Annotated in this window: 57 protein-coding genes, 1 other RNA gene and 2 pseudogenes (2 of these 60 only partly in view); 21 read left to right on the forward strand and 39 right to left on the reverse strand. The window is 62.4% G+C overall.

Annotated elements, in window-relative coordinates; genetic code table 11:
* The 10 genes from tilS to AC07UB_RS21200 form a co-directional block, all read right to left on the reverse strand.
* A protein-coding gene (gene tilS / locus AC07UB_RS21155) for a tRNA lysidine(34) synthetase TilS (RefSeq protein ID WP_492791831.1) crosses the window boundary here: on the reverse strand, positions 1-587 show its 5' portion. The gene continues 463 nt to the left of window position 1, outside the view; the window shows 587 of its 1,050 coding nt (coding positions 1-587); it begins with the start codon at positions 585-587; its stop codon lies off the left edge, out of view.
* A 75-nt stretch (positions 588-662) separates the two neighbouring features.
* Positions 663-1,661, reverse strand: coding sequence for a tol-pal system protein YbgF (gene ybgF / locus AC07UB_RS21160; protein WP_494653718.1), 999 nt, complete (start codon positions 1,659-1,661; stop codon positions 663-665).
* 212 nt (positions 1,662-1,873) lie between these two features.
* Complete coding sequence (gene pal / locus AC07UB_RS21165; RefSeq protein WP_492791829.1) at positions 1,874-2,365, reverse strand: peptidoglycan-associated lipoprotein Pal; 492 nt, start codon at positions 2,363-2,365, stop codon at positions 1,874-1,876.
* Between the two features lie 257 nt (positions 2,366-2,622).
* A complete protein-coding gene (locus AC07UB_RS21170) occupies positions 2,623-3,372 on the reverse strand; it encodes an N-acyl amino acid synthase FeeM domain-containing protein (RefSeq protein ID WP_492791828.1) in 750 nt (249 codons plus the stop codon).
* A gap of 167 nt (positions 3,373-3,539) precedes the next feature.
* A complete protein-coding gene (locus tag AC07UB_RS21175; protein ID WP_492791827.1) occupies positions 3,540-5,864 on the reverse strand; it encodes a putative bifunctional diguanylate cyclase/phosphodiesterase in 2,325 nt (774 codons plus the stop codon).
* Between the two features lie 182 nt (positions 5,865-6,046).
* A complete protein-coding gene (gene tolB / locus AC07UB_RS21180; RefSeq protein ID WP_492791826.1) occupies positions 6,047-7,402 on the reverse strand; it encodes a Tol-Pal system beta propeller repeat protein TolB in 1,356 nt (451 codons plus the stop codon).
* Between the two features lie 87 nt (positions 7,403-7,489).
* Complete coding sequence (gene tolA / locus AC07UB_RS21185) at positions 7,490-8,428, reverse strand: cell envelope integrity protein TolA (protein ID WP_492791825.1); 939 nt, start codon at positions 8,426-8,428, stop codon at positions 7,490-7,492.
* Between the two features lies 1 nt (position 8,429).
* On the reverse strand, positions 8,430-8,879 hold the full coding sequence (tolR, locus tag AC07UB_RS21190) for a protein TolR (RefSeq protein ID WP_494653715.1): 450 nt from the start codon (positions 8,877-8,879) through the stop codon (positions 8,430-8,432).
* Between the two features lie 46 nt (positions 8,880-8,925).
* Entirely contained in the window at positions 8,926-9,639 is a 714-nt protein-coding gene (gene tolQ, locus AC07UB_RS21195) for a protein TolQ (protein WP_492791823.1), read from the reverse strand.
* 327 nt (positions 9,640-9,966) lie between these two features.
* Complete coding sequence (locus AC07UB_RS21200; RefSeq protein WP_494653712.1) at positions 9,967-10,950, reverse strand: Na+-dependent transporter; 984 nt, start codon at positions 10,948-10,950, stop codon at positions 9,967-9,969.
* Between the two features lie 304 nt (positions 10,951-11,254).
* On the opposite strand from AC07UB_RS21200, the gene AC07UB_RS21205 reads away from it, so the two are divergent.
* A complete protein-coding gene (locus AC07UB_RS21205; RefSeq protein ID WP_494653711.1) occupies positions 11,255-11,959 on the forward strand; it encodes a DUF6498-containing protein in 705 nt (234 codons plus the stop codon).
* A gap of 223 nt (positions 11,960-12,182) precedes the next feature.
* Positions 12,183-12,983 (forward strand): phytanoyl-CoA dioxygenase family protein, encoded by an 801-nt coding sequence (locus AC07UB_RS21210; protein ID WP_494654193.1) that lies wholly within the window; start codon positions 12,183-12,185, stop codon positions 12,981-12,983.
* A 113-nt stretch (positions 12,984-13,096) separates the two neighbouring features.
* On the opposite strand, the gene AC07UB_RS21215 is transcribed toward AC07UB_RS21210, so the two are convergent.
* From AC07UB_RS21215 to AC07UB_RS21225, 3 genes are all read right to left on the reverse strand, one after another.
* Complete coding sequence (locus tag AC07UB_RS21215) at positions 13,097-13,603, reverse strand: DUF2852 domain-containing protein (protein ID WP_494653709.1); 507 nt, start codon at positions 13,601-13,603, stop codon at positions 13,097-13,099.
* Positions 13,604-13,705: 102 nt separating this feature from the next.
* On the reverse strand, positions 13,706-14,374 hold the full coding sequence (locus AC07UB_RS21220) for a TetR/AcrR family transcriptional regulator (RefSeq protein ID WP_492791818.1): 669 nt from the start codon (positions 14,372-14,374) through the stop codon (positions 13,706-13,708).
* A 66-nt stretch (positions 14,375-14,440) separates the two neighbouring features.
* Entirely contained in the window at positions 14,441-15,100 is a 660-nt protein-coding gene (locus tag AC07UB_RS21225; RefSeq protein WP_492791817.1) for a TetR/AcrR family transcriptional regulator, read from the reverse strand.
* Positions 15,101-15,187: 87 nt separating this feature from the next.
* Between AC07UB_RS21225 and AC07UB_RS21230 the strand changes: the two genes are divergently transcribed.
* Positions 15,188-15,832 carry a glutathione S-transferase N-terminal domain-containing protein gene (locus AC07UB_RS21230; RefSeq protein ID WP_492791816.1) on the forward strand — a complete coding sequence of 215 codons (645 nt, stop codon included), beginning with the start codon at positions 15,188-15,190 and terminating at the stop codon, positions 15,830-15,832.
* 93 nt (positions 15,833-15,925) lie between these two features.
* Here the strand turns inward: AC07UB_RS21230 and ybgC are convergent, their stop codons facing one another.
* The 8 genes from ybgC to AC07UB_RS21270 all read right to left on the reverse strand — a co-directional run bounded on the left by ybgC (position 15,926) and on the right by AC07UB_RS21270 (position 22,495).
* Positions 15,926-16,378, reverse strand: coding sequence for a tol-pal system-associated acyl-CoA thioesterase (gene ybgC, locus AC07UB_RS21235; protein ID WP_494653706.1), 453 nt, complete (start codon positions 16,376-16,378; stop codon positions 15,926-15,928).
* 48 nt (positions 16,379-16,426) lie between these two features.
* Positions 16,427-17,344 (reverse strand): metallophosphoesterase, encoded by a 918-nt coding sequence (locus tag AC07UB_RS21240; protein ID WP_492791814.1) that lies wholly within the window; start codon positions 17,342-17,344, stop codon positions 16,427-16,429.
* Positions 17,345-17,395: 51 nt separating this feature from the next.
* Complete coding sequence (gene ruvB / locus AC07UB_RS21245; RefSeq protein WP_492791813.1) at positions 17,396-18,448, reverse strand: Holliday junction branch migration DNA helicase RuvB; 1,053 nt, start codon at positions 18,446-18,448, stop codon at positions 17,396-17,398.
* Positions 18,445-18,981, reverse strand: coding sequence for a hypothetical protein (locus tag AC07UB_RS21250; RefSeq protein ID WP_494653704.1), 537 nt, complete (start codon positions 18,979-18,981; stop codon positions 18,445-18,447). Before AC07UB_RS21250 ends, ruvB begins: the two co-directional genes overlap by 4 nt.
* A complete protein-coding gene (gene ruvA / locus AC07UB_RS21255; protein WP_492791811.1) occupies positions 18,978-19,595 on the reverse strand; it encodes a Holliday junction branch migration protein RuvA in 618 nt (205 codons plus the stop codon). The genes AC07UB_RS21250 and ruvA overlap by 4 nt, the downstream gene beginning before the upstream one ends.
* Complete coding sequence (ruvC, locus tag AC07UB_RS21260; RefSeq protein ID WP_492791810.1) at positions 19,592-20,119, reverse strand: crossover junction endodeoxyribonuclease RuvC; 528 nt, start codon at positions 20,117-20,119, stop codon at positions 19,592-19,594. The genes ruvA and ruvC overlap by 4 nt, the downstream gene beginning before the upstream one ends.
* Positions 20,120-20,156: 37 nt before the next feature.
* Positions 20,157-21,530 (reverse strand): magnesium transporter, encoded by a 1,374-nt coding sequence (gene mgtE, locus AC07UB_RS21265; RefSeq protein ID WP_492791809.1) that lies wholly within the window; start codon positions 21,528-21,530, stop codon positions 20,157-20,159.
* A gap of 218 nt (positions 21,531-21,748) precedes the next feature.
* On the reverse strand, positions 21,749-22,495 hold the full coding sequence (locus AC07UB_RS21270; protein WP_492791808.1) for a YebC/PmpR family DNA-binding transcriptional regulator: 747 nt from the start codon (positions 22,493-22,495) through the stop codon (positions 21,749-21,751).
* Between the two features lie 245 nt (positions 22,496-22,740).
* On the opposite strand from AC07UB_RS21270, the gene AC07UB_RS21275 reads away from it, so the two are divergent.
* Positions 22,741-24,495 carry a methyl-accepting chemotaxis protein gene (locus tag AC07UB_RS21275; RefSeq protein WP_492791807.1) on the forward strand — a complete coding sequence of 585 codons (1,755 nt, stop codon included), beginning with the start codon at positions 22,741-22,743 and terminating at the stop codon, positions 24,493-24,495.
* A gap of 1 nt (position 24,496) precedes the next feature.
* On the opposite strand, the gene AC07UB_RS21280 is transcribed toward AC07UB_RS21275, so the two are convergent.
* The 5 genes from AC07UB_RS21280 to AC07UB_RS21300 all read right to left on the reverse strand — a co-directional run bounded on the left by AC07UB_RS21280 (position 24,497) and on the right by AC07UB_RS21300 (position 26,910).
* The gene (locus AC07UB_RS21280; RefSeq protein ID WP_492791806.1) at positions 24,497-25,315 is read right to left on the reverse strand and encodes a TIGR00282 family metallophosphoesterase; all 819 of its coding nucleotides are present in this window, start codon (positions 25,313-25,315) and stop codon (positions 24,497-24,499) included.
* Complete coding sequence (locus AC07UB_RS21285; RefSeq protein ID WP_492791805.1) at positions 25,316-25,903, reverse strand: 5-formyltetrahydrofolate cyclo-ligase; 588 nt, start codon at positions 25,901-25,903, stop codon at positions 25,316-25,318.
* 68 nt (positions 25,904-25,971) lie between these two features.
* A non-coding RNA gene (gene ssrS / locus AC07UB_RS21290) (6S RNA) lies at positions 25,972-26,132 on the reverse strand.
* Positions 26,133-26,186: 54 nt separating this feature from the next.
* Positions 26,187-26,570, reverse strand: a complete 384-nt coding sequence (locus AC07UB_RS21295; protein WP_492791804.1) for a cell division protein ZapA — start codon at positions 26,568-26,570, stop codon at positions 26,187-26,189.
* A gap of 10 nt (positions 26,571-26,580) precedes the next feature.
* The gene (locus AC07UB_RS21300; protein WP_492791803.1) at positions 26,581-26,910 is read right to left on the reverse strand and encodes a DUF4164 domain-containing protein; all 330 of its coding nucleotides are present in this window, start codon (positions 26,908-26,910) and stop codon (positions 26,581-26,583) included.
* Positions 26,911-27,178: 268 nt separating this feature from the next.
* On the opposite strand from AC07UB_RS21300, the gene tkt reads away from it, so the two are divergent.
* The 7 genes from tkt (at position 27,179) to AC07UB_RS21335 (ending at position 35,500) form a co-directional block, all read left to right on the forward strand.
* Entirely contained in the window at positions 27,179-29,173 is a 1,995-nt protein-coding gene (gene tkt, locus AC07UB_RS21305) for a transketolase (RefSeq protein WP_492791802.1), read from the forward strand.
* Positions 29,174-29,275: 102 nt separating this feature from the next.
* Complete coding sequence (gap, locus tag AC07UB_RS21310) at positions 29,276-30,283, forward strand: type I glyceraldehyde-3-phosphate dehydrogenase (protein WP_494653699.1); 1,008 nt, start codon at positions 29,276-29,278, stop codon at positions 30,281-30,283.
* Between the two features lie 43 nt (positions 30,284-30,326).
* Positions 30,327-31,520, forward strand: a complete 1,194-nt coding sequence (locus tag AC07UB_RS21315; protein ID WP_494653697.1) for a phosphoglycerate kinase — start codon at positions 30,327-30,329, stop codon at positions 31,518-31,520.
* A gap of 58 nt (positions 31,521-31,578) precedes the next feature.
* Entirely contained in the window at positions 31,579-32,646 is a 1,068-nt protein-coding gene (gene fba, locus AC07UB_RS21320) for a class II fructose-bisphosphate aldolase (protein WP_492791799.1), read from the forward strand.
* A gap of 74 nt (positions 32,647-32,720) precedes the next feature.
* The gene (locus tag AC07UB_RS21325; RefSeq protein WP_494653695.1) at positions 32,721-33,398 is read left to right on the forward strand and encodes a thiamine phosphate synthase; all 678 of its coding nucleotides are present in this window, start codon (positions 32,721-32,723) and stop codon (positions 33,396-33,398) included.
* Between the two features lie 6 nt (positions 33,399-33,404).
* Entirely contained in the window at positions 33,405-34,517 is a 1,113-nt protein-coding gene (locus AC07UB_RS21330; protein WP_494653693.1) for a tetratricopeptide repeat protein, read from the forward strand.
* Positions 34,518-34,711: 194 nt separating this feature from the next.
* Positions 34,712-35,500 carry an inositol monophosphatase family protein gene (locus tag AC07UB_RS21335; protein WP_492791796.1) on the forward strand — a complete coding sequence of 263 codons (789 nt, stop codon included), beginning with the start codon at positions 34,712-34,714 and terminating at the stop codon, positions 35,498-35,500.
* A gap of 49 nt (positions 35,501-35,549) precedes the next feature.
* Here AC07UB_RS21335 and AC07UB_RS21340 read toward each other — a convergent pair.
* Positions 35,550-35,657, reverse strand: a pseudogene (locus tag AC07UB_RS21340) (SAM-dependent methyltransferase); the annotation flags it as partial.
* Between the two features lie 395 nt (positions 35,658-36,052).
* Here AC07UB_RS21340 and AC07UB_RS21345 point away from each other — a divergent pair.
* Genes AC07UB_RS21345 through AC07UB_RS21355 form a run of 3 tightly spaced genes read left to right on the forward strand, consistent with a single transcriptional unit; the run spans position 36,053 to position 38,560 of the window.
* The gene (locus tag AC07UB_RS21345; RefSeq protein ID WP_492791795.1) at positions 36,053-37,051 is read left to right on the forward strand and encodes a flagellar motor protein MotA; all 999 of its coding nucleotides are present in this window, start codon (positions 36,053-36,055) and stop codon (positions 37,049-37,051) included.
* A 17-nt stretch (positions 37,052-37,068) separates the two neighbouring features.
* The gene (locus tag AC07UB_RS21350) at positions 37,069-38,097 is read left to right on the forward strand and encodes a peptidoglycan -binding protein (protein WP_494653690.1); all 1,029 of its coding nucleotides are present in this window, start codon (positions 37,069-37,071) and stop codon (positions 38,095-38,097) included.
* A gap of 13 nt (positions 38,098-38,110) precedes the next feature.
* Positions 38,111-38,560, forward strand: a complete 450-nt coding sequence (locus AC07UB_RS21355) for a GNAT family N-acetyltransferase (protein WP_492791793.1) — start codon at positions 38,111-38,113, stop codon at positions 38,558-38,560.
* A gap of 9 nt (positions 38,561-38,569) precedes the next feature.
* Here the strand turns inward: AC07UB_RS21355 and AC07UB_RS21360 are convergent, their stop codons facing one another.
* On the reverse strand, positions 38,570-40,456 hold the full coding sequence (locus AC07UB_RS21360; protein ID WP_492791792.1) for an ABC transporter transmembrane domain-containing protein: 1,887 nt from the start codon (positions 40,454-40,456) through the stop codon (positions 38,570-38,572).
* 163 nt (positions 40,457-40,619) lie between these two features.
* Here AC07UB_RS21360 and rpmE point away from each other — a divergent pair, with 163 nt between their 5' ends.
* Positions 40,620-40,847 (forward strand): 50S ribosomal protein L31, encoded by a 228-nt coding sequence (gene rpmE, locus AC07UB_RS21365; RefSeq protein WP_019199795.1) that lies wholly within the window; start codon positions 40,620-40,622, stop codon positions 40,845-40,847.
* A gap of 75 nt (positions 40,848-40,922) precedes the next feature.
* Here rpmE and rcdA read toward each other — a convergent pair whose 3' ends face one another.
* On the reverse strand, positions 40,923-41,429 hold the full coding sequence (rcdA, locus tag AC07UB_RS21370) for a protease adaptor protein RcdA (RefSeq protein WP_492791791.1): 507 nt from the start codon (positions 41,427-41,429) through the stop codon (positions 40,923-40,925).
* A 331-nt stretch (positions 41,430-41,760) separates the two neighbouring features.
* Complete coding sequence (locus tag AC07UB_RS21375) at positions 41,761-41,952, reverse strand: DUF1192 domain-containing protein (protein WP_492791790.1); 192 nt, start codon at positions 41,950-41,952, stop codon at positions 41,761-41,763.
* Between the two features lie 76 nt (positions 41,953-42,028).
* Between AC07UB_RS21375 and AC07UB_RS21380 the strand changes: the two genes are divergently transcribed.
* Both AC07UB_RS21380 and AC07UB_RS21385 read left to right on the forward strand, forming a co-directional pair.
* Positions 42,029-43,027: an NAD(P)H-quinone oxidoreductase gene (locus tag AC07UB_RS21380; protein ID WP_494653688.1), complete on the forward strand. Its 999-nt coding sequence runs from the start codon at positions 42,029-42,031 to the stop codon at positions 43,025-43,027.
* A 185-nt stretch (positions 43,028-43,212) separates the two neighbouring features.
* Positions 43,213-46,140, forward strand: a complete 2,928-nt coding sequence (locus tag AC07UB_RS21385; protein WP_494654191.1) for an EAL domain-containing protein — start codon at positions 43,213-43,215, stop codon at positions 46,138-46,140.
* Positions 46,141-46,283: 143 nt separating this feature from the next.
* Here AC07UB_RS21385 and AC07UB_RS21390 read toward each other — a convergent pair whose 3' ends face one another.
* Complete coding sequence (locus tag AC07UB_RS21390; protein WP_492791788.1) at positions 46,284-46,934, reverse strand: YqgE/AlgH family protein; 651 nt, start codon at positions 46,932-46,934, stop codon at positions 46,284-46,286.
* 151 nt (positions 46,935-47,085) lie between these two features.
* On the opposite strand from AC07UB_RS21390, the gene AC07UB_RS21395 reads away from it, so the two are divergent.
* Both AC07UB_RS21395 and AC07UB_RS21400 read left to right on the forward strand, forming a co-directional pair.
* Positions 47,086-47,964, forward strand: a complete 879-nt coding sequence (locus tag AC07UB_RS21395; protein WP_494653686.1) for a protein-disulfide reductase DsbD domain-containing protein — start codon at positions 47,086-47,088, stop codon at positions 47,962-47,964.
* A gap of 137 nt (positions 47,965-48,101) precedes the next feature.
* Entirely contained in the window at positions 48,102-48,587 is a 486-nt protein-coding gene (locus tag AC07UB_RS21400; RefSeq protein WP_494653685.1) for a peroxiredoxin, read from the forward strand.
* Between the two features lie 88 nt (positions 48,588-48,675).
* Here the strand turns inward: AC07UB_RS21400 and rnhA are convergent, their stop codons facing one another.
* Genes rnhA through ispH form a run of 3 tightly spaced genes read right to left on the reverse strand, consistent with a single transcriptional unit; the run spans position 48,676 to position 51,083 of the window.
* A complete protein-coding gene (gene rnhA, locus AC07UB_RS21405; RefSeq protein ID WP_494653683.1) occupies positions 48,676-49,125 on the reverse strand; it encodes a ribonuclease HI in 450 nt (149 codons plus the stop codon).
* Positions 49,122-50,102 (reverse strand): homoserine kinase, encoded by a 981-nt coding sequence (locus tag AC07UB_RS21410; RefSeq protein WP_492791784.1) that lies wholly within the window; start codon positions 50,100-50,102, stop codon positions 49,122-49,124. The genes rnhA and AC07UB_RS21410 overlap by 4 nt, the downstream gene beginning before the upstream one ends.
* A gap of 9 nt (positions 50,103-50,111) precedes the next feature.
* Positions 50,112-51,083 (reverse strand): 4-hydroxy-3-methylbut-2-enyl diphosphate reductase, encoded by a 972-nt coding sequence (ispH, locus tag AC07UB_RS21415; RefSeq protein ID WP_492791783.1) that lies wholly within the window; start codon positions 51,081-51,083, stop codon positions 50,112-50,114.
* 210 nt (positions 51,084-51,293) lie between these two features.
* Here ispH and AC07UB_RS21420 point away from each other — a divergent pair, with 210 nt between their 5' ends.
* Together AC07UB_RS21420 and AC07UB_RS21425 are read left to right on the forward strand one after the other, a co-directional pair.
* On the forward strand, positions 51,294-51,995 hold the full coding sequence (locus AC07UB_RS21420) for a DUF1013 domain-containing protein (RefSeq protein WP_492791782.1): 702 nt from the start codon (positions 51,294-51,296) through the stop codon (positions 51,993-51,995).
* A gap of 65 nt (positions 51,996-52,060) precedes the next feature.
* Positions 52,061-52,330 carry a hypothetical protein gene (locus tag AC07UB_RS21425; RefSeq protein WP_494653681.1) on the forward strand — a complete coding sequence of 90 codons (270 nt, stop codon included), beginning with the start codon at positions 52,061-52,063 and terminating at the stop codon, positions 52,328-52,330.
* A gap of 322 nt (positions 52,331-52,652) precedes the next feature.
* Here AC07UB_RS21425 and AC07UB_RS21430 read toward each other — a convergent pair whose 3' ends face one another.
* From AC07UB_RS21430 to AC07UB_RS21450, 5 genes and pseudogenes are all read right to left on the reverse strand, one after another.
* Positions 52,653-53,897, reverse strand: a complete 1,245-nt coding sequence (locus AC07UB_RS21430) for a hypothetical protein (RefSeq protein ID WP_492792813.1) — start codon at positions 53,895-53,897, stop codon at positions 52,653-52,655.
* 87 nt (positions 53,898-53,984) lie between these two features.
* A pseudogene (locus AC07UB_RS21435) lies at positions 53,985-54,140 on the reverse strand (DUF4236 domain-containing protein); the annotation flags it as partial.
* Positions 54,141-54,222: 82 nt separating this feature from the next.
* On the reverse strand, positions 54,223-54,894 hold the full coding sequence (locus tag AC07UB_RS21440; RefSeq protein WP_494654189.1) for a DsbA family protein: 672 nt from the start codon (positions 54,892-54,894) through the stop codon (positions 54,223-54,225).
* Between the two features lie 67 nt (positions 54,895-54,961).
* Entirely contained in the window at positions 54,962-55,174 is a 213-nt protein-coding gene (locus tag AC07UB_RS21445; protein ID WP_492278954.1) for an alkylphosphonate utilization protein, read from the reverse strand.
* 81 nt (positions 55,175-55,255) lie between these two features.
* On the reverse strand, positions 55,256-55,387 hold the 3' end of the coding sequence (locus AC07UB_RS21450) for a hypothetical protein (protein WP_494653679.1). 234 nt of this gene lie beyond the right edge of the window; the window shows 132 of its 366 coding nt (coding positions 235-366); the start codon falls outside the window, past its right edge — the gene reads right to left on this strand; the stop codon is at positions 55,256-55,258.

Consider the following 55,387-nt stretch of genomic DNA (forward strand, 5'->3'; position numbering starts at 1 on the left):
TTGGTGGGGTCGTCGGCGAACGCGATGCCGGCTTTTTCGAGCGTGGCGACAAGCCGAGATTTCGGCACATCGAGAAACGGCCGCACCAGAACCACGCCGTCGCGATCCGATTGGCGGGCCATCGCTGCCAGCCCTGCAAGACCGCTGCCGCGCGACAACCGCATGATCACGGTCTCCGCCTGATCGTCCTGCGTATGCGCCGTGAAAATATGGGATGCTCCGTGACGCTGCGCGGCGCGGGCCAGCAGCCGGTAGCGCGCGGTCCGAGCGGCAGACGGCAATCCGGTTTTCGGCTTGTCCCCAGTCCAGCGCACGGTGCGATGTTCAACGCCGAGCGATGCGGCGAGCTGCTTGACGGCGCGTGCCTCACGCGCAGCTTCCTTGCGCAGGCCATGATCGACCGTGACCGCAACAAGATGCGGCGCTTTCTTCAGCGCGTCACGCCAGCGGGCGGCGAGCCACATCAGGGCCAGCGAGTCCGGGCCGCCGGACACCGCAAGCACGATTGCCGACGCGGCTTTCCAGTCGGCGAACAGACGTTTCGCCTCGGCGACAGTGATGACGGATTTTGCTTCGGGCTGGGGCATGATGTCGTCCGGAAGTCCAGCGTCAGCATAGCCGGATCGGCCGCGAAAATCTTGCCCGGCTTCCGCCGATCAATATCAGCAGCCGACGCGCTTCTGCTCGCGGGACACGCCCTGCTTCACCCCGTTCGACGCACGCGGGTATTTGCGCGTGACTTCGCCGAATGCCGCGCAGGCGGCCTCCTTCTCCTTCAGCGCCGCGAGCGACTGACCCAGCCGCAGCAACGCATCCGGCGCCTTCGCGGAGGTGTCGTACTTCGTGGTGACGCCCAGGAAGGTTTCAGCCGCATCGCGGTACTTCTGCCGCTGGTAAAGGCTTTCGCCGAGCCAGTACTGCGAATCCGGCAGCAGCGCATCGCTCGGATACTTTTGCGCGAAGTTTCGCATCGTCTCTTCGGCGAGCGCGTAATCCTTGCGCTGGATGTAGCCGATGCCGAGATCGAACTCGTCGCGCGGGGTCGCCGACGGCGGCAACGTGGTCAGCGAAGCCGTCGTGTTCGGGGCCTGCTGCACCGGACGCTGCATCGGCGCACGATTGGGATCGCGTGAATTGCCGACATTCGACAGATCCAGCGGCTCGCCGGCGTCACGGCCGCCCGGTGCGCCGATCGGACCTTCCGCCAGCGGCGCCTGGCCTCCGCCGAGCGCGCGCGGCACGCCCGGTGCATTCGGATTCTGGCTCGGGTCAAACGCATCGCCGCGGCGACCGCTGCTGGCAACGGGTGCCGCGATAACCGGCGGCGCCTGTCCGACACCGGGCTGCGGCGCGGGCGGCTGCCGATAGCCGGGATCGGGCTGAACTGGTGGCGCAACCGCGATGTTCGGCGCAGCCGCACGAGGTGCGGCGGCCTGATTTGGCGCAGGCTGCGCGCCTTGCATCGCCCGCAACTGTTCTTCGAGCTGGCGGTTGCGATACTGCAATTCCTCGTTCTGGCCGGTCAGCGTCCGCAGCTGGTTTTCCAGCCGCTCGATCCGCATTTCAGGATCGATGTCCTGCTGTGCGACGGCACTGACAGACAGCCATGCGGGAGCGGTTGCGAGAACCGCACAGACGAGAATTTGAAATCTGGATGACATTTTGACCCGGCCGAGAATAAGACCAATGCTTTTCAAAGCACCCTACACTGACGGTTTCACTACGCCAAAAATGTGACTGCAAACAGTCTCTGATGTTGTCCGGGCATGATCTTTTCTGAAAACCGGTCCCCGCTTTTCGGGATCATGTCCCGCGCGCACCGAAAACAAAAACGGCGCCCGGAGGCGCCGTTTTAAATGCCTTGAGAACTACCTTACGAACTGGCGTTCAGCACGGTCACCGCACGGCGGTTCTGCGACCAGCACGAGATGTCGTTACACACCGCGACCGGGCGTTCCTTGCCGTAGGAGATGGTGCGCATCCGGCCGGGATCGATGCCGCGTGACGCGAGGAAGCTGCGAACCGACTGCGCACGCTTGGCGCCGAGCGCGATGTTGTATTCGCGGGTGCCGCGTTCGTCGGCATGGCCTTCGATGGTGAAGGCATAGCGATTGTACTGCTGCAGCCACTGCGCCTGCTTGTCGAGGGTCGCGATCGCCTGCGGCGACAGTTCGGTCTGATCGCTTTCGAAGAACACGCGATCACCAACGTTCACCACGAAATCCTGCTGGCTGCCCGGGGTCGCCGCGCTCGCCATGGCATCGCCGCCGACGCCGGTCTTGTTGGCGCACGCGCCCATCGACAGCGCAACAGCGAGAACAGCGGCCAGCTTCAATCCCTGGAGGATACGCATCTGATGTTTCATTCCGGAGCCTCCACGCTCTGGTTACTAAAAGACTTCATCCGGTCTACAGGGGCTTGGTTAAGCGAACGTTCCGTCAACCTTGATGAGGGGTTGCCGGAGACGGTCAAATGCCCGACATCGGGCAAAACCGATGCCGATGGTTAATGCGGTATGAATATGGCGCGACGGTGAATGCGCCAAGCAAAAAGGGCCCCAGCGCGAGGCTGGAGCCCTTTATGAACGAGGGATTTTCCGCTGACCGCGGGGCCGGCCCTGCCTCAGGACCGGGGAGCGATGGTGGCCTGCGCGAAGGGAAACTGCGGCAGGGTAAGAACCGATGCCGATTCAGCCGACGCCTGGTCGCGCTCGAACAATTTCCGCCGCTCGAAGAAACTCGAACGGAAATAAGGATAGCGTTCGAAAATCCGTTCCCGCACGGCGAGATAATCCGCCGCCATCAACCCGACGGGCTTGATCAGTCCGGGGAAAATGCGCGGCTCGCAAAGCGGCTTCTGCAAAAAGACGCGGCGATAAAAGGCCTGATGCTCCGCGCGCACGGTGGCAAGACCGATGTCCGCATTGAAATAGGCACACGCCACGTAGCCCAGCCGCACCGTTAAATACGGCAATTCCGGATACCGCTTCTCGCGCGAAGGGTCCGCCACGAAGCGCGTCGGATCGACGATGATTTTACCGCTGGCCAGTTCCGGACCGAGGATGTCCGGGAAGACGTTGACGGAGGGCGACGTCGGATGATCCGGCGTTGCGACGCTGATGCGGATGGAACTCGCCAGTTCGCCGTCGAGATAAATGCCGAAGATCCAGGAGTTCGGGGACTCGTCGAACTCGTCCGTGACGCGCCGGTCGCTGCGCGCGCCGATCGCCCCTTCGCGCAGATAGGCGCGGTAGCGCAGCCGGTAGATCCGCTCGCGATCGGCAGGGGTTTCGGCAAGCCGGTAATCGACTGCATCGAGCGGGTAACTTCCCTTCTCGGATGCACGGGCGGATGTCTGAATGGCTGAGATCATTTTTTGCTCCGACCGGCGGCGCTGAAGCCATGCGCCATTGGCAAGAGGTTAATGCTTTCTTAACAGGAGAGCAAAGCGTTGCATGAGTTAACCTTAACCACCCCGAGAACGCATTGTCGTGATCGCGTATGCCCGGCACCTGGACGATTGAGAGATGGGACGCCCGGTCAGCGCGACGTCTGGCGGATCGGAACGACGGAACTGGTCGGCGATCCATGGGACGCCTTGAGAAGTTCGCGCACGCGCGGGGCGGGAACGGGACGGCTGAACAGATAACCCTGCGCTTCGGTGACGGTCCCCTCGGCGCTGATCAATTCAAGCTGTTCGTTGGTCTCGATACCTTCGACCACAACGGACATGCCGAGATCCGCGCTCAGACGTGCGACGCCGCGCAGCAGCGTCAGCGGCCGCTGGCTTCCGATGTCCTCGAGGAACGAGCGATCAATCTTCACCTTCTGCAGCGGGAAATTGTGCAGGTAACTGAGGCTTGAATAGCCGGTGCCGAAATCGTCGAGCGAGATGCGGACCCCGGCTTCGCGCAATTGCATCAGAACATCGAGCGTCCACTGGGTGTTACGCAACAGCGACGACTCGGTGATTTCGATTTCCAGCCGGTGCGCGGGAAGCCCGGACACCTCAAGCGCGTAACGAACCTCGGTCATGACGTCGCGCTGATGGAATTGCTGCGACGAGAAATTGACCGCAACGCTGACGGCTTCAGGCCACTTCATGCACTCCATGCAAGCCTTGCGCAAAATCCAGCGGCCGAGATCGACCACAAGACCCATGTCTTCCACGACCGGAATGATATCGGCCGGAGAAACGGCCCCGCGGATCGGGTGATTCCAGCGCAGCAGCGCTTCGCAGGTCGAGATGCGTCCTGACTTCAGGTTGACGAGCGGCTGATAGTGCAGCTCGAACTCTTCATGGGCGAGCGCGTGACGCAAATCGAGTTCAAGGACGCGCCGCGTTTCGACCGTGCGCGCCATCTCGTCACGGAAGAAGCAGAATGTGCCGCGGCCGTCAGCCTTGGCGCGATACAGCGCCATGTCGGCGTTCTTCAGCAGCACGTCGACACTGACGTCGGGCGACGTCATCGCAATTCCGATGCTCGCGCCGATCTCGACCAGATGATGATCGATCTCGTAACGCTCGCTGAGACGCTCGACGATCCGGCGGGCAAGCGAAGCGGCGTCCTCGGTGGATTGAATCCCGCGCTGGAACACCACGAACTCGTCGCCGCCGAAACGTGCGACGAAATCCTCCGGCCGCAGCAATCGCCGCAGCCGCGCAGTAACCGCGCAAAGTAGTTTGTCGCCGCTCGGATGGCCGAGCGTATCGTTGACCTGTTTGAACTGATCGAGGTCGATAAACAGCAGCGCCGACAGCGAAGACGCGCCAAGGGAGGCCGCGAGCAATTTCTCGATCTCGTCGCGGAAACTGACGCGGTTCGGCAGTCCTGTCAGTTCATCGACCCGCGCCATATGGCTGATCTTGGCCTCGGCATTGCGGCGCTCCGTGATATCTTCAACCAGCACCACTGTGCCGCCGCCCGCCATCGGCTGGAATGTCCAGCACAACGCCCGGTCACCGCGCGCACCCGCATCAAGAGCAACAATCTCGCCGGCGCGAGAGGCGTCGATTTCGGCCACAATGGCGTCGGCGCTTGCCTGCGAAAGCGTCCTGGCGGCGACGGCTTCCGAAACCACGTCCCGAACGGCCACGGTCCGTCGGACCAGATCGCGCGACAGACGGAGCATTTCGGTAAAGCGGTAATTGATCACAGCGAGACGGCCTTCGGCCGTGAACATGCAGAGGCCGTGCGGCATGTTGTTCAGCGCGGTGTCGAACTGCGCGGCGATGGCGGCTTCCCGCTCGCTCGCGCCCAGCGCCTCGACATAGATGTGCTTGAGGCTTTGCGTGATGCGCTTCAGCCCGATGAAGAACAGTCCATTCAGGAACGCGAGCCCGATGTAGTACGGATCGCCGCGCAGGACTTCCGCCACCGACATCGGCCCGCACGCCAGAAGAATTTGAAGATTGAAGATCCACGGACGTCCGTAGGTGCGGCCGGAACCAGCCGCGATATAGCCGGTGGTGACGGTGATGCAGAGCATGTGCGCGACCGGATCGTCGCTTCCCAGCAGGACGATCGAGCACCAGACGCCAAGCACCGCGGCGTAAATCACAGCGCCGTGCCGGTAGCGCGTTTCCCAACGCATCGCGTCGTCGTGCGACAGGCTGGAGCCGAAACGCTTGTACATGTACATGTCGTAGGCGCGGAATGTACCGACGGCGACGATCAGGAACGCACAGGGCCAGACATACACATTGCCGGTCTTCACGGCGGTCAGGATGGCAGCGACGGCCATGCAGATGGCGCCGACCAGCATCGGCAGGGGATTCTGAAACAGCGAATCCACCAACGCCGCATAGACTGTCGGCGAGACGGTTGTCTCTTCAGACTGCTTTTTCCGGTAAGCCAGTTGCATCGGCGCGCGCACATCCTTTGGATGCACAGCATTACCCGCCGCTGATGAAGTCTTTCTGAGGGAACATCGTTACCGATGCGTTATCCCGATCGCGGCAGAGCGGCAATTTGCCCGCAAATTCAGCAGACTAGGCAAGCCTTGCCGCGCGCCCGGGCAAAGCCGCGCGGGCGGTAACCTTTCGTTTACGAAAGCAGCGGCGACCACGCCGGATCGGATGCGAAACCGGGCGTCGGCACCTTCTGTTCGTTGCGGCCGGAAATATCCACCGTGTAAAGCGACGGTCCGCCGCCGCCGCCCGCCTCGCGGAAGAACATCACGACGCGACCGTTCGGCGCGAACGTCGGCCCTTCATTGTGGAAGCCGGAGGTGAGGATGCGCTCGCCCGAGCCGTCCGGTTTCATGATGCCGATGGCGAACTGGCCACCGCCTTGCTTGGTGAACGCAATGTAGTCGCCGCGCGGCGACCAGACCGGCGTGGAGTAGCTCCCCTCGCCGAAGGAAATGCGCTGCGCCGCGCCGCCGCCGGCACCCATCACATAAATCTGCGGCTTGCCGCCGCGATCGGACTCGAAACAAATCCTTCCGCCGTCGGGCGCGTAGGACGGCGACGTATCGATGGCCGGGGTGTCGGTCAGGCGCGTGGTCGATTTCGAGCGCAGGTCCATCACGAACAGGTTCGAGTTGCCGCCCTGCTGCAGGCTCATGATGATGCGCTGGCCGTCAGGCGAGAACCGCGGCGAGAACGACATGCCGGGGAAGTTGCCGACGATCTCGCGCTGGCCGGTTTCGACGTTGAAGAGATAGACGCGCGGGTCGCCCTGGCCGAATTCCATGTAGGTGATTTCCTGCGTGGACGGCGAGAATCGCGGCGTCAGCACGAGGTCGGCCCCGCGCGTGAGATAGCGCACATTGGCGCCATCCTGATCCATCATGGCGAGCCGCTTGACGCGGCGCTCCTTGGAGCCGGTCTCATCGACGAACACCACGCGGCTGTCGAAGTAACCTTTTTCACCGGTGAGGCGCTCATAGATCTGATCGGAAATGATGTGCGCAATGCGCCGCCAGGATTCCGGCGACGTGAAATACTGCTGGCCGGTGAGCTGCTGGCTGGCGGGCACGTCCCAGAGACGAAACTCGGCCTTGAGGCGGCCGTCGCCCTGCCGCGTGGCGCGGCCGGTAACAAGAGCTTGGGCATTGATCTGACGCCAGCTCGCAAACTGCGGCGGCACGTCGATGTTGGAAATGCGTTCGATAAAGGCAGCCTGATCGATCGGCGCGAACAGTCCGCTGCGCTTGAGATTGTTGGTGATGACCTGCGCGATGCCGGCCGCGACTTCGTTGTCGCCCTGCGTGCCGGGCACAAAGTTTGGAATAGCAATCGGGATCGGCTGGAAGTTGCCTTCGGTAACTGTGACGCGCGCCTGCGCCAGCGCCTTGCTCATCGGTGTCACCAGCAGCAACCCTGTGGATGCCGCGCCCGAGAGCATCCGGCGGCGCGAAAGCGTCAAACCCTGTTTGTTTAAGTCGTGCTTGCTCATTCCAAACTCAATCTGGCGTTTGTCGCCGTTAGCGATATGGGCGTGATCTGATCCGAAAACCGGTTTCCATTTTTCGGGATCATGCCGTCACGAAAACTTTTCAGTAAAAGCGGGCTCGAAGAATTTCCATTCGTCGAAATAGGCCGCAGGCAGATTGTACGGCTGGCACTCGATGATCGCGCGCTGCGCGCTCTCCTGATAGACGCGGAAATACGGGCTCGATCCGCCGGGCAGCGGCACCGGCATGGTTTCCAGCGTACCGTCGCGCTTCAGCTTGATCGTGAAGACGGCTTCGACCTTCTGCGCCTCGATACCGCCATAGGGCTTCTTCCAGCACCGCTCCACCTGCTGGCGGAACATCGCACCCCAGGTCGCTGAGTTGTCGGCAGCCCTGCCCTTCGCCGTGCCGAGCGCGGCCTGCGAATTCAGCGCGGCGCCCGTAATGGATTCGCGCGACGGATCACGCTTGTCGAGCAGCGCCGCGATCTTCGACTGATCGAAGGTGCGTTCGGTCTTCTGCTTTTGCGGCTGAGGCGGCGCAGCCTTGACCTGCTGCGGCTTCGGAGGCTTCTTGGCCTCCTCCTTCTTCAGCGCTTCCGCGATCGGATCGACCTTTGCGAGATCCGGCTTCTTCTCTGCGGGTTTCTGTTCTTCCTTCGGCTTGTTCTCAACCACCGGCTTCGGCGGGTCGGGTTTTTTCTCGACCGGCTTTTCCTCGGGCTTCGGTGTTGGCGGCGGAGCCGCCTCCGTGACCACCGGCGGCTTCTTGTCCTCGATCTTGCCGACAGGGTCGTCAACCGGCGGCTTGGCCTCGGCGACCTTCTCCACCATCGGCTTCGGATTTTCCTTCTTGCCGGTCTTCATCCCCTGCGTCGCCTTGGCGAACTGCTCGGCGGAAATGATATCGACGGGAACGGAATCCTCCGGCATCGACTCGAAGGCCTTGGTCGAGAACGACACCAAGCCCCAGCCGATCACCAGGGCATGTAACGCGACAGACGCTGCGACTGTCTTGTCGATCTTCACGTCAGGTTCCCTGCTCGACCTCGGTCACCAGAGCCACGCGCTTGAAGCCTGCAGCGGACAGGCGTCCCATCACGCGCATCACCGTACCGTAATCCACCTTTGTGTCGCCGCGAACAAAGATCCGCTCCTCGAGGCCGCCACGGGCCTCGGTCACGGCTTTCAGTTTCGGCACCAATTCGTCCATCGGAATCTCGGTGTTGTTCAGAAACACCTTGCCGGTGAGCTGAACCGACAGCGTCAGCGGCTCCTTGTCCTGATCGAGGCTCTTGGCTGCCGTCTGCGGCAGGTCGAGCGGAACGCCAACAGTGAGCATCGGTGCCGACACCATGAAGATGATGAGCAGCACGAGCATCACGTCGACCATCGGGGTGACGTTGATTTCGGCCATGACGTTGGCGCGGCGATGCTGCCGCCGCCCGCCGCCCGATCCACCGCCCGCGTTCATGCCCATATCGGGTATCCCAAGCCGAAACGATCGGCGTTCACAAATTCAACCTTCACGCGCGCTCATCGATCTGGCGCGACAGGATCGCCGAGAACTCGTCGGCGAAACCTTCAAGCCGCTGGGCCTGCCGGTTCACTTCCGAGACGAACTTATTGTAGAAAATTGTCGCCGGAATTGCGGCGATCAGGCCGATGGCGGTGGCAAATAGCGCCTCCGCGATGCCCGGGGCCACCACCGCCAGCGAGGTATTCTTGGACGCGGCAATGGACTGGAAGCTCGACATGATGCCCCAGACGGTGCCGAACAGGCCCACAAAGGGGCTCGCGGAGCCGACCGTCGCCAGCACCAGCAGCCTGCGATCCAGCCGCTCGACCTCGCGGGCGATCGACACGCTCATCACCTTGTCGATCCGCATCTGAAGGCCGGCGAAGGAGCGCGACTGGCTCTCGAAGGAACGTTTCCACTCGCGCATCGCAGCCACGAACAGCGCCGCCATCGATTGCGTCGGCTTGGCGGCAAGCGCGCGGTACAATTCATCGATGGACTGGCCCGACCAGAATGCCTGTTCGAAGCGATCCATCGCCTTCTTGGTGCGCGCGTAGAGAAACATCTTGTCGATGGCGATGGCCCAGACCCACACGGAGCAGGCCAGCAGACCAAGCATCACCGTTTTGACGACGAAGTGAGCCTGCCAGAACAGCGAGATCAGCGACACGTCAGCGGAGGCCAGCGGCAATGCCGACTGCGCTACGTCTGCTGGATTCATGATCGGTATCCTCTCAAGGCGATTGTCCCAAATTCACGCGCAGAACGCTGCGTGGCGCAGTCACCGGTCGAGCAACTGCCGCCGCAGCGAAAACGCTAACGCTGCCGATCGCCCCGTTCCGGTCTCGTGTCGCGTGGGATGGCCTGTCCCAAGGCCGGGTCCTGAATCCCCTGCTAACGTGTCAAAACGAGGGCTGCCGGCGTCACTTTAGCCCAGATAACCAAACGCTAATCATGGTTAAGGCAAGGTTACCGGGGCGGGTCCGGAGGCGAAAAATGGCTTTGTAAACCGCCTCCTGTGACACCTGAGCGACCGGTTCCCCACCGGTCATGGCGGGGCTGTGGACGCTGCCCGCAGCCGCCGGACCAGCGGCTTCAGCAGCTGCGGCGAGAGGTAAATCGGAAACTGGGCCAACGCGAAATAGAGCCAGGTGAGGCCCGGCAGCACACCGTCGGTACCGGCCAGCATCAGTCCCATGTTGCGCTGGGACGCCATCAGCCCGAGCGCCAATGCGCGTTCCCGGCCCGCCGTGCGGAACACCAGCGTGGTCACGCCCAGCAGCACCGCGAACACCACGAAGGCGAACACGGTGAGCAGCAGCACATGAAGCGGCTGCGCCCAGAAGCTCGCAGCCACCGTTCCCATCACCGCGCTGACAAACACCAGCAGCACCAGAATATTGAAGCCGTCGATGGCGTGCCTGTGGCGCACGATCGCGTCCGCGCCTGACAGCCGCCGGATCACGGTCGCGGCAAGGATCGCGCCGGCAAGAATCGCGAACAGCTTCAATCCCAGCGCCAGCGGCGACAGCGTCAGTGCGTTGCCAAAAAACAGGTAAGTGAACAGCGGCGCGCTGAGCGGCACCAGCGCCGTACTCGTCACCAGCGTGATGAGCACCAGCGTCGCATCCAGTCCCATCAGCGCGACCAGCGCGGGCGACGCCATCATCGGCGACGCCACCGCCTGCAACATCAGGCCGAGAAACAGATCAGGCGCGGATGTATCGAGACCGCTCGCGACGCCGCCGATGCCGAACAGCAGCGGCACGGCAATGGTGCTCCACAGTGTAGCGCCGATCACCAGCGCCGGGCGCGCGAGGTATCCGCGCATCGCCGCGACATCGACCCGCATGAACGAAATCACGAGGAGGACGAACACCGCCTCGGTGACATAGGGCTTGAGCAGCGCGCCGAGCGGCGGAATGGCGATGCCGATGAACACCAGCGCCGCGATGGCGCGGGTGCCCTGGCGCCCGAGCCAGGCGAGCGCGGCTGCGGGCAACGCGATGAGATGCTGCGCATTTGCAGGCATGATGTCTTTCGGCGGATTCAGGAAAGCGAAGGATGTACGAATGGACGACGATCAGCGCGATCACGCGCCTCGATCAGCCTGCCATGTGCCGCTGCATGAAACGGATCGCCACCAGCGGCGGCGGAGTGATGTCACGCGCTTGGTCATGCCTCATTGATACGCATCCGGCGCCTCATGGCAATTGGAAAGCGCTTGAATAGCCAATCGTAAGGACACGCATGAGCAAACAGCATATCGGCAGCACCACCACATCGCGCGGCAGGATGCGCTTTGCTCAATGCAGGGAATGGGCTTTATTCGGATCATGACATCCACGGTCCCTGCATCCTCCGATCCCGGCCTGCCGACGCGCTCGGCATGGGTCCCCGCGGTCCTGATCCTGTCCAATCTTGTGCCGCTGGCCGGAATCCTGTTCTGGGGCTGGGACACCTTCGTGCTGCTGTGTCTCTACTGGCTGGAGACCGCGGTGATCGGGTTCTGGACCATCCTGCGAGTGGCGACGATGTCACGCGATCCCGGTTCGGTGGCGGGGCGCAGCATCGCCGGCACATTGGCGCTGGCAGGATTCTTCACGGTCCATGCCGGATTATTCATGACCGTGCATATGCTGTTTATCTACACGCTGTTCGCAGGCCCCTGGGCCGGACGCATTGACGACGCGCGGGACTTCATCCGGCTTATCGTCATCGGCAAGGATCTGTGGATTCCGCTGGTTGCGCTGTTTGTCGGACAGGGCGCGATCTTCATCAACGACGCCGTCAACCGCTTCGTGTTCACCAAGCCGCCGCTGAACAGCGCGGACACGGGCGTCATCATGGGCGGCTTCTACAAGCGCATCGTGATCATGCATCTTGCGATCATGGGCGGCGCATTCATTGCGCAGATGATCGGAAGCGGCGCGCCATTGATCGTTCTGGTCCTGCTCAAGACCGCGATCGAAATCCGGTTTCAGATGAAATTGCGGAGCAATGATGCCGCTGCACCGGTTCCATCGCCTGCAACTCAGTAAAGCGCACGCATTTCACGCGCGTCCCGGTTGAACAGAGCCGCATCACCAAATAGAATTGACCCGCTATGAAATTCATCACTCTCAACATCGGTTCGGTTTTCCTTCAACGCTAACGGCTCACCCCCGCTTCGCAGGGGCCCCTCCTGTTGAAAAATCGAAATCCACACCCCAGCCTCGCTCTGAGCGCAGAGCGTGCTGCTGGCCGATGTTTATGAGCTGTCTTATGCCTAACATTGCAAATCCCACGCGCACGCTTAGCGATGCGCAAATCGAACAATTCGTCCGCGACGGATTCGTCAAAATCGAGAATGCATTTCCGCGCGAACTTGCGGACGCATGCCGCGCAATCCTCTGGCGCGACACCGGTTGCGATCCGGATGATCCTGCAACATGGACCAAACCTGTCATCCGACTGGGCCAGTACGGACAACAGCCGTTCGCGATGGCCGCAAATACCCCCGTTCTCCATGATGCGTTCGACCAGCTTGCCGGCAAGAACCGCTGGCAGCCCCGCATGGGCCTCGGCACTTTCCCGGTGCGGTTTCCCTCGCCGGACGACCCGGGCGATGCCGGATGGCACATCGATGTCAGTTTCGGCACCGAAAATCCCGACTTCATGCAATGGCGGGCAAACGTAACGTCGAAGGGACGCGCGTTGCTGATGCTGTTCCTGTTCTCGGATGTCGGTGAAGATGATGCCCCAACCCGTATTCGCGTTGGATCTCACCTCGAGATCGCGCGAACGCTGGCTCCGGCAGGCGATAACGGTTTGACGCTGAGACAGCTGGCCGCGAACGGCTTCGCCGAAACGGCGGAATTGCCGGAAGTGCTGGCAACGGGCGATGCCGGGACGGTCTACCTCTGCCATCCCTTTCTTGTTCATGCGGCTCAGCCACATCGCGGCAGCCGTCCGCGATTCATGGCTCAACCGCCGCTTCTCCCGGCGGCTGCACTGTCCTTGAATCGGGACGACGGCGACTTTTCGCCGGTCGAGCGTGCCATCAGGAATGCGCTGTCAGACTGACGTCAAAAACAAAACCGCCCACCTGTTCGACAGGTGGGCGGCTTCGTTAGCCGGGGGCGTGTCTCAAGGCGTGATCTTGTCCGAGAACCGGTGTCCACTTCTCGGGATCATGCCTATCCCTGAGGCTGATCGTTCGGCGGCGTCGGGCGCCGCTTGTGCTGCGCCATGAAGGCGTCGAACTCTTCCTTGTCCTTGGCGTGACGCAGGCGATCGAGGAAATCCTTGAACTCGGTCTGCTCTTCCTCGAGACGGCGCAGCGTCTCCATGCGGTAATCGTCGAAGGCGCGGTTGCCGCTCGACGGCGCGTAGAATCCGCGGCCTTCCATGCGGCTGCGCATCCGTTCCATTTTGTACTGCATGCGCTCCATCTTGTCGGCGAAGCGACCGTGACGATCGTGCGACCAGCAACCCATGTTTCTGCTCCAGAGTGAGTAAGCGAGAGCGGCCAAACCGAGCGGCCACCAGATGATGAAACCGGCGACGATCAGAATGATCCGTCCGGGGTGGAAGCCGGGACGCCAGTCGCTCCGCGATTCGAAATTGTCGTGATGCGGTCCGGCCCAGGACGGGCGGCCCCATCTGTCGAGATGTGCAGTGTTGGCGGTTCCAGAGTTCGCCATGAGCATCCTCCCTGTTTCACGCTTCCGTGAATGTAAATAACATTTACATAGATAAAACATCCGGAGATTTTGTCAAGCGGGGCATGGCCAGCCGCATCGAAATTATTTCGGGGGAGTTCCGGGCGGCCGCTGGTCGGTCGGGAACCCAAGACCCTTCAAATAGATCAGAACACCCGCCTCCAGCAGGTCTTCCGCCGACATCGGCAGTTTCCGCCGTGCCGCGTCGCCCCGCCCGAACAGCGATGCGATGCCATGCGAGATCGACCAGATATGCAGCGCCATCATCATGGCCGGCGGGCGAGGTACATTCGGCGGCGCCATCGCCACCAGGCGTTCGGATGCTGCGCGAATGACAGCGAAGGCGCGCTCGCCGGCAAGCAGCAACGCGGGATTGCTCTCGATCGGAATGCCCGATTCAAACATCGCAGAGTAATAAGCGGGGTTTTCGCGCGCGAAGGCGAGATAGGCCTTGCCGATACGTTGAAACGCCGTCGGCGTATCCGGCCGACCGTCGTCCCAGGCCGCGGTGAGCTGCGCTTCGAATTGCTCGAAGCCCTGCTGCGCCACGCTGGCGAGCAATTCATCGCGGTCGCGGAAATGGCGATACGGCGCGGCCGGGCTGACGCCCGCCGAGCGCGCCGCTTCGGCGAACGTGAAACCCGCCGGTCCCTTGGCGGCGATCAGATCGAGCGCGGCCTGCACCAGCGCCTCTTTCAGATTGCCGTGATGGTAGCCGCCTTCGCGGCGGCCGCGGTTCTTGTGCCAGCTCATCGTTCATTCATGCTCATGTAAGTGTCTTTTACATGAGTTGAACGCAGCCGTCACCTGCACAGATGCTTAGTTTGCCGCTTTGGGCGGCCCGCAGATCAGATCGATGGTGCCTTTGGCAATCGCCTCCAGATCCGCGCGCGGCACACGCGCGCGCGCCCGAACCGCGAGCGCATCGACAGTCGACGCCGCGACCTGCGACAGGATCTGGATATTGGCCGCCGGCGGCAGTTCGCCGGTTTCCAACGCGGTCTGAAACCGCTTGGCGAGTGTCCGCTGCGTCGATCCCAGCGCCCTTTGCACCAGAGAACGGATTTCCGGATCAGCCATCGCCTCCGAAGTCGCGGTCATGACCGTGAAGCAGCCGCGCGGGCCATTCTCGCCCGCAAGATAAACGTCGAGCGCGATCGCGTAGATCTTTTCCAGCATCTGCCGCAGCGTCAGCCCAGGATCGAACGCAGGCGCAAACGTCGCCGCCATTTCTGCACGATACTTCTCATAGGCCTTGAGGAACAGGTCGCGCTTGTCGCCAAAAGTCCCATAGAGGCTCGGCCGGTTGATGCCCATCGCCTCGCTGAGATCGTCGAGCGAGGTCGCCGCGAACCCTCCATCCCTGAAAGTATCCATCGCCTTGCCGAGCGCCACGTCCGGCTCGAACGCACGCGGGCGGCCACGCTTCCTTGACGCAGCGGGCGGCGTTTTCGAAGATTCTTTCTTTTTTTGTACCATATCGCAAATAATTCTCTTGACCGCATTTAATTTATGCGGAACGGTATAAAAATCAAGGACGGATCGGTTTCAACAAGGAGACGCACCATGGACCTCTATTTCTCACCGCTCGCCTGTTCGATGGCAACCCGCATCGCGCTCTATGAAGCCGGCGCCGAAGCCCGCTATCTCGAGGTCGATCCGAAATCCAAGAAGGTGCTGCAGGACAATTCGGATTTCCGCAGCGTGAACCCGCTCGGTCTCGTTCCGACCGTCAGCACGGACGACGGCCTCGTGCTCACCGAGAACGCTGCCATCCTTCAATACGTCGCCGATCGTTTCCCGGATGCCGGCATCGGAGCGGGCTCAGGCATCGAGCGCAGCCGGTTGCATCAGTGGCTGTGTTTTGTCGGCACCGAACTGCACAAGGGGCTGTTCGTCACCCTGCTCGACCGGAAAGCGCCGGCGGAAGTCCATTCCTATACGCTCAGCAAGGGGCTTTCACGGCTCGATTTCCTCAACAGCTATCTGGAAGGCCGCGAATTCCTGCTCGATCATTTCAGCGTCGCCGATGCGTATCTCGGCACCGTGCTGAACTGGACCATGGCGATACCGCCGATCGATCTGACGAAATGGCCGGCGATCAACGACTATCTCAACCGCTTCCGCGCGAGGCCAAGTGTGGCGAAAGCGCTGGCCGAAGAAATGGTGCTCTTCAAAGCCGAAGTCGCACGCCACAAAGCGGCAGCGTAATTCTCTGACGACAACTTGAAGCGGCGGTGCATCCCCTCGTATCGCCGCTGTTTTTTGAGAAGCGGAGATTCGGCCTTCTCGTTCGTGATAACGCTAGGCCGCGTCCTGATCCGCCTTCATGGCGATGCGCAGCGCCTTCGGGATCGGACGCGCGCGGCCGCCCGAGACGAACGCAACCTTGACCCGCGCTTCCACCAGGATGTCGTCGCCACGGCGCACCTCCTGCGCCAGCGTGATCGACGCGCCCTTGATGTCCGCCGGCACCGTCACGATGTCGAGAACGTCGTCCATCCGCGCGGGCTTGAGATATTCGATCTGCATCGCCCGCACCACGAACGCAAAACCCGGCGCCTCGTCCTGGGCTTCCGCGAACAGCGCGTGCTGATCCGCGCCGAGCAGCCGCAGATAATTGGTGCGGCCCCGCTCCATGAAGCGAAGATAGTTGGCGTGATAGACGATGCCGGTGAAGTCGGTGTCTTCGTAATAGACACGCGCCTGCATAACGTGCCGGCCGTCGCGGATCGATCCGTCGAGATGAATGGTCATGCTTCAGCCTTTGCGCAAAATTCCCGTCGGCACAAGCACGGCACCTCGCTAGGAGATGGCGGCAGGCGCTCCGCCCAACGTCACCTGCACAATCTCGGGAGGAACGCCGAGACGGAACGGCAAGATGCTGCAGCCCAGACCGCCCGAAACGATGACATCGCATTTTTCGCGGCTATGACCGTAGGCGAACTTGCCGCCGTACCGCGACGGCACCACCGGCGACCAGCCGAACAGCCTGACCTGGCCGCCATGCGTATGCCCGCTCAGTTGCAACGCGACCCGCGCGGGCACGCGCGGCGCGACATCGGGCTCATGCGCCAGCAGAATGACCGGCGCATCGTCAGTGACTTTCGCCAGCGTCGCGGAAAGATCGTCGACACCGATACGGCCGGTCGGCCGGAAACGCCGCGCGGGCAGATAAGCCAATTGGTCGCCCAGACCGGCGAGCCAGAACGGCCGGCCGTTCTTGGTCAGACGACGCGCATCATTCTCGTAAACCGGGATGCCGACGGCTTCCATCGCGCGCCGCGCGACCGTGTGGCCCTCGCCCGCGCGCTGGATCGCCTTGTCTTCCCACCAGTCGTGGTTGCCGAGAATCGCATGGACGCCAAGCGGCGCTTTCAGTCCCGCCAGCACCGGCGCCCATTCATCGGCCGGAATGTAGCGCGTTACGTGGCGATGCCCGGCGACGTAATCGCCCAGCATCACAATGACATCCGCGTTGAGGCGATTGGTGCGATCGACGATGGTCTGGATGCGATCGAGCGACATCCACGGATCGCAGGCATGGAGGTCGGTGATGACGGCGATCTTGAGATTGAAATCCGCGGGCCACTGCTTGGGCGCGATGTCATAGCGCGCGACGCGAAGCCGTCCGGGTTCGATTCCGAATCCATACGCCGTGGTCGAAGCGCCAAAAGCGCCGAGCCCTGCGACGAACCGAAGAAAATGACGACGTGAAATCATGAATGGTTAATCTGTGATGCACGCCATCCATGCCTGCAAATTGGAGCGGAATTACGGTTCCGCGTCGTCTTCGCCGCCCCCAAATAGCCCGAACTGCGACGGATCGCGCGACGGCTCGGCAAGACCGAGATGCCTGAACGCGTGGGAGGTCAGCAAGCGCCCGCGCGGCGTGCGCTGAAGATAGCCACACTGAATCAAAAACGGCTCGATGATGTCCTCGATAGCGTCGCGCGGCTCGGAGAGCGCCGCCGCCATGGTTTCGACGCCGACCGGCCCGCCGCCGTAGTTCATCGCGATGGTCGTCAGATAGCGGCGGTCCATGGCGTCGAGACCCGCCTTGTCCACCTCAAGCGCGCCGAGCGCGTTGTCCGCGATCTTGCGGTCGATGGCGTCGGCGTCGGCCGCCGACGCAAAGTCGCGCACACGGCGCAGCAGCCGTCCCGCGATGCGCGGCGTGCCGCGCGCGCGCTTCGCGATTTCATTGGCGCCATCGGCGGTCATGCCGATGTTGAGGACACGCGCGCCGCGCGTCACGATCTTTTCGAGTTCTTCCTCGGTATAGAAATTCAGCCGCACCGGAATGCCGAACCTGTCGCGCAGCGGATTGGTGAGAAGTCCAGCGCGCGTGGTTGCGCCCACCAGCGTGAATTTCGCCAGATCGATCTTCACGGAGCGCGCCGCCGGTCCCTCGCCGATGATGAGGTCGAGCTGGAAATCCTCCATCGCGGGATAGAGCACTTCTTCGACAGCCGGACTGAGCCGGTGAATCTCGTCGATGAATAAAACGTCGCGCTCTTCAAGATTGGTCAGCAAGGCCGCGAGATCACCGGCCTTGGCGATCACCGGACCGGACGTGGCGCGGAAGCCGACGCCGAGTTCGCGCGCCACGATCTGCGCCAGCGTGGTCTTGCCCAATCCCGGCGGTCCGACGAACAGCACATGGTCAAGCGCTTCGCTGCGCTTGCGCGCAGCGTCGATGAACACCTGAAGATTGGCGCGCGCCTGCTGCTGGCCGACGAACTCGGACAGGTTTTGCGGCCGCAGCGAGGTGTCGCCGATGTCGTCGGCGCGGCGTTCGGGGGTGACGATGCGAGGCGAGTTCATGACGTATGTTTAACCCGATGCAGCGGACGGGCAAGCCACCAGCAGAAACTGGCGGCGAGAAAAGCGAGGACGGCCAGCATGGAGAACAGCGAGAGCGCCTGCGCCGGCGACTGCACACTCGGCAGGATCAGCGCGGAGGATTCGCTCGGGTGGACATACATCCCGAATACAACAAATCCGGCGACGGCAACGCCTGCGGCAAGCCATGCCATCCAGATGGCGTTGAGATCGGCGTAGATCGCGCTCCATGCGAAAATGGTCCCTGCCGCGGCCGACGGCAAAAACGATGCAAGGATCGCGACCGCCGCCAGCAGCCACGCCGCGAATGAAGCGACCGTGCGCAACGCATCGAGGTCGGCCACCGCCAGCAGCAATTGCAACAGCGGCGCGCCCAGCGCGATCACCAGCAGCGACACGATCACGGCAATCGTCAGCGGGCCTACAATTGTGAAGATCGCAACGATGCCGAAAAATCGTCCGATCCGCTTGAGGCTGCTGGCCCCGGCGCTCGCATCTCGCGCACCGCCGGTCACTTCGACAGTTCCTTCAAGCCCAGCCGGATCAACTGCGCCGTCTCGGCTTTCTCACCCGCGCTGCGTGAAGCGGCTGCGATGGCAGCCGCCGCCTGCGGCTGGCCGTAGCCGAGATTGACGAGCGCCGAGATCGCATCGGTGACGGGACGCGGCGCGCGGTTCTCGTCGATCGCGCCGGACAGATGCACCACTGCCGGGTCGAGATTGGTGAAGGCCGGAGTCTTGTCCTTCAACTCGGTGACGATGCGTTCGGCCACCTTGGGGCCGACGCCCGGCGTGCGCGCAACGGCAGCCTTGTCGCGCAGCGCAATCGCATTCGCAAGATCGTGCGGCGGCAACGTGCTGAGCACCGCGAGCGCAACTTTCGCGCCGACACCCTGCACTGTTTGCAAAAGGCGAAACCATTCGCGCTCCATGTCGGAGCGAAAACCGAACAGCTTGATCTGGTCTTCGCGCACGTAAGTCTCGATCGACAACACCGCCGCTTCACCCGGCTGCGGCAGCGCCTGCAGCGTGCGCGCCGAACAATGCACCTGATAGCCGACGCCCTGCACGTCGAGGATCACATAGTCCTCGCCGTAGGAATCGATCAGACCTTTGAGCTTTCCGATCATGCGCCGGCGACCTTCAGCTTCAGCAGTGCGCTCTGGCGGTGATGGGCATGAGTAATGGCGATGGCCAGCGCGTCGGCGGCGTCGGGCGTCTTCGGGTCTGCCTTCGGCAGCAACATGCCGAGCATGACGCGGATCTGGTTCTTGTCGGCATGACCCGCGCCGACCACGGTCTTCTTCACCTGATTGGGCGCGTATTCCGCCACCGATATTCCGAACATCGCCGGCGCCAGCATGGCGACGCCACGCGCCTGACCGAGCTTGAGCGTGGACGCGCCGTCCTTGTTGACGAAGGTCTGCTCGACGGCGGCCTCGGCGGGCTTGAAGTCGCCCAGCACGCGGGCGAGGCCTTCATGGATCGCCAGCAGCCGCTCCGCCAGCGGCGACATCTCGCGCGATTCCACCGAGCCGCACCCGACATAGATCAGCCGGTTGCCATCGACGTCGATCACGCCCCAGCCGGTCCGGCGCAGGCCCGGATCGATTCCCATAATGCGGACGGGTGAGCGAATCGGCAGAGATGTCATGCCGGGATGATAGCGGAAAGTCCCCGGAACGTCCGCGTCACAACAGCGTCCCGCGCAGGATCAGCAACGCGGCGCTGAAATAGATCATCAGCCCCGTGACATCGACGAGGGTCGCGACGAACGGCGCCGAGGCGCTGGCGGGATCGAAGCCGACCCTCTGCAGGGCAAAGGGAAGCATCGAGCCGGCCACCGAACCGAATGTCACGACGCCGACCAGCGCAGCCGCCACCGTCAACCCCACCAGAATCCAGTGCTCGCCGTAGTCATAGATGCCGAGCTTCTGCCACAGCACGATCCGCACCATGCCGATGGCGCCCAATCCGGCCCCAAGAATCAGACCGGTCGGCAGTTCACGAAACATCACCCGCCACCAGTCCGACAGCCTCACCTCGCGCAGCGCCAGCGAGCGGATCAGCAGCGATGTCGCCTGCGAACCGGAGTTGCCACCGGAACTCATAATGAGCGGAATGAACAGCGTCAGGACCAGCGCTTTCTCGAGTTCACCCTCGAAATGCTGCATGACGCTGGCCGTCAGCATCTCGCTGATGAACAGCACCGCCAGCCAGCCGCCGCGCTTGCGGAGCATGCCGCCGAGCCCGATCTGCATATAAGGTTCTTCGGTCGCCGACATGCCGCCGAACTTCTGCACGTCCTCGGTATTCTCCTCGATGATCGCATCGATAATGTCATCGACGGTGACGATGCCGAGCAAATGGCCCGCCTTGTCGATGACCGGAACCGCCAGCAGATCGTGCTTCGTGATCAGCCGCGCCACGTCTTCGCGATCGACCAGCGGAAGCGTGGTAATCGGCGCGGTCGCGGGCGCCAGAGTGAGAATTTTTTCGGATGGCTCCCCGGAGATCAGCCGCCGCAAAGTCACCGCGCCGACAAGACGCCGGGCGACGGGATCGAGCAGATAGATCGCATAGACGGTTTCGCGGGTACGCTCGACCTGGCGGATATGCTGAAGCGTCTGTTCGACCGTCCAATTGCTGGGCACGCTGACGAACTCCGTCGTCATCATCGCACCGGCGGTGTTCTCCGGATATTCCAGCAGACCGACGATCGCCCCGCGCGACACATCATCGAGCCCGGCCAGCAGCTCCGTCTTCGCAGGCTCCTCCAGTTGCTGCACGATGTCCGCCGCCATGTCGGCGGACATGCCCGCGAGCAGGGGTGCGGCGACATGGCGGGGAAGCGCCTCGATGATCTCGGCACCGAAATCCAGTTCGGGCTTGTCGAGAATTTCAATCGCGGTCTCGCGCGGCATCAGCCGCACAACGTCCGCGGCGTCCGATGGCGAGAGCTTGTTGAGAATTTCGACGATGTCGGCGGCGTGTTCGCCGATCAGGCTTGCAGCCAGAACGGCCGCATTGAAAGCGCTTTCCCGCGCTGCGTGGGTATCGGTCATGACTCACCTTGAGGTTCTGCCGGCAACGGCAGGGTCGGTGAGCCGCAAGCGCTCTAGACCACAACCGTTGTCGGCGAAATACGTGGACTGTCGCTTGGCATAGTTGATTGGTTCCAATGATGAGCGGCGAACACGGACACAAGCCGCCTCGCCGCTGAGATGGGCCCTCAATGGAGCCCCGTCAAGAAAAAATCCTGCTGGGCCACACCAAATGGCGGTTACGCGCCCATCTTGGCAGCGAGTGCGTCCGACACCTCGAAGTTCGCATAGACGTTCTGCACGTCGTCATGCTCGTTGAGCAGATCGAGCAGTTTGAACAGCTTCTCGCCGGTTTCGTCGTCGACCGCGATGGTGTTCTGCGGCTTCCACAGCAGCGCCGCCTTGCGCGGCTCGCCGAACTTCGCCTCCAGCGCCTTGGCCACTTCGCGGAAGGTCTCCTGCGAGGCGAAGATTTCATGACCGTCTTCGCTGGACGCCACGTCGTCGGCGCCGGCCTCGATCGCCGCTTCCAGCATGGTATCGTCGGAGGCGGCCTTGGCGTCGTACTCGATAACGCCGAGGCGGTCGAACATGAAAGACACCGAGCCGGTTTCGCCGAGGTTGCCCCCGGACTTGGTGAAGTAGGAACGGATGTCGGAGGCCGCGCGGTTGCGGTTGTCGGTCAGCGCCTCGACGATCACCGCGACGCCGCCGGGACCGTAACCTTCGTAACGGATCTCATCGTAGTTTTCGCCCTCGCCGCCGATGGCCTTCTTGATCGCGCGCTCGATATTGTCCTTCGGCACGTTTTCCGCGCGCGCCGCCGTGATCGCCAGCCGCAGCCGGGGGTTCATCGCCGGGTCCGGCGTGCCGAGCTTGGCGGCGACGGTAATTTCCCGCGCCAGCTTGCCGAACATCTTGGAGCGCATGGCGTCCTGTTTGCCCTTGCGGTGCATGATGTTCTTGAATTGGGAATGTCCGGCCATCGGAGGTCTCTCGGGTGTTCAGCGGCGAATTGAATGATGGAATACAACGATTCCGGGCATTGTTAATGCAACGGCCCGGCGGGGCGGCGTTATAGGCCGGGAATGGCTAAAATTAAAGGCAGAAAGGCCGATTTTCGGTACGGCGATATGGGAAACGGCGCATGCAGCACGGTAAAAGTTAACCATGAGTTCACGCCGGAATGCGATACTGCATGCCTATTACTCATATTTTCAGAGAGCCATCCATGGCGTTCGGCCTTTTTCGGAAGCGGCAGCCAGAACAGGCGATGCCGGATATTGCACCTGAGGTTTCGCCCGTCACCGTTCCAGGCTCTCCCGCAACCTCCGACCACGATTCAGCGCGCGAGATCCTCGAACTGCTCGAACTCGAACTGGTGGCGATGGTCCGCCAGCTTGAACGAGCCGCCAGTTCGGTGGCGAGCGGTGCGCAATCCACCGCAACCACCCTGTCCGCGATCCGCCATCGCGCAGATACCCTGACCGACCGCACCAGCGACGCGCAGGCGACCGCGGAAACCTTCTCGCAGGCCGCGGAAAAATTCACCCAGTCGGCCTATGGCATCGGCGCGCAGGTCCGCGACGCAAGCAAGCTCGCCGACGAGGCCAGCGCCGCGGCGCGCGAAGCCAGCCTCAATGTGGACCGGCTTCGTGAATCCTCTGCGGCGATCGGCAATGTCGTCAACCTGATCGCCACCATCGCCAAGCAGACCACCCTGCTCGCACTGAATTCGACCATCGAGGCCGCGCGTGCGGGATCCGCGGGCAAAGGGTTCGCGGTCGTCGCGTCCGAAGTGAAAGCGCTTGCGGTTCAGACCCAGAACGCCACGGAAGAGATCAAGAAGAAGATCGATGCCCTGCAGCAGGATGCGGCGACGTCGTTCGATGCGGTGCACCGGATCACCGCCGCGATCGACGCCATCAAGCCGGTGTTCGCGCATGTCAACGGCGCCGTCGCCGAGCAGAACGAAGTGACCGGCGAGATCGCACAGAACGCCGCATCGGCCTCCCAGTTCATCGTGTCGGTCGGCACGAGCAGCGCGGAAATCGACAGCGCAGCCAAGGAAGCCGAGACTCACGGCGAGAGCGTCGCGCAGGCCGGCAAGGCCGTGACGATGTTCGCCGAGAAGCTCAAGACGCGCTGTGCGGTGCTGCTGCGCCAGAACGAGGGCGAGGAACGGAAGGCCGAGCGGATGCCGTGCCGGCTTCAGATCGAGATCGCGGCGCGCCCCTCCCCGATCATGGCCGAAGTGCTCGAACTGTCGGTCGCCGGCGTGCTCATTGCCGGAGCCGGCGTGGACGCGATTCCTGTCAATCAGGGTTTGAAGGCGAAGCTGGAAAGCATCGGCGCGTGCGAGATCCGCGTCACCGGCCACACTTCAGGCGGCGCGCAGGCCGAGTTCGTGTCGGCCGACGCCATGCTGAAAGGCAAGATCGAGGACAAGGTCTGGAGCCTTCACGACGAGAATACCGAGTTCGTGACGCGGGCGATGGAAGCCGGCGACGCGATCACCAAGATTTTTGAAAATGCAGTCGCGCAGGGCGACATCACGCTCGAGGATCTGTTCGACGAAAACTACGTCAAGATCGAGGGTACCGATCCGGTGCAGTATCGGACACGTTTCCTCGACTGGGCGGATCGCGCGCTTCCGGAATTTCAGAACACGATCCTCGGGCACGACGCGCGGGCCGCGTTCTGCGCTGCGATCGACCGCAACGGCTATCTGCCGGTGCACAACAAGCTCTATTCCCAGCCGCAGCGCCCGGGCGACACCGCCTGGAACACCGCGAATTCCCGCAACCGCCGCATCTTCAACGACGCTGCTGGTCTCGCTGCGGGCCGCAACACCCGCTCCTATCTGATCCAGAGCTACGCCCGCGATATGGGCAACGGCAAAACCGTGATGATGCGCGAGATCGACGTGCCGATCCGCGTCAAGGGACGGCACTGGGGCGGTTTCAGAACGGCTTACAGTATCTGAATTACCAGAAATCCGGCACGGCACGGTCCAGCATCGGGCCTATGCGCACCGGGGCCACGCGCGTTGCAAGACCCGTCGCGTCGTCGGTCTCCACCGCGACGCCGCTGAGCGTCGCAACACCGTCCGCAGGCTCGAAGCGCCCCGCCGGATAGCCGCGCAGAAATCGCCCGAGCGGTTCTTCGCGGTCCATTCCGATGATGGATTGATAATCGCCGGTCATGCCGGCATCTGTCATGTAGGCCGTACCCGCGGGAAGAATCCGGTGATCCGATGTCGGCACATGAGTGTGCGTGCCGACCACGAGACTGGCGCGGCCGTCGCAATAATAACCGATCGCCTGCTTTTCGCTCGACGCTTCCGCATGGAAATCAACCACCACCGCGTCGGCGGCTTCACGCAACGGGCACGCGTTCAGTTCGCGATCGATGATGGCGAACGGATCGTCGAACGGCTGCATGAAGATGCGGCCGATGCCGTTGATGACAAGCGCGCGCTTGCCGGTCTTGGTGTCGACGAGAGCCGCGCCCCGGCCCGGCGTACCCGGCGGAAAATTCGCTGGCCGGATCAGGCGCGGCGCGCGGTCGATGAAAACCAGCGCCTCACGCTGATCCCACGAATGGTTGCCGAGCGTGATCGCGTCCGCGCCGGCCTCCAGCAATTCGTGATAGATCGCCTCGGTGATGCCGAAGCCGCCGGCGGCGTTCTCGCCATTCACCACGACAAGATCGAGTGTCCAGTCGCGAATGAGACCCGGAAGGATTTCCGCCACGGCCACGCGGCCGCTGCGCCCCACCACATCGCCGACAAACAGAATTCTCAATTACAATCTCCGCAGATCGATCAGTTCGCGTTCGGTTAGCACACAATCGAGCTGTTCGTCGTGGGGCAGCGCGGGAACGACTTCAATTTCCTGCACCGCAAAAGCGACGCCTACGACGGTAATTTTCTTGATGGTACGCAGGTCCTGCAAGGTGCGGTCGTAATAACCACGGCCGTAGCCGATGCGGTGACCGACACGGTCGAAGGCAGCCAGCGGCACCAGCACAATGTCGGGATCGACCTCGGGCGCGTCGGAGGACGGTTCGAAAATTCCATACTGTCCGCGCACCAATCCCTCGTCCGGCTGCCAGGCGCGAAAGATCAGGGCGTGATCGCGCGCGATGATCACCGGCAGCGCCAGCGCGGCACCCTTGTCCGCAAGCGCGCGCATCAGTGGAAACGGATCGAGTTCGCTGTTGATCGGCGAATAACCCGCGACGATGGCGCCGCGCGGCAGCTCGACCGGCAGGCTCGCCGCGGCGATGACCTCTGCCGCGTCGACGCGCTGCTCGACGTTCAACGCGTCACGCCGTGCCAGTGCGCGACCACGAAGTTCAGTCTTCAGATTTTGCGAGGAGTCGGCTTCCATCCACCACCGAATTCTTGATTCTTGTCACCTCTCCCATTGCAGCGAGAGGTCGGAGGCGAAAACAAAAGTGCGAAGCCACGATGGCCGTTGAAGCACTCGATCCCGGAGCACCTACGAAAGTAGGTGGGCACCATATGACCGGATCCACGGACCCGGCCAGGGACAGTTCCCTGAAGGATCGATAAGGCCCCGGGGATATTATGGCTTCTGACGCGCGACGCAGCCTCGCCTGACCAATGTAGTCACGATCACGGCAGAGCGCCAGCGGCGCTGCCCTCAATCGTCAGCCGATCGCGATTCCATTGCGGGCCGGACGGTTCAGCGCCTGCGTCATCTTTTCGATGCGGTCCGAGGCCGAATTCAGCGCATTGGCCACCGCCGACTGGGTCGCCCGTGCCCGGTCCGCGGCCACAACGCGAACGTCACGCAGCGCGTTGAGTTCCTCCTCGAGGGCGCGGATACGTTGTCCGGCATCGACGAGCTCGTCGGCGACCGTCAGGGCCGCCATCACGGTGAGGCGCTGGTCGCCGATTTCGCCGAACTTGCCGCGCAGGCTGGCGATACGGGCTTCCAGGCTTTCCGCAAGCCGCAGCAAGCGGTTCTCCTGCCCGGCCTCGCAGGCCATCCGGTATTGCCGGCCGTTGATGTTGACGTTGATGTGGCTCATGACAATTTTCTCATGGCGATTCTCCCGAATCGATCACGGAGCGGATGGTGTCGATGGCGACGTCGAGCCGCTCCGCGATCTCGCGATTGGTCCGCTCCAGCGCGCGCGAGCGCACCAGCGTTCCATCGAGTTCGTTGGCAAGCCGCGAACGGTCCGCGCCCAGCGCCTGAATCCGCGCGCCCAGTTCGTCGTCGGCGCGGTCGGCGTCCCGCCGCCGCTCCACAGCACTTTCAAGCGCATCAAGGGCCGCCGCCAGCCGCCGCGTGGCAAGCTCGATATCGCTCGACCCCGCGGGCGCGGGCTCTGGATTGGCGAAACCGTTAGCACTGCGATCGGTCATCACGGAACGAGAGCCCTTTGCATCTGGCCCGGCATCCCAAATTAAGGCGAACCGGCAAGCATTTAGCCGGATAAATTTACGACCCGGGAGAGCCGCGCGCAACGCTGGCCGCGAGCTATGCACACAAAGCGAAAACTCACACTGGAAAGACCGGAATGCCCTTGGACTCAAGGGTTTCGCGATGCTATCCACCCGTTGAAAGCATCCCCGGCCGTGGCATTTTTGAGACATGCGGCCACTTCCCACACCGAATGTCAGGCGGACCTCCATGACTGTGCGTGTCGATCCTTCCCGTATGGCTAATGCGATTCGCGCGCTTGCCATGGACGCCGTCGAAAAAGCGAAGTCGGGCCACCCCGGCCTGCCGATGGGCGCGGCCGATGTCGCGACCGTTCTGTTTACGCAGTTCCTGAAATTTGACGCCAGCGACCCGACATGGCCGGACCGCGACCGCTTCGTGCTGTCCGCCGGTCACGGCTCTATGCTGCTGTATGCGCTGCTGTATCTCACCGGCAATTCGTCGATGACCATCGAGCAGATCAAGAATTTTCGTCAGCTTGGATCGCTGACACCGGGGCATCCCGAGAATTTCATCACGCCGGGCATCGAGACCACCACCGGTCCGCTCGGACAGGGCATCGCCACCGCCGTCGGCATGGCGCTGGCGGAACGCCATATGGCGGCGGAATTCGGCGGCGACATCGTCGACCACCGTACCTACGTGCTCGCCTCGGACGGCGACCTGATGGAAGGCATCAGCCAGGAAGCCATCGCGTTCGCCGGACATCTCAAGCTCAATAGGCTGATCGTGCTGTTCGACGACAACGGCATTTCCATCGACGGCGCGATCTCGCTGTCGGATTCGGTCGATCAGGTGAAGCGTTTCGAATCGGCCGGATGGGCCGCTGAGCGCGTCGACGGCCACGATCCGAAAGCGATTGCGGACGCGCTGACCCGCGCACAAAAGTCCGACCGTCCAAGCATGATCGCCTGCAAGACCACGATCGGTTTCGGTGCGCCGAACAAGGCGGGCTCGGAGAAATCCCACGGATCGCCGCTCGGCGCAGATGAAATCGCCGGCGCGCGCAAGAACCTGAAGTGGGATTCGGCACCGTTCGAAATTCCACAGGACATCCTCGACGCCTGGCGCGCGGCCGGATCGCGCGGCAAGGCCGCGCACGACGCGTGGACCAGGACCATTGCCGCGAAAGACGCCGCCGCACGCGCCGAGTTCGAGCGCCGCACCAAAGGCGAACTCCCCACGAAGGCGCTCGCCGATGCGGTGGCCAGGATGAAGGCGTCGCTCGCAGCCACGCCGAAGGACATCGCCACCCGCACCGCGTCCGAACAATCGCTGGAAGTGCTGTGCGCGGCAGTTCCGGAGATGATTGGCGGCTCGGCGGACCTCACCGGCTCCAACAACACCCGCGTCAAGGGCATGGTCGCGATCTCCGCCAACAATTACGGCGGCCGCTACGTCAACTATGGCATCCGCGAACACGGCATGGCGGCGGCGATGAACGGCATGGCGTTGCACGGCGGCCTGATCCCGTATTCCGGCACATTCCTGGTGTTCTCGGACTACCTGCGCCCGGCGCTGCGGCTGTCCGCGCTGATGGGTGAGCGGGTGATCCATGTGCTCACCCACGATTCGATCGGATTGGGCGAAGACGGCCCGACCCATCAGCCGGTCGAGCATGTGGCGGCGCTGCGCGCGATCCCGAACTGCAACGTTTTCCGGCCCTGCGACACCGTCGAGACGCTGGAATGCTGGCAGCTCGCGCTTGAGGCCAAAGACCGTCCGAGCGTGCTGGCGCTGACTCGCCAGAACCTGCCGCAGCTTCGCTTGGCGAACGACGCCGACAACAAGTGCGCCGCCGGCGCCTATGAAATCTCCAAGGCCGATGGCGAGGCGAAAGTCTCGATCTTCGCGTCCGGTTCGGAAGTCTCGCTGGCGGTCGAAGCGCAGAAGCTGCTGGCCGCGCGCGGCATTCCGACGCGGGTGGTCTCGGTGCCCTGCATGGACCTGCTGCTGGAACTGCCGAAAGCCCAGAAGGACGCCATCATCGGCAAGGCCCCGGTGAAAATCGGCGTCGAGGCGGCGATCCGGCAGGGCTGGGATGCGGTCATCGGTTCGGACGGCGTCTTCGTGGGCATGGACGGATTCGGCGCCAGCGCCCCGTACAAGGACCTGTACAGGCATTTCGGGATCACCGCCGAGGCCATCGCTGAAGCCGCGCAGACTTCCCTGAAGACCAGATAACCCTGCTGGAACATTCAGGATTCAAGTGATTGCATCGTGGCGCTATTCGGGGCAAAAACCGCCTCGAAAATCGTCATTTCCGACCTATCGAGGAGAACTTGAATGGCAGTCCGTGTCGCGATCAATGGATTTGGCCGTATCGGCCGCAACATCTTGCGCGCCATCCATGAATCGAAGCGCACGGACATCCAGGTCGTCGCCATCAACGACCTCGGCCCGGTCGAGACCAACGCCCACCTGCTCCGCTACGATTCCGTACACGGCCGTTTTCCCGGCACCGTGACCGTCGACGGCGATTCGATCGATCTCGGCAACGGCAAGATCAAGGTCACCGCGGTGCGTGATCCGGCGACGCTGCCCTGGAAGGACCTCGGCATCGACATCGCGATGGAATGCACCGGCATCTTCAGCGCCAAGGCCAAGGCGTCGGCGCATCTGACCGCGGGCGCCAAGCGCGTGCTGGTCTCCGCCCCGTCTGACGGCGCGGACGCGACCATCGTCTACGGCGTCAACCACGACAAGCTCGCCAAGGATCACCTCGTCGTCTCCAACGGATCCTGCACCACCAACTGCCTCGCGCCGGTGGTGAAGGTGCTGAACGATACCGTCGGCATCGAGACCGGCTTCATGACCACGATCCACGCCTATACCGGCGACCAGCCGACCCTCGACACCATGCACAGCGATCTCTATCGCGGCCGCGCCGCCGCGCTGTCGATGATCCCGACCTCGACCGGCGCTGCCAAGGCCATCGGCCTCGTGCTGCCCGAGCTTCAGGGCAAGCTCGATGGCGTCGCGATCCGCGTGCCGACGCCGAACGTCTCCGTGATCGATCTCAAGATCGTCGCCAAGAAGGCGACCACCAAGGAAGAGATCAACGACGCGATCAAGCGCGCCGCGCAGCAGGAACTGAAGGGCATCCTCTCCTTCACCAACGATCCGAACGTCTCGATCGATTTCAACCACGATCCGAGTTCATCGACCTTCGCCATGGACCAGACCAAGGTGCAGGGCGGAACGCTGGTGCGCGTGCTGTCGTGGTACGACAACGAGTGGGGCTTCTCGAACCGCATGGCCGACACCGCCGCGGCGATGAGCAAGCTGATCTGATCTCACCGGCCCTCGCCGCAACCCGTAGTCGCAACGAGTCCTGATGTCCGGATTTCGCACCCTCGATGATGTCGACGTGAAGGGAAAGCGCGTGCTGCTGCGCGTCGACCTCAACGTGCCGATGGACAACGGCCGCGTGTCCGACACCACGCGGCTGCAACGCATCGCCAAGACCATCATCGAACTGTCGGAAGCCGGCGGCCGGGTCGTGATCCTCGCGCATTTCGGCCGGCCGAAGGGACCCGACCCGAAGGAATCGCTGAAGCCGGTCGCGACCGCGCTCGGCTATGTGGTGCTGCGTCATGTCGAGTTCGTGCCGGATTGCGTCGGCGAGGTTGCCGAGAAGGCCGTTGCGGCGATGAAGAACGGCGAGATCGTCTGCCTCGAGAACACCCGCTTCCACGCGGGCGAAGAAAAGAACGATCCCGCCTTCGTCGCGCAGCTCGCGAAGCTCGGCGACATCTGGGTCAACGACGCGTTCTCCTGCGCGCATCGCGCCCACGCATCGACCGAAGGACTCGGCCATGTGCTGCCCGGTTATGCCGGCCGCACCATGGAAGCCGAACTCGACGCGCTCGGCAAAGCGCTGGACGAGCCGGTGCATCCGGTGATCGCCATCGTCGGCGGCTCGAAAGTCTCCACCAAGATCGATCTTCTCGAAAATCTTGTCAGCAAGGTCGATGCGCTGGTGATCGGCGGCGGAATGGCCAACACCTTCCTGCACGCGCAGGGCATCGATGTCGGCAAATCGCTCTGCGAGAAGGACCTCGCCACCACGGCGCTGCGCATTCTCGTCAAGGCGAACTCCACCAATTGCGCGATCATCCTGCCCGTCGATGCCGTGGTCGCCGAAAAATTCGAAGCCAATGCACCTTCACGTGCCTGCGCGCTCGACGCCATTCCGGCCGACGGCATGATCCTCGATGTCGGACCGCAATCGATCAAGCGGATCGATGCCGCGATCGACGAGGCCGCGACGCTGGTATGGAACGGGCCGCTCGGCGCGTTCGAAATGTCACCATTCGACCGTGGTACGGTCCAGGTCGCCAAGTATGCCGCAGCCCGCACCAAGGCCGGCAAGCTGGTGTCCGTCGCCGGCGGCGGCGATACCGTTGCGGCGTTGAACCACGCTGGCGTGGGACGGGATTTCACCTACGTTTCAACCGCTGGCGGCGCATTTCTTGAGTGGATGGAAGGGAAACCTTTGCCCGGCGTCGAGGTTCTTAGAGTACGCTAATTTTCAACGGATCTGGCGCCCTCGGCGCTGCCTTCAATAACGCGGAGAACAAGCACTCATGGCTCGCATTACGTTGCGTCAATTGCTGGATCATGCTGCTGAGAACGACTACGGCGTGCCGGCGTTCAACATCAACAACATGGAACAGGCGCTGGCCATCATGGAAGCCGCAAGCTCCGTGGATGCGCCTGTCATCATTCAGGCGTCGCGCGGCGCACGCTCCTACGCCAATGACGTGATGCTCAAGCACATGATGGACGCAGTGACGGAAATCCATCCGCAGATTCCGGTCTGCGTGCATCTCGATCACGGCAACGAACCCGCCACCTGCATGACCGCGATCCAGGCCGGCTTCACCTCGGTGATGATGGACGGCTCGCTGAAGGCCGACGGCAAGACGCCCGGCGACTGGGACTACAACGTCGGCGTGACCAAGACCGTCACCGACATGGCCCACCTCGGCGGCATTTCGGTGGAAGGCGAACTCGGTGTGCTCGGCTCGCTTGAAAGCGGCGAGGGCGAGAAGGAAGACGGCCACGGTTTCGAGGGCAAGCTTTCGCACGACCAGCTTCTCACCAATCCCGACGAGGCCGTGAAATTCGTCAAGGAAACCCAGGTCGATGCGCTCGCGATCGCCATGGGCACGTCGCACGGCGCCTACAAGTTCACCCGCAAGCCCGATGGCGACATCCTCGCCATGAACGTCATCGAGGAAATTCACCGCAAGCTGCCGAACACCCATCTTGTGATGCACGGCTCCTCGTCGGTGCCGCAGGACTTGCAGGAGATCATCAACAAGTTCGGCGGCCAGATGAAGCCGACCTGGGGCGTGCCGGTGTCGGAAATCCAGCGTGGCATCAAGCACGGCGTGCGCAAGATCAACATCGACACCGACAACCGCATGGCCATGACCGGGCAGATCCGCAAGATTCTCTCCGAGAACCCGAGCGAATTCGACCCGCGCAAGTATCTGAAGCCTGCGATGGAAGCGATGACCAAGCTCTGCAAAGCGCGCCTGCAGGAATTCAATACCGCAGGTCAGGCCAGCAAGATCAAGAAGGTGCTGACCACCGCCCAGATGGCGCAGCGCTACGCCAAGGGCGAGCTCGCCGCAAAGATCGCGTAAATATTCCATCGACAGGGCGGGACTTAAATCCCGCCCCTTTTTTGGCCGCAGTCCGGGGGCATCACACCGCCATCATGGCCACAAAACCTGTCCCGCCGCGCCCCGCGCCTCGGCTGTATCTGGCGACGCCGCTGGTCACCGATCCAGCGCAGCTTGCGCCGCATTTGCCCGCGCTGCTGGCCGCGGCCGATGTCGCCGCCGTTTTGCTGAAACTCGCCTCCACCGACGAGCGCGGCCTGATCCAGCGCGTCAAAGCCATCGTGCCTGTGGTCCAGAAGGCCGGCGCGGCGCTGCTGCTCGACGGACATTTCGAACTGGTCGCACGTTCCGGCGCAGATGGCGCGAACATCTCCGGCATCGAGGCGATGCAGGAAGCCATGCCAGCCCTAAAGCCCGATCGCATCATCGGCGTCGGCGGTCTCGTCACACGCCACGACGCCATGACGGCCGGCGAAGCCGGCGCCGACTACGTGCTGTTCGGCGAGCCCGATGCGCACGGCGAACGGCCGTCGCCGGACGCGATCTTCGAACGTCTGCAATGGTGGGCGGAAGTGTTCGAGCCGCCCTGCGTCGGCTTTGCGGCGACGCTGGACGAGGCACATCTGTTCGCGTCGGCGGGCGCGGATTTCGTTCTGGTCGGCGATGCCATCTGGCAGGATTCGCGCGGCCCCGAAGCGGCGCTGCGCGATGCCAGCGACGCCGTCGCGCAAGGCTTCGCGACCGCTTTCGCCACGACGGTCAAAGAGGGATAGACCGCGATGACCGCGCCTCGCCGTGCCACGCCGTTCGCAGCCGCTCATGCAGGATTTCTTGCATCGGTCGTCGCCGGTGTGATCGCATTTTCCGCGAGTGCGTTGGCGCAGGCGCCGAATCCTTTTCCGACACCGATCCAACCTTCCGAGAAACCTCCTGCCGCAAAATCTGCCGCGCCGAAGAAGGCGCCGAAAGCAGCGCCTGCGCCGTCCGCGCAGAAAAAATCCGAACCCGCGAAGACCGTAGCGCCGCCGGCTGCACCTGCACCCGCCCCGGACGATCCGAATATCGACCTCGCTTATGGTGCCTATCAGCAGGGGCTCTATCGCACAGCCTTCAACATCGCATTGAAGCGCGCGCAGGAAATCAGCGATCCCAAATCGATGACCCTGCTGGGTGAACTCTATTCCAACGCGCTCGGCATCAAGCGCGACGACGTTAAAGCCGCGGAATGGTACAAGCAGGCCGCGGATCGCGGCGACCGCGAAGCGATGTTCGCGCTCGGCATGATGAAGATCGCCGGACGTCCCGCTCCGCCAAATCGGGAAGAAGGCGCGCGGCTGCTCGCGTCATCCGCCAAACTCGGCAAGCCGGCTGCTGCCTACAATCTCGGCCTTCTGTATCTTGAGGGCCAGATCTTCCCGCAGGACATCAAGCGCGCCGCCGAACTGTTCCGCCAGGCTGCCAACGGCGGCAACCCGGAAGCGCAATACGCACTCGCGACCTTCTACAAGGAAGGCCGCGGGGTGGAGAAAAATGTCGTCGAAGCCGCAAAGCTGATGCGCGCGGCTGCGCTGGCCGACAATCTGGACGCAGAAGTCGAGTATGCCATCGCGCTCTACAACGGCACCGGCACCACCAAGGATATCCCTGCCGCGATTGCGCTGCTGAACCGGGCCGCGCGGCACAACAGTCCGATCGCGCAAAACCGCCTCGCGCGAATTCTGGTCGAAGGTCTCGGCGTTCCCGTGGACAAGGTCCAGGGTTTCAAATGGCATCTGATCGCCAAGACCGCCGGCAAAAGCGATCCCGACCTCGATGCTCAGTTCGCCCAGCTTCCTCCGATCGACAAGGCAAAAGCCGAAGACCTCGCCAGAAAGTGGTTTGGCACGAAATAAGCGAGTTCGCTCGAAAATGATCCAAATGTTGTCGGAGTGCGTATTCTGACAACAAAACCGGTGCCGCGTTCGGGCATACGCGCCAAGCGCAGCCGTTATCACCCTTGACGTTCCTGCGCTTTGACGCCAAGCATCCGCAAGGCATCATTCCCTCATCCCGATCCGGTTTCGACCGATCTTTTCAAGCCGAAACGATGATTCATTCAGCGCTTATCAACGTCATGGTCAAAGCCGCGCGCCGCGCGGGCCGCAGCCTCAATCGCGATCTCGGCGAGATCGAGAACCTTCAGGTCTCGCTGAAGGGGCCGGCCAACTTTGTGTCTCTTGCCGACAAGCGCGCGGAGCAGATGCTTTACGAGGACCTGACAAAGGCGCGACCCGGCTACGGCTTTCTCGGCGAGGAAGGCGGCACGCGCGAAGGCACCGACAAATCCAACACATGGATCGTCGATCCGCTCGACGGCACGACCAATTTCCTGCACGGCATTCCGCAATTCGCGATCTCGATCGGCCTTCAGCGCGAAGGCGTCATCATCGCCGGCGTGATCTACAATCCCGCCAATGATGAGCTCTACATGGCCGAGCGCGGCAAGGGTGCCTTCCTGAACGACCAGCGCCTTCGCGTCGCCGCTCGCAAACAACTCAACGAATGCGTGATCGCCTGCGGCCTGCCGCATATCGGGCGCGGCGACCACGAACTGTCACGGCGTGAGATGGCTGAGATGCAGCAGCGCGTCGCGGGCTTGCGGCGCTTCGGCGCGGCCTCGCTCGATCTCGCCTTTGTCGCGGCAGGCCGTCTCGACGGTTATTGGGAACGCAACCTGCAGCCCTGGGACATCGCCGCCGGACTGATCATGGTGCGCGAAGCCGGCGGCGTCGTCAGCGGCATCGAAGGCGGCGATACGGCGATGGCGACCGGCCACGTCGTCTGCGGCAACGAGACAATCCAACGCGAACTCGTGAAGATTTTGAAGCCGCTATAATCAACATTGTCATGGCCGGCCCTGTCCCGGCCATCGCTATACTTCAAGCCGCCTCGCCTTCGATGTAAACGCGCTGCGAATTCGACGCCGCGACAATCGCCGCATGAGGAAACTGCCGCGCCATCCAAAGCGACAGTGAGCTCCAGCCGCAACCCAGCTAGAGAACTGACGCCCTACTCCTTTGCAAAGGTAGCGTAGCGCGGGGCCGTCAGTGATTTTTCGCCGTGCGCGCGGCGATATGTGAGCCAAGGCGCAGCCACCAGACGGTATCGACCCACCCCGAATTGCCGGCGCGCTGCTGCACCACCCGGGCAGCGGCCATCAGGATCGACTGCGCCCACGGCATTATGACCAGTGCGCTCAGGAAAAGCCCACGTCATGACCGTCCCCGCTCGAATTCTGTCACCTGAATGAGAAATACGAACAGGCCCGGCCTCAAGTGTCACACAGGAGGTTCCGCATGGGGGACAAACCGGGCTGGCATTTTTTTCCGGCCAACCCTGTGCCATATTGATCCCCGACGTTTTCCCGGAGAAGGATTGACCATCCACCATGGCGAAAAATCCCCCACCCAGAACCGCTGACGACATCAGCGCCACCAAGCTGTCGTCGCCCCGAATTTTTCTGGTCCGGATGCTGGTGTTCCTGATCCTGTGCGGATTGCTGGTCGTGGTGCTCTACAAACAGATCTGGCTGGCGTTCCTCGCCAATCCCGGTCTCAACGCGCTGATCGCCGGAGTTCTCGTCATCGGCATCATTCTGGCATTCAGGCAGGTGATCCGGCTCTATCCGGAAATTGCGTGGGTCAACAGTTTTCGCATCTCCGATCCGGGTCTCGCGGTGGATCGCCGCCCGACGCTGCTGGCGCCGATGGCCGCCATGCTGAGCCATCGCAGCGGCCGCATGAGCATCTCGCAGCAGACCATGCGGCATCTGCTCGACTCCATCGCTACGCGGCTTGACGAGGCGCGCGACCTGTCGCGCTACATGACGGGTCTTCTGGTGTTTCTCGGCCTGCTCGGCACGTTCTGGGGTCTGATCGAGACGGTCGGCTCGGTCGGCAAGGTGATCGAGGGGCTGAAAGTCGGCGGCGACGCCGGTTCGGTGTTCGACACGCTGAAGGAAGGTCTCGCCGCGCCACTCAGCGGCATGGGCATTTCGTTCTCGTCCTCGCTGTTCGGTCTTGCCGGCTCACTGATCCTCGGCTTTCTCGACCTGCAATCGAGCCAGGCGCAGAACCGCTTCTACACGGACCTTGAAGACTGGCTTGCGGAAACCGTGCAGGAATACGCCAGCGACGGCCAGACGGCTGGTACAGGCGGGGATTTCAACCCCGCGCTCGACCGGCTGCGCACCGCCGTCGAGGAAATGGGATCGAACCGCGCCTCCACCACGGCGATGGCGAATCTCGCGGAAGCCATTCAGGGCCTCGTGCATCACATGCGCACCGAGCAGCAGTTGATCCGTGAATGGGCCGATGGCCAGGGCGAGCAGAACAAGGAGATCAAGAGTCTCCTGGAACGCCTCGCACGTCAGCCCGAGAACAATTGATCCAAGGATAACAGCTCATGGCGCTTTCGCGATCCCGCCGCAGCGACCCGGGCTTCAACTACTGGCCGGGCTTCGTCGATGCGCTCTCGACACTGGTGCTGGCCATCGTATTCCTGCTGTCGGTATTTCTTGTCGTGCAGTTCTTCCTGTCGCAGGAAGTCACCGGCAAGGACAAGGCGCTGGAGCGGCTGAACGCGCAGATCGCGCAACTCAACGATCTTCTTTCGCTCGAAAAGCTCGGCAAGCTGAACCTCGACGAGCAACTGTCGCAGGTGCGCGCCGGACTCGCGTCGGCCGAAACCGAGCGCGACCGCGTGAAAGGGCTCTACGACGGACTGGCGGGCGCAGGCGCCAGCGCCGCAGGGCGCGCCACCGAACTCGGCAAGGCGCTGGACTCCGAAAAGCAGGTGTCCGCACGCGCGCTGGCCCAGATCGAGGTGCTGAACCAGCAGATCAGCGCGCTGCGCCGGCAACTCGCCGCTCTCGAAGAAGCGCTCGACCTCTCGGAGAAGCGCGACAAGGAATCGCAAGGCAAGATCGCCGATCTCGGCCAGCGGCTGAACGTGGCGCTGGCGCAGCGCGTGCAGGAACTGTCACGCTATCGTTCCGAATTTTTCGGACGGCTGCGCACCATTCTCGGCAACCGGCCGGACATCCGCGTCGTGGGTGACCGCTTCGTATTCCAGTCCGAAGTGTTCTTCGACACCGGGCAGGCGCTGCTGCTGCCCGAAGGCCGCGCCGAACTCGACAAGCTCGCGACGGCGCTGACCGATCTCGACAAGCAGATTCCGCCGGAGATCGCCTGGGTGCTGCGCGTGGACGGTCACACCGACGTGCGGCCGATCGCGAGCCCGCAGTTCAAGTCGAACTGGGAGTTATCATCTGCACGCGCCATCTCGGTGGTGCAGTATCTGGTTTCGCTCGGCGTCCCGGCGCAACGCTTGGTCGCGGCGGGTTTCGCGGAATTTCAGCCGCTCGACCCCGAGAGGACCGAGGAAGCCTACAAGCGCAATCGCCGCATCGAACTGAAGCTCACCGAGCGATGAGCCTGATCGGGACATGAGCGCATCCTTCACGCTGCGGCCCTACAGCGCGAGCGACGAGGACGCAGCGATCAATCTGTGGTTTCGCACATGGACGAAGGCCTATCCCTCGATCGACTTCGCACAGCGGCTGGAAGGATGGCGCGCGCGATGGCGCGATGAGCTTGTGCCGGCCGCGCGGATCGTCGTCGCGGAACAAGGCCAGGCGATGATCGGCTTTGTCACCATCGATACAGCCGGCTATCTCGATCAGCTTGTGGTCGACCCGGATGCGTGGGGATCACATCTCGGCAACGCGCTGGTCGCCGAAGCCAAGTCGATGTCGCCGTCTGGAATCACCCTGCTCGTGAACACCGACAACGCGCGCGCGATCCGCTTCTATGAACGCAACGGCTTCGTTCACACCCACGACGACGTCAATCCGGTATCGGGACGGAAAGTCTATGGAATGGCGTGGAAGCCGTAACGTCGGCGCCTACACGCCCTCGAACTGCAATCGTGCAAGCCGCGCATAAAGGCCGTTGGCGGCGACCAGCGAGGCGTGGGTTCCCTGCTCGACGATGCGGCCGTTCTCCATCACCAGAATGCGGTCGCACGACAGCACGGTGGCGAGACGATGCGCGATCACCAGCGTGGTGCGGTGCTTCATTAATTCTTCCAGCGCGGTCTGCACCAGCGTTTCGCTCTCCGCGTCGAGTGACGACGTCGCTTCATCGAGCAGCAGCAGCGGCGCATCGCGCAGGATCGCACGCGCGATCGCAATGCGCTGGCGCTGACCGCCGGACAAGGTCACGCCGCGCTCGCCGAGTTGAGTATCGAAGCCCAGCGGCAAGCGCGAAATGAATTCGGTGGCGTGAGCGAGATCGGCAGCGCGCGCGACCTCGGCGTCGCTGGCATCGGGGCGGCCGAAACGGATATTTTCGCGGGCGCTGGTTGCGAACACCGCTGAATCCTGCGGCACCAGCGCGATGCGCGACCGCACGGCGGACGGATCGGCCTCGCGGACCGGCACGCCATCGACAGAAATCACGCCGCTCGCGGGATCGTAGAACCGCAGCAGCAGATGAAACAATGTGCTCTTGCCGGCGCCCGACGGTCCGACCACGGCGACTTTCTCGCCGGCCTTCACCGCAAACGACACGCCATCGACAGCAAGATGCTCAGGCCGCGTCGGATAGGAGAACCGCACATCGTCGAAGCTGACATCGCCGCGCGGCGGCATCGGCAGCGCGCGCGGGTTCGCAGGCGCGGCAATATCGGGCTTGATGCGCAGAATCTCGAACAGCCGCTCCGAAGCGCCGGAGGCTTGCGAAATTTCGCCCCACACCTGACTGAGTTCGCCGAGCGCGCCTGCGGCAAACGCCGCATAGAGAATGAACTGGCCAAGACGCCCTGCGCTGATCTGGTGCGTCAGCACGTCATGCGAGCCGATCCAGAGAATCGCGACCACGCTGGTGAAAATCAGGAAGATCACAATCGCGGTCAGGAACGCGCGCGCACGTGTCGAACTCCGCGCCGCGACATAGGCGCGCTCGACTTCCTTGCCGAACCGCGCTTCGGCCAGCCGCTCATTGGTAAAGGCCTGCAATGTACGCATCGCGCCGATCAGTTCGGACGCATAGGACGACGCATCCGCCAGCGTGTCCTGCGCACCGCGCGACAGCTTCTGCACGCGGCGTCCGAACGCCACCAGCGGCAGCACGATCAGCGGAATCACGGCCAGCACGAAACCGGACAATTTCGGACTGGTGATGACCATCATCGCGGACGCGCCAACGAACAGCACGAGATTACGCAGCGCGATCGAGACCGACGCCCCGACAGCGGATTTGATCTGCGTGGTGTCCGCGGTCAGGCGCGACACCAGTTCACCGCTGTGGGCGGTGTCGAAGAACGACGGCGACAGCGATGTCAGATGATTGAACACGTCACGCCGCAAATCGGCGACGATGCGTTCGCCGAGCGTGATGACGAGATAGTAACGCGACGCGCTCGCGGCCGCGAGCACCGCCACTACCGCGATCATCACCGCGAAGTAGCTGTTGATGAGCACGATGCCTTCGGGACTGAAGCCGAAATCGATCATGCGGCGCACGGCGAGCGGCACCACCAGCGTCGCCGCCGATGCGACGATCAGCGCGACCAGCGCTGCGAACGCCTGCCCGCGATAACGCGCCACGTAAGGCGCCAGCGCCATCAGGGGCCGCAGTTTCACGCCGCGGGACTTTTTCCGCGGTGTGCCGGGCGCATCCGGAGAACCGGGCCTGGACGCCTCGTCGGCGGCTGTCTCTTTGGCGGTCACGGGCTCGCGCGGCGGCGCAGACGGCAACCCCGGATTTTCAATACGTTCCACTGCACTCATAATTTCCGCCGCCCGGTTGCTCGCTGGCCCTCAAATAGGCCCCATGGAAGGCGCTGGCAAATGGCGTTGCGAGCTTGTTTCAGCGGCTATCCTGCGATATAGAGCGGCCAAATTCGTCCCGAACATCCCTGATCTGTGGGCGCGCGGCGCCAGAGGATTTGCCATGAAAGCCGAAATTCACCCGGATTATCATACAATTAAGGTCGTGATGACCGACGGGACCGAGTACCTGACCCGCTCGACCTATGGCAAGGAAGGCGACACGCTGAACCTCGACATTGACTCGAAGTCGCACCCGGCCTGGACCGGCGGAACCCAGCAGCTGCTGGACCGTGGCGGACGTGTTTCGCGCTTCCAGAAGAAGTTTTCGGGCTTCCTCAAGAAGGACTGATCCTTCTTCAGAGCCACCTATAAAAAAACGCCCCGGTCAAAGCCGGGGCGTTTTTCGTTTTGAGCCTCGCCAAATTTACCGCTCGAACGCGGCCTTCAGCATGTTCATCTGCGGTACGAGCGGATTGCCGATCGTGACGCGATCGCTGGCCGGCGTATGGATCGTGACGTCGAGCCGGCGCACCTTCGCCTGCAGCGTCATCGAGCGCGCTACCAGTTCCTGCAAGCGCGCGGGCAATTTCTCAAGCATCTCGTCCGGACAAGGATCGGCTGCGGTCAGCTTGACCTTGGTCTTTTCACGATTGGCCTGGTTCAGCGTCATCTCGCCTTCCTTGACGGCGCGATGCAGCAGCAGCCATGACGCCAATTGCATGAGACGCGTCGTCAGCCGCATGCTCTCTGTGGCGTAACTCAGGCTGACCGAGCGCTCGAGCGCCTTGGCCTCTGTGCGGCCCGGACCGTCCAGATAGGCCGCGGTCTCCTCCACCAGATCCATGCCTTCCCGGAACAAGGTCCCGAAGGCAGGTGAATTGGTGATCCTCTCGCTGAGAAGAACGAGATCGGCTTCGGCCTGATCGGACATGGTTAACGCCTCACGCGGTTACGCTGGTTTTTTTATGATGAACAAATCATTGCGCGCCCGCGGCGGGGAGTCCAGCCGCGCGGCGTAACAATGAGGAGATATGGTTTCCAGCGCCATGCCGCGCGAGCCGAAACGCGCGACGCAAAAAAAGAGCCGCGGTTTCCCGCGGCTTTTGAAAGTTGATAACAGGGAGGCGTCAAACAGAGTGGACAGGAGCCACTCGGTGTCCAAACAAGGACAATCCCAGTCATAAACCCGAAAGCTTAATACCCCGTAAATGAACGATTTCCTTTACGGTTCCTTTGCGATTGAGCGGAACCACACCGCTCGTTCACGATTTGAAGAAGGCGTTGGCGGCGTCCCGGCTGGCGCGCTTTTTCGCGGCATCGGCTTCCAGCCGCTCGATCTCCGACGCGAGCATTGCAATGCGGTCTTCGACGTCGCCGACGGAAAGCAGCGACAAATCCTGCCCGATCTCGTGGCTGATTTTCTTGCGCGGTTTGTCGTCATCCTCAGCCGCCATGCTTCCCTCCCGTCGTTCGCCCGATTATAGCTGCCTGCATCTTTCCCTTCCCGCCCCACCGCTGCAAGGACACATCATGGACAAGCTTCCCGCACAGATGACCGTCATCGGTATCACCAAGCCCGGCGGGCCCGAGGTGCTTGTGCCCGAACAGCGGCCGGTGCCGAAGCCGGGACCGAACGAAATCCTGATCAAGGTTGCGGCCGCCGGCGTTAACCGTCCCGACGTGTTGCAGCGCATGGGGCACTATCCCGTTCCGCCCGGCGCCAGCGATCTTCCGGGCCTTGAGGTCGCGGGCGAAGTGATCGCGCTCGGCGACGGCGTCACCAAGCGCAAGATCGGCGAGCAGGTGATGTCGCTCGTCGCCGGCGGCGGCTACGCCGAATACTGTCTCACCCACGAAACCCACGCCATGTCGGTGCCGAAAGGCCTCTCGCTGAAAGAGGCCGGCGCGATCCCCGAAACCCTGATGACGGTCTGGCACAACGTGTTCGAGCGCGGCGGATTGCAGCCCGGCGAGACGCTGCTGATTCACGGCGGCTCATCCGGCATCGGCACCATGGCGATCCAGATGGCGAAAGCGCACGGCGCGAAAGTGTTCGTCACCGTCGGCGCGCAGGACAAGGTCGATGCGTGTCTCAAGCTCGGCGCAGATGCGGCGATCAACTACAAGACCGAGGACTTCGTTGCCAAAACCAAGGAGCTGACAGCCGGCGCGGGCGTCAACGTCATCCTCGACATGGTCGGCGGAGACTACATCGACCGCAACTATGACGCGGCCGCGGTCGAAGGCCGGATTGTCCAGATCGCGTTCCTCGGCGGCCCCAAGGCCACACCGAACTTCAGCAAGCTGATGATGAAGCGGCTGCACCATACCGGTTCAACGCTGCGGCCCCGCACCGTGGCTGATAAGGCCGCGATGGTGAGCGCCATCGAGGCAAAGGCGATGCCCTGGCTGGCGGACGGACGGGTCAAGCCCTTGATGGACAGCAGCTTCCCGCTGAAAGACGCCGCAAAAGCCCATGCGCGGATGGAATCCAGCCAACATATTGGCAAAATTGTGCTCACCGTTTAGGGCTGGGAAACCGCTCGAAACCCTTTGATTTGCTTCATATTTGTGGCATTTATCGCGTTCGTATCGGCGGGCCGTTCGCGGCCCGCTGCCTTCAACGCGGAGAGCTGACTTTGCGCTCGATCAGAGGCTTCGCGCTGCCAGTGTTCCACATCCGAAGTTCGCTTCGTGTCGCAGCGCTCTCGTTCCTGCTGAGCTTGGTGATATGCGCTTTCGCGCAGCCGTCACGTGCGCTCGATGCGATCAGCGTGCGCAGTGACGCGCCTGCGATCGATCTCACCGGCATCCTTGAATTCCAGCGCAGCGACACCGACCGCATCCAGGTGTCGACCGCGCCCGGCACCGACGGCATCGTCCGCCGCATCGAGGTGCGCGCGCGCGAAGGCGGCCAGAACTGGATCGTGTTCGCGCTGACCAATAACACCGACGATCAGCTGGATCGCCTGATCGTCGTGCCGCATTACCGCATCGTGTCGTCGGGACTGTTGTGGCCCGATCTTGGCCTCTCGCGCATCGCGACCATCACGCCATCGACCGGGGACCGGCCGGAACGTCAGGACAGCGCCACCGCCGACATCTTCCGCATCACACTCGATCCCGGCGCTGTCATCACCTTCGTCGCCGAACTGCGCACCGACAAGATTCCGCAGCTCTATCTCTGGGAGCCGGAAGCCTACAAGGACAAGGTCAACTCGTTCACGCTGTATCAGGGCATCGTCATCGGCATTTCCGGATTGCTGGCGCTGGTGCTGACCATCCTGTTCGTGGTCAAGGGCAGCATCATGTTCCCGGCCGCCGCGGCGCTTGCCTGGGCGGTGCTGGTCTATATCGGCGTCGATTTCGGATTCTGGGGCAAGGTGTTCGACATGTCGGCCGGCTCGGAGCGCGTGTGGCGCGCGTCGGGCGAGGCGATGCTGGCCGCGACGCTGCTGGTATTTTTGTTTGCCTATCTCAACCTGTCGCGATGGCATGTGCGCTACTCGCATATCACCATGGGCTGGCTGGTGTTCCTCGGCGCGCTGGTGGCGCTCGCCTTGTTCGATCCCGCCGTGGCGTCCGGCATCGCGCGCATGTCGCTGGCGCTGATCGCGGTGTTTGGCTTTGCGCTGATCGTCTATCTCTCGACCCACGGTTTCGACCGCGCCGTGCTGCTGATCCCGACCTGGTTCCTTCTGGTGGTCTGGGTGATCGCGGCGGGCATGACCATCGCCGGCGGCGTGACCAACGACATCGTCGGACCGGCGCTGCTCGGCGGTCTGGTGCTGATCGTGATGCTGATCGGCTTCACGGTGATGCAACACGCTTTCGCAGGCGGCGGCGCCACCAACGGCATCGTCTCCGATGTCGAACGCCGCGCGCTGGCGCTGACAGGCTCCGGCGATCTGATCTGGGATTGGGACGTGTCGGCGGACAAGGTCTTCACCAGTCCCGAAACCGAAGTGCTGCTCGGCCTCAAACGCGGCACGCTGGAAGGCCCGGCCGCCAAGTGGCTCGAGGTGCTGCACCCGCTCGATCAGGATCGTTTCCGCGCGGCGCTCGACAGCGTGCTCGACCAGCGCCGCGGCCGTCTGGTGCAGGACTTCCGGCTGCGCACGCCCGATGGCCACTTCATGTGGTTCGCGCTCAAGGCGCGCCCGGTGGTCGGCTCCGACGGCGAAGTGTCCCGCGTCGTCGGCACGCTCACCGACGTCACCGAGAACAAGAATTCCGAGGAGCGGCTGCTCCACGATTCGGTCCACGACAATCTCACCGGCCTGCCGAACCGCCAGCTCTTCATCGATCGCCTGAGCGCCGTCTCGACCTTCGCCAAGACGACGCCGAACCTGCGCCCCACCGTGATGGTGATCGACCTCGACCGCTTCAAGCAGGTCAACGATTCCGTCGGCATCGCCGTCGGCGATTCGATCCTGCTAACGCTGGCGCGGCGGCTGGCGCGCATCCTCAAGCCGCAGGACACGCTGGCGCGCCTGGCCGGCGACCAGTTCGGCCTCATCCTCACCTCGGAACATGAGCCGGCGCGCATCACGGCCTTCGCGGAAACCATCCGCAAGACCATTCGCGCGCCGATCGCCTTCGACGGCCGCGAGATTTTCCTCACCGCATCGATCGGCCTCGCATTGAGCGATCCGCAGATCCCGTTGACCGAGGAAATCATCAAGGACGCCGAGCTGGCGATGTATCATTCCAAGCGCATCGGCGGCGACCGCATCGACGTCTACAAGCCCGCCATGCGCGCGCGCAAAACCGACCGTCTCGCGCTGGAAGCCGAACTGCGCCGCGCCATCGAGCGTGAGGAAATCACGATTCTCTACCAGCCCATCGTGCGGCTTGAAGATCGCACCATCGCGGGCTTCGAGGCTTTGGCGCGGTGGGATCATCCCAAGCTCGGGCGCATGTCGCCGTCGGAATTCATCTCGATCGCGGAAGAAATCGGCCTGATCGTCGAGCTCGGCCTGTTCGTGATGGACACCACCGCCAAGCAGCTTGCCATCTGGCAGCGCACGGTGCGCTCGCGCGAACCGATCTTCGCCAGCGTCAATGTCTCGTCACGCCAGTTGCTGCGCCACGACCTGATCCACGACGTGCGCGGTGTAATGTCACGTTCCGCGGTCGCGCGCGGTTCGCTCAAGCTGGAACTGACGGAATCCCTCGTGATGGAAAATCCGGAACACGCAGCGCAGATGCTGCACCGGATCAAAGAACTCGGTGTCGGCCTGTCGCTGGACGATTTCGGCACCGGCCACTCGTCGCTCGCCTACCTGCAGCGCTTTCCGTTCGACACCATCAAGATCGACCAGTCCTTTGTGCGCACCACCGGACGCGGCGCGCGGCCAGTGCTGCTCAAGTCGATCGTCGCACTGGCGCACGATCTCAACATGGAAGTGGTCGCGGAAGGCGCGGAAACCGATTCCGACGCCGTCGAACTGTTTCAACTGGGCTGCGAATATGCCCAAGGCTTCGCCTTCGGCGAACCGATGGATGCCGACGCCACGATACGGCTGCTGACCGGCGAGCAGGTCCCGCAGCCGCGTAACCGCCGGCAGACCGCACGCAACATCACGACGCCCGCACCGGCGGCAGCGCCTGCTGCTGCGCCCGGACCGGAAACGGCGTGAGGCTGGTGCATCCGCGTCATTCCGGGGCGCGAGTGAAACAAGCGAACCCGGTATCCAGCGCAACCAAATCACGTCAATGCTGATGAAGATTCCGGGCCCGCGCAAAGAGCGCGTCCCGGAATGACGAAATGTCGGGTCAGACTCTAAGCGTGGCCGGCTTCGTTCGACAGCATCGCCAGATCGATGCCGATCTTGTCCAGCGCGCGCTGATACTTGTCCTCGGCGTCGCGCCCGAAAATCAGGTCGGGATCGGCCGGACAATGCAGCCAGCCGTTGTGCTGGATCTCGCTCTCCAACTGACCCGGCGCCCAGCCGGCATAACCCAGCGCCAGGATCGCGTGCTTGGGGCCGGCACCGGCGGCGATGGCCTTGAGGATATCGAGCGTAGCGGTGAGGCAGATGCCGTCGTCGATCGGCAGCGTCGCGTCCTTGATGAAGAAGTCGCTCGAATGAAGCACGAAGCCGCGGCCAGTATCGACCGGCCCGCCTTTCATGACCTTCATGTCCTCGGCAAGCCCCGGCAGCTTGATCCGCTCGGCCTTGTTGATGATGTCGAGTTGAACCAGCAATTGCGGAAAGTCGATGCTGCCGGCTGGGCGATTGACGATAATGCCCATCGCACCTTCGGATGAATGGGCGCAAAGATAGATGACAGAGCGGGCAAAACGCTCGTCGTCCATCACCGGCATGGCAATCAGCAACTGGCCGTCGAGATAGCCCGCGCCCGACGTGTCGTCGTCGGCCCAATTCTGGCCCGCAGCAGGCTTTTCGGTCTTCTTGCGTGTGGCCATCATTCGCAAACGACTCTCATGCTGTTCGTCCATCCTGATATTGGGTGCGGATTCTGTCAATCAAGCGGTTCTGGCAGCGGCTTTCGGTCGCGAAAAAGACTGGATCACGGGCAATTCAGTAGTTCACAGGGACCCCGCCCTGTAAGGACATCTGATGGTCACCATGGTTCCCGTTCGCACAGCGTCCAGCATTGCCTTCGCTGCCATCGCCTGCCTCCTTTCGATCCATGCGCATGCGCAGGATGCGTCGCCGTGGATCAGGGACACCTATTCGGCGGTCCGGCTGATCGCAGGTTCGCGCAGCGGCAACGTGCTGCTCGGCGGCATCGGTTTCCAGATGGAGCCGGGCTGGAAAACCTACTGGCGCACGCCCGGAGATTCCGGCGTACCGCCGCGGATCGATTTCTCGAAATCCGACAATGTCGAATCCGTCACTATCCTCTGGCCCGTGCCGATGCAGTTTCCCGATGGCGCGGGAGGCATATCGTTCGGCTACCGCAATCAGGTTCTGTTGCCGCTGCGGATCATCGCAAAGAGTCCTGACAAGCCGGTGACGCTGCGTGCGGCAATCAGCTACGCAGTGTGCGAGAAACTCTGCATCCCGGTCGAAGCCGCGGCCGAACTCGCATTTCGCAGCGTGGCAAGCACCGAAGACAATGCCATCGCCGCGGCGCTGGAGACCGTGCCCAAGCCCGCGAAAGTCGGCGACGTCACGCCACTTTCCATCCGCGAGGTCCGTCGCGAGGACAAGCGTGTGCTGGTCGATGTCGTTGCGCAGGACGACAAGGCTCCGAGCGGCAAGGCTGCAAACGACAAGGCCGCGAACAAGGACATCGAATTGTTCGTCGAAGGCCCGACGCAGGATTGGGCGTTGCCGGTCCCCAAGCTGGTCAAGCGCGAAAGCGGCGGCGTGCAGCGTTTCGGCTTCGACCTCGACGGACTGCCGCCGGGCGCGAACGCCGAGGGCGCGGTGCTGAAATTGACGATCGCCGGACCGGGCAGCGCCTACGAGGTCACCACGGCGTTGCGATAGGCACGAAACAACCGGATCGCACCGCAACACGCGATCCGGCTCGACCCGTCGCAGTCGTTTTTCATTCGCAAATCCGGTTCCCACTTTCGCGAAAATCGCGCTAAAGACACTCGATCTATTTCCAAGGAGACGTAACGATGACCATCAAAGTTGGCGACAAGCTGCCCGAATCCAAATTTCGCGTCATGACCGCGGACGGCGTCCAGGTCAAAACCACCGACGACATTTTCAAGGGCAAGAAGGTCGCGCTGTTCGCCGTGCCCGGCGCCTACACCGGCACCTGCCACAAGATGCATATGCCGAGCATTTTCCTCAACGCCTATGCCCTCAAGGACAAGGGCGTCGACACCATCGCCGTCGTTTCGGTCAACGATGCGTTCGTCATGAACGCCTGGAAGCGCGACACCGACCAGCGCGACGAGGCGATTTTCCTCGCCGACGGCAACGCCGAATTCACCAAGGCGATCGGTATGGAGCTCGACGCATCGGGCAACGGCCTTGGCATCCGCTCGAAGCGTTATTCGATGCTGGTGGAAGACGGCAAGGTGACGAAGTTCAATCTCGAAGCCGTTCCGAGCAAGGTTGAAGTCTCCGGCGGCGACACGCTGCTGTCGCAGCTTTGAGAGCTTCGCTTATCCACCAGACATAGAACATGCGAGATGTCGTCCCCGCGAAAGCGGGGACGACGCAGAGAAATACCCGCGCAGATCTCTACCGATTTTCCGCAAGCCCATCCCGTGCGAGCTGATCGGCGCGCTCGTTCTCGGCGTGACCGGCATGGCCCTTGATCCAGTGCCAGCGCACTTTATGCTGATGGAGCGCCGCATCGAGCCGCTGCCACAGATCGACATTCTTCACCGGCTTCTTGTCGGCGGTGCGCCACCCGTTGCGCTTCCAGTTGTGAATCCAGCTGGTGATGCCCTGCCGTACATATTGGCTGTCGGTGGTGAGATCTACCGATGCCGGCTTCTTCAGCGCTTCGAGCGCCGAGATCGCCGCCATCAATTCCATGCGGTTGTTGGTGGAGGGATTCTCGCCGCCCTTCAGTTCCTTCTCGACATCGCCGAAACGAAGGATCGCGCCCCAGCCGCCCGGCCCCGGATTTCCGGAGCAGGCGCCGTCGGTGAAGATAGTCACGTGCGGAAGTTTCGTGTCGCTCACGCGGCGAACCCTGAATGCTCGACGCCATAGTCGCTGATGCTTTTCACGCTCTGATGAAAGCGCAGCTTGCGGACATATTCGAGCGGGTCTTTCGGCTTGACCAGCGCGCCGGGCGGCACGTTGAGCCAGTCCACCAGCCGCGTCAGCAGGAAGCGGATCGACGCCCCCCGCGCCAGCAGCGGCAGCGCATCCTGCTCGGCGGGCGACAGTTTGCGCGCGCGCGTGTAGGCATTGAGGAAGGCGCGCGCCTTGGTGACGTTGAAGGAATGATCGATCTCGAAGCACCAGGCGTTAAGGCAGATCGCGACATCATAGGCCAGTGTGTCGTTGCAGGCGAAATAGAAGTCGATCAGTCCCGAGAGCTTTTCGCCGAGAAACAATGCGTTGTCCGGAAACAGATCGGCATGGATCACGCCCTGCGGCAGATCCTTCGGCCAGTGCCGTTCGAGATGATCGAGTTCGGCGGCGAGCAACGCGCGCAATCCGTGCTGCACGCTGTCGGCGCGCGCGGCAGCCTGATCGAACAATGGCCGCCAGCCGGTCACCGACAGCGCATTGGGACGCGACATCGCAAAATCCGCGCCCGCAAGATGCATCTTCGCGAGCGCCTCGCCCACGGCGGCGCAATGCGCAGCATTCGGCCTGCGCGGCCACACGCCTTCGAGGAAATCGATGATCGCGGCGGGCCGTCCCGCCAGCGTGCCCAGCGCCTCGCCTTTTGCATTCACCACCGGCTGCGGACAGGTGATGCCGTGTCTGGCCAGGTGCGCCATCAGGCCGAGGAAGAACGGCAGGTCCTTCACCGCGACGCGCTTCTCATACAGCGTCAGGAAGAAGTAACTCTTGCTGGTGTGCAGCAGGTAATTGGAATTCTCCACGCCTTCGGCGATGCCCTTGTAGGACAGCAGGTCGCCAATTCCGTAGGTCGAGAGGAAGTCCGCGAGCTCTTCGGCGGTGACGTCGGTGTAGACCGCCATCTAGTGACCCTATTCCGCTGCGTCGTTCCGCAGCGGGCGAGGCAGCGGGAAGAATTCGTTTTCCTGTGCGGCGGAAACGGTCTCGACGCTCAGCTTGTAGTGAGCGGCGAACGCATCCATGATTTCCTCGACGATGATTTCAGGCGCGGACGCGCCCGCCGTGATGCCGAGCGTCTTGATGCCTTCGAACTTCGACCAGTCGAGTTCGGACGCGCGCTGCACCAGCACGGACACCTTGCAGCCTTCGCGCTCGGCGACTTCACGCAGGCGCTGCGAGTTCGACGAGTTCGGCGAGCCGACCACGATCATGGCTTCGACCTGAGGTGCTACCTTCTTCACCGCAAGCTGGCGGTTGGTGGTGGCGTAGCAGATGTCTTCCTTGTGCGGGCCGTCGATGTCGGGGAAACGCTCCTTGAGCACGGCGACGATTTCCGCGGTGTCGTCGATCGACAGCGTGGTCTGGGTCACGAACGCAAGCTTGGACGCATCCTTGGGCTGGAAGGTGCGCGCCGCATCCATGGTCTCGATCAGGACGACCGCACCCTTCGGCAACTGGCCGAGCGTACCGACGACTTCGGGATGGCCGGCATGGCCGATCAGGATGATTTCGCGGCCGCGCTTGAAATGGATCGCCGCCTCGCGGTGAACCTTGGTCACCAGCGGGCAGGTCGCATCCAGCGTGAAGAAATTGCGCTTGTCGGCCTCGTTCGGAATGGCCTTCGGCACGCCATGGGCGGAAAACACCACCGGCGCGTCGGTCTGGGGGATTTCGTTCAGTTCCGCGACGAAAATCGCCCCTTTTTCGCGCAGGCTCTCCACCACATAGCGGTTATGCACGATTTCGTGACGGACATAGACCGGCGCGCCATAGAGCTTCAGCGCGCGTTCCACCGTGTCGATGGCCCGGACCACGCCGGCGCAGAACCCCCGCGGGGAACAAAGCACGACGGAAAGCAGCGGTTTTTGAGCTTCAGGGGTCATTTTGAGCCGGAATCAAGCGTTTTTGGAGCTATGGATGGGACTTGTTTCGAAGGACTTGGGGCCGTGGTCCCCGTTCTGTCAAGGGCGATCAAAACCATTGAACGGTTTGCCCCTGCCAGACTATATAGGGACGAATTCCCGTCATCACCGATGACCAGACGGCTTTACCCCCCAAAAAATCTGGCGGGCGAAGCGTAAAGGAGATTTGCCATGAGCAATGCACCGCTGATGCCCAAGGCGACTGCCGTGTGGCTGGTTGACAATACCGCCCTGACCTTCGACCAGGTGGCTGAATTTACCAAGATGCACCCGCTCGAAATCCGCGCCATCGCCGACGGCGACGCCGCACAGGGCATCAAGGGCATGGACCCGATCTCGACCGGCCAGCTCTCCCGCGAGGAAATCGAAAAGGGCGAAGCCGACGCGGACTATCGCCTCAAGCTCGGCGAATCCAAGGTCGTGCTGCCGTCGCCGGCGAAAAAGAAGGGCCCGCGCTACACGCCGGTGTCGCGCCGTCACGAGCGCCCAAGCGCCATTCTCTGGCTGGTACGCAACCATCCCGAGTTGAAAGACAGCCAGATCATGCGCCTCGTCGGCACCACAAAGACGACGATCGCCAGCGTGCGCGACCGCACCCACTGGAACGCCTCGACGCTGACGCCGATGGACCCGGTGACGCTCGGCCTGTGCTCGCAGATCGAACTCGATTTCGAAGTGCAGCGCGCGGCGAAGGAAAAGCCGGCCGCCCAGCAATACGGCGGTGCGACCCTGCTGCCGGCCTCGGAGACCACCCGCAAGGAAGCCGAGCACGAGATCGCGACCACCAGCGAGAAGCAGCGAGACGATATGAACGTCGACGCGGTATTCGCCAAGCTGAAGACCATCGGCGGCAAGAAGGCCGAGGACGAATAGGCTTTTCGGGCTCATGCCCCAAACGGGTCATGACGTAGCCGCCCGATAAGTGGTACAGGAGTGTGATGCGCAATCGCGGCACACTCCTTTTTCTTGCGGCGGCCTCGATCGCCCTCGCCGCCGCTGCCTTGAGCGGCGCTCCCGCCCGCGCCCAGAAAATCGTCGATCCCAAAACCGTCGCGCCGGAGTTTCGCGAGGCTGCCGAAAAGCGCCATGCCGAACAGCTCAAGCTGATCGAATGCAACAACGCCGCGAAGATCGCGAAAATCCAGAAACGCGAGATGGCGCAATACGTCGCCGAATGCTTCGACAAGCCGGCCGAGAAGACGCAGTAATCCAAGTCCCGACAATCCATATCAACGCGCCTCGCGGCGCTCGACGCGTCCGAGTTGTGAGACACGTTGCACTCCGCGCATGCGCGCGAAGGCGATGGAGCCTCGGGAGGCGCCGGGGTGTTTGCGAGACACCCGTAAGGCGAACCTTGCGATCGGTCCGCCTGCGCGATCTTGCGAGGACCGCGCGCGCCAAATGACTTTGGCGCTGCGCCTCCCGGCGCTCCACCGTCGTCACTTCGCGTTCTCCCGCCGCTCATGAGACGGCGAGATCATCGAAAATAGGAATATATTCTTTTAGGCGTTTGTCAAGGTATAGGAGCGGTTATTGCCGAATTAGACCCTCATTCTCGCGAACCGATGGAGATGGGGCTGACAACTTGGGGCGACGGCGCGGCAAGGGCACGGTACTGGGCAATAAATTTACCGGACCATTCTCCATCGATTGAATTGGCCGGTGCACTATCTGAGGCGCAGGAAAAGCTTTAAAGTCAGGTGTCTTGAAGTTTTCTTTTTCAAAAATTGGCCGAGGCGGCGCGGCTTGTTGCGTGTCGGATGACTTCGTCGGTCCTAAACTAGGATAGCGCGAAAAAATACGATCCTGCACACTAGGAAGAAAAAGAGTTTGGCTTGCACCAAGGAACGTTGCACAAGCGAAGAAGCAAATCGTCGGCCATTGTTTGGCAGTTTTGATGTACGAAATTGCCTTTGGCAACTCCAGTGACGCTTTGTGCAGAACTCCAATTACGTTGCACAACCGATTAGCAGCTTCGGGGTTCGAGTAATGAATCTTGCAATTCAACCCCCCTCCAGAAGAAAAATGCAGTTCACCGTATAAGCATACAGGAAGCTGCTTGTTGGAATTGAATCTGCGATCAGGCCCACCCTTCTTGTTTACATAGCGCCACGTATAGCCAACAATCGGCGCGTCAGCAGGTGGACTCTCCTCTTCGATAAATTTGGTTCGCGAGTTCAATACGTTCAAATGCTCATAAGGAACGGCCGCAACCGAACCATTTGCGACAATCAATGCCGCATCCGGCAAAAGGTAAATCTCTTCCTTTCCGGACTTTAAAGCAGGGAATACCGGCCCTCTACGAATACAGGTTGGACGGTCTAATCCTATCTGGATTCGTTTGCGTCGATTTAAAACCGTCGCTCCGGCGTTCCTTTTCCAATCCGCCGTATTACCCTCTGCTTGCACCCTCCAAACCGAGTTACAGGAAGCCAAGTCGTTAAAAGAATCGACCAGCGCATTTGCTATCTGGCCTGCTGCACCCTGCGGTTCGTAAGTAATTTTCACGGAGCGACGATAGCGGTCGAGCCCAATGGCAAGCGGTATGCATATCGTCGCATACAGAGCACTTAGCGATTGCCAAAGTTGATTTCCGTGAACAAGCGCAAGTACAAAAAGCAATACACTTATAAGCAGAATAAGGGACGCAAATTGAAGCCTGCGATTTGCGGCATTCAAAATTGGCGCTAGTTCACTCGTCGAGAACGCATTTATCCTTTCTGCGGAAGCACTCTCAATCGGAAGGAGCGTTGGCTCGCTAGCTCCGATTGGCATCTCTCCTTCAGATCGAAACGAATGATCGGAAACCGCCGGCGTGTTCGGGCGTGGGCTCGAATGAGGCGTATACTGAGACCACGAGAGACCTGTGCCGGGAATACCGGTGGTTATTCGCGTACCCTTCGATCCAATAGTGTAATGAAATCCACGAGGGCCAAGGGACACCGATGCCCCGCTGCCGCTCAAGTTCAGACGAACGCCCGGCAGTATCTTGAGTGATCGACGAAATCGAAATCCCATCTCGTAGCGCCCCCGCTACGAGAATTGTGGTGGCAATTTTACTCACCTACAAGCGAAAGTTGATCCCGTAGGAACACCAATTCTACTTCCTTTTCGCCCCGCCGTTCTTCGCTGCCTTCCTTGCATCCGCAATCGCCAGCTTGAACTGCTCCGCGGTCAGGCCGCCGGGGACGCGGAAGGTGCCGACCACAAACGCCGGCGTGCCGCGAAAGCCGAACTCTTCCGCCTGCGCATTGTTGCGCTTGAGCACCGCATCGATCTTGCCTTTGTTGGCCGCGAGATCCGCCTTGGCCTTGGCGACATCGACACCCGCCTGTGTCAGCGTGTCGTCGATCACCGCTTCGGTCAGGCGGCCGACCTTGGCCATCAGAGCGCGGTGCGCGGCCTCATACTTGTTCTGATACTTCGTGGCCAGCACCAGCCGCGCGGCATAACCCGATGGATCGCCGAGGATCGGCCAATCCTTCAGCACCCGCCGCACCTTGCCGTCCTCACGCACCACCTGATCGACCACCGGCGAGATCTTCTTGCAGTAAGGACACTGGTAATCGAAGTATTCGACAATCGTAATGTCGCCCTGCGGATTTCCGAGAGCGGGAATCTCGGGGTCGCGCAGCACGGCATCCTTGCTCAACACATCGGAGACGGCAGCCTGCTCCTGCGCCGGCGCGGTGCGCGCAGGCTCGAACGCCAGCACCGTCACGGCCAGCGCCGCGACGGCAAGGACGATATATTTTCGTTTCAACGCAAACATCATGTCACCAGGCTTCCGAATCGCAGAGCTTTCAAATCGCGGCGTTCACAACGGCCGACCGCGACGCTCATGCCTTCTTGAGAAATTCCGTGCGCAGCACCAGACCCTTGATCTTGTCGGTGCGGCCTTCGATCTCGTCCTCGTTATCGGTGAGATGAATGTTCTTCACCACCGTGCCGCGCTTGAGGCCGCTGGACGCACCCTTCACTTTCAGATCCTTGATGACGACGACGGTGTCGCCTTCTTTCAACTCGTTGCCGTTGCTGTCCCTGACCGCCATAACATGTCCTTCGTGATGCGCGGCATCGGCCGCCGAACTCGTGTCCGGACAAGAATGTCAGAACCGGATTACCAGGCAGCATTAGCGCCTATTGTTGAGCATGTCTTCCGCCAGATTGCGGTGGGCGCGCTCGATCCGTGTTTCGCTGGACTGGGTGTTGGCGGCCTGGCGGTCCTTCAGGCAGGCGGCAAACGCCGGCGAACCGGGCCCGGC

It is taken from the genome of Afipia sp. GW821-FHT04G03 (genome assembly GCF_059419985.1).

What these genes read in the sequence shown, in the direction of transcription:
- gap (WP_494653699.1), top strand. Translation starts at nt 29,276, where the DNA reads ATGGCAGTCCGTGTCGCGATCAATGGATTTGGCCGTATCGGCCGCAAC.
- AC07UB_RS21270 (WP_492791808.1), bottom strand. Translation starts at nt 22,495, where the DNA reads ATGGCCGGACATTCCCAATTCAAGAACATCATGCACCGCAAGGGCAAA.
- AC07UB_RS21230 (WP_492791816.1), top strand. Translation starts at nt 15,188, where the DNA reads ATGGACCTCTATTTCTCACCGCTCGCCTGTTCGATGGCAACCCGCATC.
- AC07UB_RS21325 (WP_494653695.1), top strand. Translation starts at nt 32,721, where the DNA reads ATGGCCACAAAACCTGTCCCGCCGCGCCCCGCGCCTCGGCTGTATCTG.
- mgtE (WP_492791809.1), bottom strand. Translation starts at nt 21,530, where the DNA reads ATGACCGATACCCACGCAGCGCGGGAAAGCGCTTTCAATGCGGCCGTT.
- AC07UB_RS21355 (WP_492791793.1), top strand. Translation starts at nt 38,111, where the DNA reads ATGAGCGCATCCTTCACGCTGCGGCCCTACAGCGCGAGCGACGAGGAC.
- AC07UB_RS21240 (WP_492791814.1), bottom strand. Translation starts at nt 17,344, where the DNA reads ATGATTTCACGTCGTCATTTTCTTCGGTTCGTCGCAGGGCTCGGCGCT.
- AC07UB_RS21345 (WP_492791795.1), top strand. Translation starts at nt 36,053, where the DNA reads ATGGCGAAAAATCCCCCACCCAGAACCGCTGACGACATCAGCGCCACC.
- ruvB (WP_492791813.1), bottom strand. Translation starts at nt 18,448, where the DNA reads ATGAACTCGCCTCGCATCGTCACCCCCGAACGCCGCGCCGACGACATC.
- AC07UB_RS21170 (WP_492791828.1), bottom strand. Translation starts at nt 3,372, where the DNA reads ATGATCTCAGCCATTCAGACATCCGCCCGTGCATCCGAGAAGGGAAGT.
- AC07UB_RS21315 (WP_494653697.1), top strand. Translation starts at nt 30,327, where the DNA reads ATGTCCGGATTTCGCACCCTCGATGATGTCGACGTGAAGGGAAAGCGC.
- fba (WP_492791799.1), top strand. Translation starts at nt 31,579, where the DNA reads ATGGCTCGCATTACGTTGCGTCAATTGCTGGATCATGCTGCTGAGAAC.
- rpmE (WP_019199795.1), top strand. Translation starts at nt 40,620, where the DNA reads ATGAAAGCCGAAATTCACCCGGATTATCATACAATTAAGGTCGTGATG.
- AC07UB_RS21350 (WP_494653690.1), top strand. Translation starts at nt 37,069, where the DNA reads ATGGCGCTTTCGCGATCCCGCCGCAGCGACCCGGGCTTCAACTACTGG.
- AC07UB_RS21200 (WP_494653712.1), bottom strand. Translation starts at nt 10,950, where the DNA reads ATGCCTGCAAATGCGCAGCATCTCATCGCGTTGCCCGCAGCCGCGCTC.
- AC07UB_RS21445 (WP_492278954.1), bottom strand. Translation starts at nt 55,174, where the DNA reads ATGGCGGTCAGGGACAGCAACGGCAACGAGTTGAAAGAAGGCGACACC.
- AC07UB_RS21375 (WP_492791790.1), bottom strand. Translation starts at nt 41,952, where the DNA reads ATGGCGGCTGAGGATGACGACAAACCGCGCAAGAAAATCAGCCACGAG.
- AC07UB_RS21295 (WP_492791804.1), bottom strand. Translation starts at nt 26,570, where the DNA reads ATGAGCCACATCAACGTCAACATCAACGGCCGGCAATACCGGATGGCC.
- rcdA (WP_492791791.1), bottom strand. Translation starts at nt 41,429, where the DNA reads ATGTCCGATCAGGCCGAAGCCGATCTCGTTCTTCTCAGCGAGAGGATC.
- tolB (WP_492791826.1), bottom strand. Translation starts at nt 7,402, where the DNA reads ATGAGCAAGCACGACTTAAACAAACAGGGTTTGACGCTTTCGCGCCGC.
- AC07UB_RS21440 (WP_494654189.1), bottom strand. Translation starts at nt 54,894, where the DNA reads ATGTTTGCGTTGAAACGAAAATATATCGTCCTTGCCGTCGCGGCGCTG.
- AC07UB_RS21215 (WP_494653709.1), bottom strand. Translation starts at nt 13,603, where the DNA reads ATGGCGAACTCTGGAACCGCCAACACTGCACATCTCGACAGATGGGGC.
- AC07UB_RS21285 (WP_492791805.1), bottom strand. Translation starts at nt 25,903, where the DNA reads ATGGAAGCCGACTCCTCGCAAAATCTGAAGACTGAACTTCGTGGTCGC.
- AC07UB_RS21275 (WP_492791807.1), top strand. Translation starts at nt 22,741, where the DNA reads ATGGCGTTCGGCCTTTTTCGGAAGCGGCAGCCAGAACAGGCGATGCCG.
- AC07UB_RS21395 (WP_494653686.1), top strand. Translation starts at nt 47,086, where the DNA reads ATGGTCACCATGGTTCCCGTTCGCACAGCGTCCAGCATTGCCTTCGCT.
- AC07UB_RS21425 (WP_494653681.1), top strand. Translation starts at nt 52,061, where the DNA reads ATGCGCAATCGCGGCACACTCCTTTTTCTTGCGGCGGCCTCGATCGCC.
- tolR (WP_494653715.1), bottom strand. Translation starts at nt 8,879, where the DNA reads ATGGGCATGAACGCGGGCGGTGGATCGGGCGGCGGGCGGCGGCAGCAT.
- AC07UB_RS21360 (WP_492791792.1), bottom strand. Translation starts at nt 40,456, where the DNA reads ATGAGTGCAGTGGAACGTATTGAAAATCCGGGGTTGCCGTCTGCGCCG.
- ruvC (WP_492791810.1), bottom strand. Translation starts at nt 20,119, where the DNA reads ATGACATCTCTGCCGATTCGCTCACCCGTCCGCATTATGGGAATCGAT.
- ispH (WP_492791783.1), bottom strand. Translation starts at nt 51,083, where the DNA reads ATGACCCCTGAAGCTCAAAAACCGCTGCTTTCCGTCGTGCTTTGTTCC.
- AC07UB_RS21390 (WP_492791788.1), bottom strand. Translation starts at nt 46,934, where the DNA reads ATGATGGCCACACGCAAGAAGACCGAAAAGCCTGCTGCGGGCCAGAAT.
- AC07UB_RS21330 (WP_494653693.1), top strand. Translation starts at nt 33,405, where the DNA reads ATGACCGCGCCTCGCCGTGCCACGCCGTTCGCAGCCGCTCATGCAGGA.
- AC07UB_RS21400 (WP_494653685.1), top strand. Translation starts at nt 48,102, where the DNA reads ATGACCATCAAAGTTGGCGACAAGCTGCCCGAATCCAAATTTCGCGTC.
- AC07UB_RS21420 (WP_492791782.1), top strand. Translation starts at nt 51,294, where the DNA reads ATGAGCAATGCACCGCTGATGCCCAAGGCGACTGCCGTGTGGCTGGTT.
- AC07UB_RS21430 (WP_492792813.1), bottom strand. Translation starts at nt 53,897, where the DNA reads ATGCCAATCGGAGCTAGCGAGCCAACGCTCCTTCCGATTGAGAGTGCT.
- AC07UB_RS21410 (WP_492791784.1), bottom strand. Translation starts at nt 50,102, where the DNA reads ATGGCGGTCTACACCGACGTCACCGCCGAAGAGCTCGCGGACTTCCTC.
- tolQ (WP_492791823.1), bottom strand. Translation starts at nt 9,639, where the DNA reads ATGAATCCAGCAGACGTAGCGCAGTCGGCATTGCCGCTGGCCTCCGCT.
- AC07UB_RS21205 (WP_494653711.1), top strand. Translation starts at nt 11,255, where the DNA reads ATGACATCCACGGTCCCTGCATCCTCCGATCCCGGCCTGCCGACGCGC.
- AC07UB_RS21225 (WP_492791817.1), bottom strand. Translation starts at nt 15,100, where the DNA reads ATGGTACAAAAAAAGAAAGAATCTTCGAAAACGCCGCCCGCTGCGTCA.
- AC07UB_RS21380 (WP_494653688.1), top strand. Translation starts at nt 42,029, where the DNA reads ATGGACAAGCTTCCCGCACAGATGACCGTCATCGGTATCACCAAGCCC.
- AC07UB_RS21220 (WP_492791818.1), bottom strand. Translation starts at nt 14,374, where the DNA reads ATGAGCTGGCACAAGAACCGCGGCCGCCGCGAAGGCGGCTACCATCAC.
- AC07UB_RS21300 (WP_492791803.1), bottom strand. Translation starts at nt 26,910, where the DNA reads ATGACCGATCGCAGTGCTAACGGTTTCGCCAATCCAGAGCCCGCGCCC.
- AC07UB_RS21210 (WP_494654193.1), top strand. Translation starts at nt 12,183, where the DNA reads ATGCCTAACATTGCAAATCCCACGCGCACGCTTAGCGATGCGCAAATC.
- ybgC (WP_494653706.1), bottom strand. Translation starts at nt 16,378, where the DNA reads ATGACCATTCATCTCGACGGATCGATCCGCGACGGCCGGCACGTTATG.
- AC07UB_RS21175 (WP_492791827.1), bottom strand. Translation starts at nt 5,864, where the DNA reads ATGCAACTGGCTTACCGGAAAAAGCAGTCTGAAGAGACAACCGTCTCG.
- pal (WP_492791829.1), bottom strand. Translation starts at nt 2,365, where the DNA reads ATGAAACATCAGATGCGTATCCTCCAGGGATTGAAGCTGGCCGCTGTT.
- AC07UB_RS21335 (WP_492791796.1), top strand. Translation starts at nt 34,712, where the DNA reads ATGATTCATTCAGCGCTTATCAACGTCATGGTCAAAGCCGCGCGCCGC.
- tkt (WP_492791802.1), top strand. Translation starts at nt 27,179, where the DNA reads ATGACTGTGCGTGTCGATCCTTCCCGTATGGCTAATGCGATTCGCGCG.
- ruvA (WP_492791811.1), bottom strand. Translation starts at nt 19,595, where the DNA reads ATGATCGGAAAGCTCAAAGGTCTGATCGATTCCTACGGCGAGGACTAT.
- ybgF (WP_494653718.1), bottom strand. Translation starts at nt 1,661, where the DNA reads ATGTCATCCAGATTTCAAATTCTCGTCTGTGCGGTTCTCGCAACCGCT.